The 57295-nt window shown below is 69.5% G+C and carries 51 protein-coding genes and 1 pseudogene (1 of these 52 cut by a window edge); 35 read left to right on the top strand and 17 right to left on the bottom strand.

Features of this window, described 5'->3' with window-relative positions:
- The 24 genes from rpoB to polA all read left to right on the top strand — a co-directional run.
- A protein-coding gene (gene rpoB, locus D7X30_RS39385; protein WP_120568128.1) for a DNA-directed RNA polymerase subunit beta crosses the window boundary here: on the top strand, nt 1-336 show its 3' portion. The gene continues 3891 nt to the left of window position 1, outside the view; only the last 336 of its 4227 coding nucleotides appear in the window; its start codon lies off the left edge, out of view; its stop codon occupies nt 334-336.
- A gap of 132 nt (nt 337-468) precedes the next feature.
- Nucleotides 469-4680: a DNA-directed RNA polymerase subunit beta' gene (rpoC, locus tag D7X30_RS39380; RefSeq protein WP_120568127.1), complete on the top strand. Its 4212-nt coding sequence runs from the start codon at nt 469-471 to the stop codon at nt 4678-4680.
- 178 nt (nt 4681-4858) lie between these two features.
- The gene (locus tag D7X30_RS39375) at nt 4859-5320 is read left to right on the top strand and encodes a hypothetical protein (protein WP_120568126.1); all 462 of its coding nucleotides are present in this window, start codon (nt 4859-4861) and stop codon (nt 5318-5320) included.
- A gap of 104 nt (nt 5321-5424) precedes the next feature.
- Nucleotides 5425-5775 (top strand): phasin family protein, encoded by a 351-nt coding sequence (locus D7X30_RS39370; protein WP_120568125.1) that lies wholly within the window; start codon nt 5425-5427, stop codon nt 5773-5775.
- Nucleotides 5772-6533: a lytic transglycosylase domain-containing protein gene (locus D7X30_RS39365; RefSeq protein ID WP_120568124.1), complete on the top strand. Its 762-nt coding sequence runs from the start codon at nt 5772-5774 to the stop codon at nt 6531-6533. Before D7X30_RS39370 ends, D7X30_RS39365 begins: the two co-directional genes overlap by 4 nt.
- Nucleotides 6534-6693: 160 nt before the next feature.
- Nucleotides 6694-7377, top strand: a complete 684-nt coding sequence (locus D7X30_RS39360) for a hypothetical protein (RefSeq protein ID WP_120568123.1) — start codon at nt 6694-6696, stop codon at nt 7375-7377.
- A gap of 23 nt (nt 7378-7400) precedes the next feature.
- Nucleotides 7401-7865, top strand: a complete 465-nt coding sequence (locus D7X30_RS39355; RefSeq protein WP_120549802.1) for a social motility and stimulation tgl protein — start codon at nt 7401-7403, stop codon at nt 7863-7865.
- A gap of 23 nt (nt 7866-7888) precedes the next feature.
- Entirely contained in the window at nt 7889-8647 is a 759-nt protein-coding gene (tgl, locus tag D7X30_RS39350; protein WP_120568122.1) for a social motility TPR repeat lipoprotein Tgl, read from the top strand.
- 21 nt (nt 8648-8668) lie between these two features.
- On the top strand, nt 8669-9055 hold the full coding sequence (locus D7X30_RS39345) for a RodZ family helix-turn-helix domain-containing protein (protein WP_120568121.1): 387 nt from the start codon (nt 8669-8671) through the stop codon (nt 9053-9055).
- Between the two features lie 9 nt (nt 9056-9064).
- A complete protein-coding gene (gene recO / locus D7X30_RS39340; protein WP_120568120.1) occupies nt 9065-9799 on the top strand; it encodes a DNA repair protein RecO in 735 nt (244 codons plus the stop codon).
- Between the two features lie 32 nt (nt 9800-9831).
- A complete protein-coding gene (locus D7X30_RS39335; RefSeq protein WP_120568119.1) occupies nt 9832-10845 on the top strand; it encodes a carbohydrate kinase in 1014 nt (337 codons plus the stop codon).
- A gap of 78 nt (nt 10846-10923) precedes the next feature.
- Complete coding sequence (locus tag D7X30_RS39330; RefSeq protein ID WP_120568118.1) at nt 10924-12213, top strand: DNA polymerase beta superfamily protein; 1290 nt, start codon at nt 10924-10926, stop codon at nt 12211-12213.
- Complete coding sequence (locus tag D7X30_RS39325) at nt 12210-12998, top strand: DNA polymerase beta superfamily protein (RefSeq protein ID WP_199724684.1); 789 nt, start codon at nt 12210-12212, stop codon at nt 12996-12998. The genes D7X30_RS39330 and D7X30_RS39325 overlap by 4 nt, the downstream gene beginning before the upstream one ends.
- A gap of 95 nt (nt 12999-13093) precedes the next feature.
- A complete protein-coding gene (locus D7X30_RS39320; protein WP_120568117.1) occupies nt 13094-15361 on the top strand; it encodes a serine/threonine-protein kinase in 2268 nt (755 codons plus the stop codon).
- Nucleotides 15362-15450: 89 nt separating this feature from the next.
- On the top strand, nt 15451-16443 hold the full coding sequence (gene glyQ / locus D7X30_RS39315; RefSeq protein WP_120568116.1) for a glycine--tRNA ligase subunit alpha: 993 nt from the start codon (nt 15451-15453) through the stop codon (nt 16441-16443).
- A complete protein-coding gene (gene glyS, locus D7X30_RS39310) occupies nt 16433-18541 on the top strand; it encodes a glycine--tRNA ligase subunit beta (RefSeq protein WP_120568115.1) in 2109 nt (702 codons plus the stop codon). Before glyQ ends, glyS begins: the two co-directional genes overlap by 11 nt.
- Nucleotides 18542-18707: 166 nt before the next feature.
- Nucleotides 18708-20237, top strand: a complete 1530-nt coding sequence (locus D7X30_RS39305; RefSeq protein WP_120568114.1) for a hypothetical protein — start codon at nt 18708-18710, stop codon at nt 20235-20237.
- 2 nt (nt 20238-20239) lie between these two features.
- Nucleotides 20240-22468: a hypothetical protein gene (locus D7X30_RS39300; RefSeq protein ID WP_147443425.1), complete on the top strand. Its 2229-nt coding sequence runs from the start codon at nt 20240-20242 to the stop codon at nt 22466-22468.
- Between the two features lie 63 nt (nt 22469-22531).
- The gene (locus D7X30_RS39295) at nt 22532-23392 is read left to right on the top strand and encodes an FHA domain-containing protein (RefSeq protein ID WP_120568112.1); all 861 of its coding nucleotides are present in this window, start codon (nt 22532-22534) and stop codon (nt 23390-23392) included.
- Nucleotides 23393-23504: 112 nt separating this feature from the next.
- Complete coding sequence (locus D7X30_RS39290) at nt 23505-24041, top strand: prepilin peptidase (protein WP_120568111.1); 537 nt, start codon at nt 23505-23507, stop codon at nt 24039-24041.
- Nucleotides 24042-24087: 46 nt separating this feature from the next.
- On the top strand, nt 24088-25536 hold the full coding sequence (locus tag D7X30_RS39285; RefSeq protein WP_120568110.1) for a type II and III secretion system protein family protein: 1449 nt from the start codon (nt 24088-24090) through the stop codon (nt 25534-25536).
- Between the two features lie 155 nt (nt 25537-25691).
- The gene (locus D7X30_RS39280; RefSeq protein WP_120568109.1) at nt 25692-27443 is read left to right on the top strand and encodes an ATPase, T2SS/T4P/T4SS family; all 1752 of its coding nucleotides are present in this window, start codon (nt 25692-25694) and stop codon (nt 27441-27443) included.
- A gap of 7 nt (nt 27444-27450) precedes the next feature.
- Nucleotides 27451-29658, top strand: coding sequence for an FHA domain-containing protein (locus D7X30_RS39275; protein ID WP_120568108.1), 2208 nt, complete (start codon nt 27451-27453; stop codon nt 29656-29658).
- A 59-nt stretch (nt 29659-29717) separates the two neighbouring features.
- On the top strand, nt 29718-32423 hold the full coding sequence (gene polA / locus D7X30_RS39270; RefSeq protein WP_120568107.1) for a DNA polymerase I: 2706 nt from the start codon (nt 29718-29720) through the stop codon (nt 32421-32423).
- Nucleotides 32424-32746: 323 nt separating this feature from the next.
- Here the strand turns inward: polA and D7X30_RS39265 are convergent, their stop codons facing one another.
- From D7X30_RS39265 to D7X30_RS39245, 5 genes are all read right to left on the bottom strand, one after another.
- Nucleotides 32747-33289, bottom strand: a complete 543-nt coding sequence (locus D7X30_RS39265) for a hypothetical protein (protein ID WP_171427738.1) — start codon at nt 33287-33289, stop codon at nt 32747-32749.
- Between the two features lie 182 nt (nt 33290-33471).
- Nucleotides 33472-34755, bottom strand: a complete 1284-nt coding sequence (locus D7X30_RS39260; protein WP_120568105.1) for a hypothetical protein — start codon at nt 34753-34755, stop codon at nt 33472-33474.
- An 8-nt stretch (nt 34756-34763) separates the two neighbouring features.
- Nucleotides 34764-35063, bottom strand: coding sequence for a DUF167 domain-containing protein (locus D7X30_RS39255; protein ID WP_120568104.1), 300 nt, complete (start codon nt 35061-35063; stop codon nt 34764-34766).
- A gap of 9 nt (nt 35064-35072) precedes the next feature.
- Entirely contained in the window at nt 35073-35600 is a 528-nt protein-coding gene (locus D7X30_RS39250) for a DivIVA domain-containing protein (protein WP_014397740.1), read from the bottom strand.
- A gap of 95 nt (nt 35601-35695) precedes the next feature.
- A complete protein-coding gene (locus D7X30_RS39245) occupies nt 35696-36265 on the bottom strand; it encodes a HEAT repeat domain-containing protein (protein WP_120568103.1) in 570 nt (189 codons plus the stop codon).
- Nucleotides 36266-36410: 145 nt separating this feature from the next.
- Between D7X30_RS39245 and D7X30_RS39240 the strand changes: the two genes are divergently transcribed.
- The gene (locus D7X30_RS39240; protein WP_120568102.1) at nt 36411-36926 is read left to right on the top strand and encodes a J domain-containing protein; all 516 of its coding nucleotides are present in this window, start codon (nt 36411-36413) and stop codon (nt 36924-36926) included.
- Here D7X30_RS39240 and D7X30_RS39235 read toward each other — a convergent pair.
- On the bottom strand, nt 36842-37852 hold the full coding sequence (locus tag D7X30_RS39235) for a stage II sporulation protein M (RefSeq protein WP_120568101.1): 1011 nt from the start codon (nt 37850-37852) through the stop codon (nt 36842-36844). The genes D7X30_RS39240 and D7X30_RS39235 overlap by 85 nt on opposite strands.
- A 1-nt stretch (nt 37853) precedes the next feature.
- Nucleotides 37854-38624, bottom strand: coding sequence for an RDD family protein (locus D7X30_RS39230; protein WP_199724683.1), 771 nt, complete (start codon nt 38622-38624; stop codon nt 37854-37856).
- Between the two features lie 485 nt (nt 38625-39109).
- Here D7X30_RS39230 and fruA point away from each other — a divergent pair, with 485 nt between their 5' ends.
- Nucleotides 39110-39796 (top strand): response regulator transcription factor FruA, encoded by a 687-nt coding sequence (gene fruA / locus D7X30_RS39225; protein WP_043321786.1) that lies wholly within the window; start codon nt 39110-39112, stop codon nt 39794-39796.
- Between the two features lie 61 nt (nt 39797-39857).
- Here the strand turns inward: fruA and D7X30_RS39220 are convergent, their stop codons facing one another.
- A complete protein-coding gene (locus D7X30_RS39220) occupies nt 39858-40085 on the bottom strand; it encodes an MbtH family protein (protein ID WP_014397734.1) in 228 nt (75 codons plus the stop codon).
- 188 nt (nt 40086-40273) lie between these two features.
- Here D7X30_RS39220 and D7X30_RS39215 point away from each other — a divergent pair, with 188 nt between their 5' ends.
- Entirely contained in the window at nt 40274-41281 is a 1008-nt protein-coding gene (locus D7X30_RS39215; protein ID WP_120568100.1) for a DUF4105 domain-containing protein, read from the top strand.
- On the opposite strand, the gene D7X30_RS39210 is transcribed toward D7X30_RS39215, so the two are convergent.
- On the bottom strand, nt 41282-42028 hold the full coding sequence (locus tag D7X30_RS39210; RefSeq protein ID WP_233592085.1) for a hypothetical protein: 747 nt from the start codon (nt 42026-42028) through the stop codon (nt 41282-41284).
- 58 nt (nt 42029-42086) lie between these two features.
- Here D7X30_RS39210 and D7X30_RS39205 point away from each other — a divergent pair, with 58 nt between their 5' ends.
- Nucleotides 42087-42719 carry a YdeI family protein gene (locus tag D7X30_RS39205; RefSeq protein ID WP_233592084.1) on the top strand — a complete coding sequence of 211 codons (633 nt, stop codon included), beginning with the start codon at nt 42087-42089 and terminating at the stop codon, nt 42717-42719.
- Between the two features lie 294 nt (nt 42720-43013).
- Here D7X30_RS39205 and D7X30_RS39200 read toward each other — a convergent pair whose 3' ends face one another.
- Nucleotides 43014-43907, bottom strand: a complete 894-nt coding sequence (locus D7X30_RS39200; RefSeq protein WP_120568137.1) for a cyclic nucleotide-binding domain-containing protein — start codon at nt 43905-43907, stop codon at nt 43014-43016.
- A 212-nt stretch (nt 43908-44119) separates the two neighbouring features.
- On the opposite strand from D7X30_RS39200, the gene D7X30_RS39195 reads away from it, so the two are divergent.
- Entirely contained in the window at nt 44120-45115 is a 996-nt protein-coding gene (locus tag D7X30_RS39195; protein ID WP_120568098.1) for a hypothetical protein, read from the top strand.
- A 13-nt stretch (nt 45116-45128) separates the two neighbouring features.
- On the opposite strand, the gene D7X30_RS39190 is transcribed toward D7X30_RS39195, so the two are convergent.
- The 6 genes from D7X30_RS39190 to dacB all read right to left on the bottom strand — a co-directional run bounded on the left by D7X30_RS39190 (nt 45129) and on the right by dacB (nt 53127).
- Nucleotides 45129-46304, bottom strand: a complete 1176-nt coding sequence (locus D7X30_RS39190) for a right-handed parallel beta-helix repeat-containing protein (protein WP_120568097.1) — start codon at nt 46302-46304, stop codon at nt 45129-45131.
- Nucleotides 46305-46450: 146 nt separating this feature from the next.
- Nucleotides 46451-47620, bottom strand: coding sequence for a right-handed parallel beta-helix repeat-containing protein (locus tag D7X30_RS39185; RefSeq protein ID WP_120568096.1), 1170 nt, complete (start codon nt 47618-47620; stop codon nt 46451-46453).
- 137 nt (nt 47621-47757) lie between these two features.
- Nucleotides 47758-48852, bottom strand: a complete 1095-nt coding sequence (locus D7X30_RS39180; RefSeq protein WP_199724682.1) for a D-TA family PLP-dependent enzyme — start codon at nt 48850-48852, stop codon at nt 47758-47760.
- 56 nt (nt 48853-48908) lie between these two features.
- Complete coding sequence (locus D7X30_RS39175; protein ID WP_120568095.1) at nt 48909-49331, bottom strand: hypothetical protein; 423 nt, start codon at nt 49329-49331, stop codon at nt 48909-48911.
- 90 nt (nt 49332-49421) lie between these two features.
- Nucleotides 49422-51602: a prolyl oligopeptidase family protein gene (locus D7X30_RS39170; RefSeq protein WP_120568094.1), complete on the bottom strand. Its 2181-nt coding sequence runs from the start codon at nt 51600-51602 to the stop codon at nt 49422-49424.
- Between the two features lie 37 nt (nt 51603-51639).
- A complete protein-coding gene (gene dacB, locus D7X30_RS39165) occupies nt 51640-53127 on the bottom strand; it encodes a D-alanyl-D-alanine carboxypeptidase/D-alanyl-D-alanine-endopeptidase (RefSeq protein WP_120568135.1) in 1488 nt (495 codons plus the stop codon).
- A gap of 190 nt (nt 53128-53317) precedes the next feature.
- Here dacB and rdgC point away from each other — a divergent pair, with 190 nt between their 5' ends.
- The 3 genes from rdgC (at nt 53318) to D7X30_RS43315 (ending at nt 54969) form a co-directional block, all read left to right on the top strand.
- Nucleotides 53318-53968, top strand: a complete 651-nt coding sequence (gene rdgC, locus D7X30_RS39160; protein ID WP_120568093.1) for a recombination-associated protein RdgC — start codon at nt 53318-53320, stop codon at nt 53966-53968.
- On the top strand, nt 53955-54644 hold the full coding sequence (locus tag D7X30_RS39155) for a hypothetical protein (RefSeq protein ID WP_120568092.1): 690 nt from the start codon (nt 53955-53957) through the stop codon (nt 54642-54644). Before rdgC ends, D7X30_RS39155 begins: the two co-directional genes overlap by 14 nt.
- Nucleotides 54645-54747: 103 nt before the next feature.
- Nucleotides 54748-54969: a hypothetical protein gene (locus tag D7X30_RS43315; RefSeq protein ID WP_233592083.1), complete on the top strand. Its 222-nt coding sequence runs from the start codon at nt 54748-54750 to the stop codon at nt 54967-54969.
- On the opposite strand, the pseudogene D7X30_RS42480 reads toward D7X30_RS43315, so the two are convergent.
- A pseudogene (locus D7X30_RS42480) lies at nt 54927-55121 on the bottom strand (integrase core domain-containing protein); the annotation flags it as partial. The gene D7X30_RS43315 and the pseudogene D7X30_RS42480 sit on opposite strands and share 43 nt — an antisense overlap.
- Before the next feature lie 39 nt (nt 55122-55160).
- On the opposite strand from D7X30_RS42480, the gene D7X30_RS39150 reads away from it, so the two are divergent.
- The 3 genes from D7X30_RS39150 to D7X30_RS39140 form a co-directional block, all read left to right on the top strand.
- Nucleotides 55161-55475 (top strand): hypothetical protein, encoded by a 315-nt coding sequence (locus tag D7X30_RS39150; protein WP_120568134.1) that lies wholly within the window; start codon nt 55161-55163, stop codon nt 55473-55475.
- A gap of 4 nt (nt 55476-55479) precedes the next feature.
- On the top strand, nt 55480-55845 hold the full coding sequence (gene tnpB, locus D7X30_RS39145; protein ID WP_158619465.1) for an IS66 family insertion sequence element accessory protein TnpB: 366 nt from the start codon (nt 55480-55482) through the stop codon (nt 55843-55845).
- A gap of 46 nt (nt 55846-55891) precedes the next feature.
- The coding region (locus D7X30_RS39140; protein WP_120568090.1) for an IS66 family transposase at nt 55892-57295 on the top strand (1404 nt) is incomplete at its 3' end.

Raw genomic sequence — 57295 nt, 5'->3', positions numbered from 1 at the left:
GGCGGCAAGGCCCAGTTCGGCGGTCAGCGTCTGGGCGAGATGGAAGTCTGGGCGATGGAGGCCTACGGCGCGGCGTACACGCTGCAGGAGTTCCTCACGGTCAAGTCGGACGACGTGGTGGGCCGCACGCGCATGTACGAGGCGATCGTCAAGGGCGACAACGTCCTGGAGTCCGGCCTGCCCGAGTCGTTCAACGTGCTCCTCAAGGAGCTCCAGTCGCTGGCCCTGGACGTGGAGCTGCTGGAGAGCGCGCCCCCGGAGCGGCAGCGCAGCTTCGGCGGTGACTTCCTGGGCGGCGGCGACGGCGAGGACCGGAAGTCCGGGACCGAGGCCTAGGCCTTTTCAAAGAAGCCGGCGCGCCCGCCTGACCGGCTGGCTGCTTCCTCCTGGAGGGAGCGGCTGGCCGGGCGCAGGGCGGGGGCCCGAAACGTTTGGCGCCTTGAGCGCTCATAAGTTTTCGGAGGCAACGTGAAGGACATTTTCAACTTCTTCGAGAAGCCGAAGGACCCGCTGTCGTTCAACGCCATCCGCATCGCGCTGGCGTCGCCCGACAAGATCCGTCAGTGGTCGCACGGCGAGGTGAAGAAGCCGGAGACGATCAACTACCGCACCTTCAAGCCGGAGCGGGACGGGCTGTTCTGCGCCCGCATCTTCGGGCCGGTGAAGGACTACGAGTGCAACTGCGGCAAGTACAAGCGCATGAAGCACCGTGGCGTCGTGTGCGAGAAGTGCGGCGTGGAGGTCATCCAGTCCAAGGTGCGCCGTGAGCGCCTGGGACACATCACGCTGGCCACGCCCGTGGCCCACATCTGGTTCCTCAAGTCGCTGCCCAGCCGCATCGGCAACCTGCTCGACATCACCCTCAAGGAGATGGAGAAGGTGCTGTACTGCGAGAGCTACATGGTCATCGACCCCAAGGCGACGCCGCTCCAGAGGGGCGAGCTGATCTCCGAGGAGAAGATGCACCGGCTCTTCCAGGAGCACGGTGAGGACTCGTTCAGCGCGGGCATGGGCGGCGAGGCCGTCCGCGAGATGCTCAAGTCCCTGGACGTGGAGAGGCTGTCCGAGGAACTGCGCAAGGACATGCGCGAGACCACCAGCGAGGCGAAGCGGAAGAAGTACGCCAAGCGCCTGAAGGTGGCGGAAGCGTTCCGCGTCTCCGGCAACAAGCCGGAGTGGATGATGCTGGACGTCATCCCGGTCATCCCGCCCGACCTGCGTCCGCTGGTGCCCCTGGACGGCGGCCGCTTCGCGACCTCCGACCTCAACGACCTGTACCGCCGCGTCATCAACCGGAACAACCGCCTCAAGCGGCTCCAGGAACTGAACGCGCCGGACATCATCATCCGCAACGAGAAGCGGATGCTCCAGGAGGCCGTGGACGCGCTGTTCGACAACGGCCGCCGCGGGAAGACCATCACCGGCCCGAACAAGCGGCCGCTGAAGTCGCTGTCCGACATGCTCAAGGGCAAGCAGGGCCGGTTCCGTCAGAACCTGCTCGGCAAGCGCGTGGACTACTCGGGCCGCTCCGTCATCGTCGTCGGTCCCGAGCTGCGCCTGCACCAGTGCGGCCTGCCGAAGATCATGGCGCTCGAGCTCTTCAAGCCGTTCATCTACAACAAGCTCGAAGAGAAGGGCTACGTCACCACCATCAAGTCGGCGAAGAAGATGGTGGAGAAGGAGCGTCCGGAGGTCTGGGACATCCTCGAGGACGTGATCCGCGAGCACCCGGTGCTCCTCAACCGCGCCCCCACGCTGCACCGCTTGGGCATGCAGGCCTTCGAGCCCGTCCTCATTGAGGGCAAGGCCATCCAGCTGCACCCGCTGGTGTGCGCCGCGTTCAACGCGGACTTCGACGGCGACCAGATGGCCGTGCACGTGCCGCTGTCCATCGAAGCGCAGATGGAAGCGCGCGTGCTGATGATGTCGACGAACAACATCCTCAGCCCCGCGAACGGCAAGCCCATCATCGTCCCGACGCAGGACATGGTGCTCGGCATCTACTACATGACGCGCGCCCGCGAGTTCGCCAACGGCGAAGGCCGCGTGTTCGCGTCGCCGGACGAGGTGCGCGCCGCGTACGACCACGGTGAGGTCCACCTGCAGGCCAAGGTGGTGTGCCGCATCGACGGCAAGCGCAAGGAGACCACGGTCGGCCGCGTGCTGCTGTGGGAAGTCGTTCCGCGCCGCGTGGGCTTCGACGCCATCAACAAGGTGCTCGACAAGAAGTCGCTCGGTAACCTCATCGACCTCTGCTACCGCCTCACGGGCGAGAAGGAGACGGTGCTGCTGGCGGACCGCGTCCGCAGCGCGGGCTACTTCCACGCGACCCGCGCCGGTATCTCCATCGCGCTCAAGGACATGATCATTCCTGCGAAGAAGCAGGAGTTCCTGGACTACGCGCGCAAGGAAGTGGCGGAGATCGAGAACCAGTACCTGGAAGGCCTCATCACCGACGGTGAGCGCTACAACAAGGTCATCGATATCTGGGCGGAGATCACCGAGAAGGTCGCCCAGGAGATGATGCAGCAGATCTCCCAGGACGAGGCCAGCGGGGACGTGGACGGCAAGCGCATCACGCGCAAGCAGCCGTCGTTCAACCCCATCTACATCATGGCCGACTCCGGTGCCCGCGGCAGCGCCCAGCAGATCCGCCAGCTGGCGGGTATGCGCGGCCTGATGGCGAAGCCCTCCGGTGAAATCATCGAGACGCCCATCACGGCCAACTTCCGTGAAGGCCTCTCCGTGCTCCAGTACTTCATCTCCACGCACGGCGCTCGTAAGGGCCTGGCGGACACGGCGCTCAAGACGGCCAACTCCGGTTACCTCACCCGCCGTCTCGTGGACGTGGCGCAGGACGCCATCATCAACGAGTACGACTGCGGCACCATGGACGGTCTGTTCATCGGCGCCCTGGTGGAAGGCGGCGAAATCATCGAGCCGCTGGGTGAGCGCATCCTGGGCCGCGTGGCCCTGGACGACATCCTCGACCCTGTGACGGGCGAGGTGCTGGTGCGCGCCAACGAGGAGATCGACGAGGAGCGCGTCCGCCGCATCGAGAACAGCGGTCTGGACAAGGTGAAGATCCGCTCGGTGCTCACCTGCCAGGCCAAGCGCGGCATCTGCGTGGAGTGCTACGGCCGTGACCTGGCGCGTGGCCGCAAGGTGTCCGTGGGCGAGGCCGTGGGCGTCATCGCGGCGCAGTCCATCGGTGAGCCGGGTACGCAGCTCACGATGCGCACCTTCCACATCGGTGGTGCGGCGACCCGTCGCGCGGAGCAGTCCAGCCTGGAGAACCGCTACGCGGGTTCCGTGAAGTTCGCGGGCCTGAACACGGTGCAGAAGGCGGACGGCACGCTGGTGGCCATGAACCGCAACGGCGAGATCGTCGTCGTCGACGAGTCGGGCCGCGAGCGCGAGCGCTACCAGATCATCTACGGCGCCCGCATCCTGGTGAAGGAAGGCCAGAAGCTGGAGCCGGGCGTGCTGGTGGCCGAGTGGGACCCGTTCGCCATCCCGCTGCTCACGGAAGTGGGCGGTGTCGTGCGCTACGAGGACATCATCGAAGGCGTGACGATGTCCGAGACGCTCGACGAGGTGACGGGCCTGTCGCGCAAGACGGTCATCGAGTCCAAGGACCCGGAGGCGCGTCCGCGCGTCACCATCCGCGACGCGGCCGGCAACGTGAAGGACCTGCCGTCCTCCAAGAACCAGGCGAGCTACTTCCTGCCCCAGGGCGCGATCATCACGGTCAACGACCAGGATGAGATCTCCGCGGGCGAGGTCATCGCCAAGGTGCCGCGCGAGACCACGAAGACCAAGGACATCACGGGCGGTCTGCCCCGCGTGGCCGAGCTCTTCGAGGCGCGCAAGCCCAAGGACGCGGCGGCGATCGCGGAGATCGACGGCGTGGTGTCCTTCGGCAAGGACACCAAGGGCAAGCGCAAGCTCATCATCACCCCCGAAGTGGGCGGCGAGCAGCGCGCGGACCTGGCCAAGGAGTACCTCATCTCCAAGGGCAAGAGCATCAACGTCCACTCCGGCGACCGCGTGAAGGCCGGCGAGGCGATGATGGACGGCGCGGCCAACCCGCACGACATCCTCAAGGTGCTGGGCGAGAAGGAACTCGCGCGCTACCTGGTGGACGAAGTGCAGGAGGTCTACCGACTGCAGGGCGTGAAGATCAACGACAAGCACATCGAGACGATCGTCCGGCAGATGCTGCGCCGGGTGCGCGTCACCGACGTGGGCGACACCAACTTCCTGGTCGACGAGCAGGTCGAGAAGTGGGTGTTCGAGGAGGAGAACGAGAAGGTCATGGCCGAAGGGAAGCGCCCGGCCGTGGGCGAGCCCCTGCTGCTCGGCATCACCAAGGCGTCGCTCTCCACCGAGTCGTTCATCTCCTCGGCGTCGTTCCAGGAGACCACGAAGGTGCTCACCGAGGCCGCCATCAACGGCAAGGTGGACTACCTGCGCGGCCTCAAGGAGAACGTCATCATGGGCCGGCTCATCCCCGCCGGCACGGGCCTGCCGAACTACAAGCACCTCGACATCGAGGTGGAGAGCCCCACGGACGAGGTCAACGAGATGGAGGCCGCCCTGGCCGCCACCCACGGCGACACCGGCCCGCTGGCTCCTCCTCCGTCGCGGCCGGACACCCGGTCCACCGACGTCGCCTAGTGCTTCCGTAAGAAGCGTCCCTGACGCTTCCTGAGTCAGCCGCCGTCCTGGTGTCATGCCGGGGCGGCGGCTTTCTCGTTTTGCACACTCCCGTTCCTGTTTGCTTGACAGTATGTCGCGGTGCGTTATTTTGACGCATCACGTTGTGAGACCCGGAACACCCGGGGGGGAGCGCGACATGGCGACGACGAGTGCGAAGGCTGACGAGAAGACGGGCGTGACGCAGAACGTGGAGGCCTTCCTGAAGGGGCGGTTCTCCGAGGCGCAGAAGCGGTTCCAGGGCCTGGAAGGGGAGGCGAACAAGGCCTTCCGTGCGCTGGAGACGCGGGGCCAGGTGGCGGCGAAGGAGGTCCAGCACCTGTGGACGAAGGTGCAGGCCGGTGAGCTGCGCGCCGACCCTCGCGTGCAGGAGTTGAGCAAGAAGGTGGACGCCGCGGGCGTGGAGCTGCGCAAGCGGTTGGATGGGCTCCAGACGAAGGTCGTGGAGGCGGTGGGAGTTGCCAGCCAGTCCCAGGTGGAGCAGATCACCCGGGAGCTGAACCGCCTTTCGAAGAAGCTGGATGTGCTCCTGAAGCCCACCCGTCGTGCCCACCGGTCGACCAAGAATTCGGGCGGCGCGGCGTCTTCTCCGCGGGCCTGAGCAGCGTTTTCATCACCCATGGGGTGTGCTTAGGTCGCAAACCCCTTTGAATGCCCAGGGTTCCTTCCACGGGAAGGGCCCGGGGTAACTCCCGGAGCGACTTCATGGACAACAACACCGAGGCCCCCCGAGAGAAGACCTCCGTGGCGGAGGCATTCGAGCGGATCTGGAGCCAGGCGCTCCTGGCGGTGAACACGGCGGAGGAGGAGGCTTCCCGCGCCGTGCAGCGCGTGGCGTCCGTCGCGGGCTGGAGCCAGGACGAGGTGAAGCGCCAGGCCCGTGAGTTCGCGGAGCGGCTGACGGGGCACCGCAAGGACCTGGAGCACAACGTGGAGGAGCGGGTCCGCACGGCCCTGACCCTCCTGAAGCTGCCTCGCCGCGAGGAGCTGCAGGCGTTTGGTGCCCGCCTGGAGCGTCTGAACGAACGCATCCAGGCCCTGGAGCACCGGAAGTGAGAGGACCCGCCGCCTCGGGCGGCAGGTCGTTGGGAACGCGGTTCTTCGCGGGGCTCCATGCCCTGAGCAGCGGGTGCTCCCGGCTCCCGCTGCTCGCGGGTGTGGCGCTCGTGGTGTCCGCGCGGGTGGTGCCCCTCCTGGAGGAGTCCGCCCCCCAGTCCGTGGTCCCCGAGATGGTGGCGCAGGAGGCCGTCTCCGAGGAGGCGGCCCTCATCGACGCCGTGCTGGCCAAGCGCGCCCCGGACCTGGGGCTCACGCTGCGCCGGCGGCTGGGGCAGGCCATCGACGAGGAGTCGCGCCGCACGGGGTATGACCCGCTGCTGGTGCTGGCCCTCATCGACGTGGAGTCCGACTTCGAGGAGGAGTCCGTCTCCGAGAAGGGCGCCCGGGGCCTGATGCAGATCAAGCCCAGCACGCTGCACTTCCTGGCGGAGAAGGAAGGCCTGAGGCTGTCGCGTGAGGAGGTGGTGGCGGATCCCGCCGTCTGCGTGCGCCTGGGCATCCGCTACCTGCGAAACCTGCAGGGCCGCTTCGGCGGAGACCTGGACCTGGCGCTGATGGCCTACAACGCCGGCCCCACGCGCATCCGGGACGCCATGAAGGCCGGGGAGCTGGAGAAGTTCCGGCGCTACCCCCGGGCCGTGCGGCGCGACTTCCGCCGCTTCCGCGAGGGCCATGGCCTGGGCGGGGACTGGGCGCTCGCGCAGCGCGAGCCGCCGCCACCGGCGCCTGACGAGACGCCGACCGCGGCGCCCTGACGGCCTTCGCGGCCGGACTGGAAGACGGGCCCCCGGGTGAATGTTCGGGGCGGCGGAGCGCTCCAAGGAGGGCCGTCCCCGCCTTGTCCCGCTCCCCCGGGTGCGCTAAGTCGTTCGCAAGCTCCCGGGACTGTTGAGGATTCCCAGGAGGAATGCCCCCATGCCCCGTCCATCCGCTCGCATTGCCATCACCGTCGCGGCCTCGCTCGTCCCCATGCTGGCCCTGGCCGGCTCGGTCTTCCTGAACGGCGTGAAGATCGACGGGGTGACGAACACGCGCTTCGAGAAGGCCACCGTCCGCATCGACGCGGAAGGGAACGTCCACATCGACGCGCCGGGGTACGCCGCCCGCGTGACGAACGTGACGCCCACGCCCGCGACGCCTTCCTCCGCCACGCCTCCGGCCGCCGCCCCGGTGGACGCGGGGGTCGTCGCGCAGGCTCCCGCGCCGGCCGCTCCCGCCGCTTCCCCGGCCGTGCCGGGGCGCATCTCCCAGCGCTACTGGCTGGTGACGGAGCAGACGACGCCGGGCATGACGGACTTCGACATCGACGTGTACGTGAACTCGCGCTGGCTGCGCCGTTTGCGCAACAACGAGGACCAGGTGGTGGTGGACATCACCAGCCAGTTGCGTCCCGGCGCGAACGCGGTGACGCTGATTGCCCGCAAGCAGAGCACGGGCAGCCGCCGCAGCACGTCGCCCGGGAACGTCTTCAAGGTGATCATCGGCGAGGGGAACGAGGGCGGCGGCAACGTGATGATTGACACGCCCCTCATCCGCTTCCAGAAGACGGCTGCGGACGTGCAGGACGCGACCGAGGAGTTCACGCTCACCACCCGTTAGGGTGCGCGGGAAGGGAGACGACGGTGTTCACCATCGACGAGCGCTACCGGGGCCTCCCCGCCAACCGCGACCAGGTGCTCGCGCTGCACCTGTCCCTCAACACGCCGCACGTGGCCATTCCCGGCAAGCAGGCCGGGCCCGCGCAGGCCTTCGTGGTGGGGCTGCGCGGCGGGCAGGGCGCGGGCGTCTTCGTGTACCTGTACCTCGTGGAGGCGGGGGACTGCGCGGTGTACGTTTCCGGCCGGCGCATCCAGTCCGCGGATGAGCTGCGCGAGGACGAGGACGACGCGCTCGCGTTCGTGGAGTCGCTGGGCTTCATGATGGACAACGCGAACTGGCGCGCCGCGGCCCCCGCGCAGCAGGACGAGTGGCTGAAGACGCTGCCCGTGTTCTTCCGGGAGCCCACGCTCGTGCCCGCCGTGAAGGCCCGCGCCGAAGAGAAGCGCAACGTCGCCACCACCCTGGGCCGCTTCCTGGCCGCGTTCTGACCCTCCACCCTGGATTGGCACCCATGTCCCGCATCACTTCCTCCTGCTTCCTCGCGTTCGCGCTCGCGTCGGCGGGCTGTGCGCACGTCCCCACGGAGAAGGAGCGCCAGAGCTCGGAGATCCACTACGACCTGGGCATCCAGGCGCAGCAGCACGGCCACGTGCAGGACGCGCTCCAGGAGTACCAGAAGGCGCTGGAGCAGAACCCGGGCAACCCGGAGGCCCACAACGCGGTGGGCGTGCTGCTGCACCTGTCCTTCCGGCGGCTCGACGAGGCGTCGTCCCACTACGAGAAGGCGCTGACGCTGCGGCCGTCCTTCTCCGATGCGCGCACGAACCTGGGCAACCTGCGCCTGGATCAGGGCCGCTACGACGACGCCATCAAGCTGTACGAAGAGTCGCTCAACGACATGCAGTACCGCCACGGCTACTCCGCGCAGGGGAACCTGGGCTGGGCGCTCTACAAGAAGGGCGACACGGCGAACGCGCTGCAGAACATCAAGTCCGCCGTCACCACCAACCCGGACTTCTGCCTGGGCTACAAGAACCTGGGCATCATCTACGACGAGACGGGCAAGACGGAGGAGGCGTGCCGGCAGTTCGGGAACTACCGTGAGAAGTGCCCGGACGTGGCGGAGGCCTACCAGCGCGAAGGCGTGTGCCAGGCGAAGCTCGGGCGGGTGGACGAGGCGAAGAAGGCGCTTGCGCTCTGTGAGTCCAAGGCTCAGCCGAACGAATCGGTGCTCAAGGACCACTGCCGCTCACTGCTGGACCACCTCTAGCCGCGGGGGCCCCGAAAGACCGTGGACCACGTCGACTTCGGCAAATACCTCAGCCAGCAGCGCGAGCTTCGCGGCCTGTCGCGCGAGGACGTCTCCCGGGAGACGAAGATTCCCCCCAGCCTCGTCGCGGCGCTGGAGGCGGGGCAGGTGGAGCGGCTGCCCGAGCGCGTGTTCGTGCTGAACTACATCCGCGCGTACGCGCAGGTCATCGGCCTGTCGCCGGAGGAAGCGGCGCTGCGCTACGAGGAGGTGGACCGGGCGGTGCCCGCGCCTTCGCCAGCGCAGCTTGAGAAGGCGCGGCGCAAGCGGGCGTACGTCATCCTGGCCGTGCTGCTGGCGGTCCTGCTCCTGGGCGCGGGGCTGTTCCTGGTGCTGTCCGGGAAGCTTCCGCCCCCCGCGGCGCGTTGACGAGGGATCATGGAGCGGTACGCCGACGACGCGTTCGTGCTGTCCACGGTCGACTATGGCGAGTCCGACCGGCTGGTGACGCTGCTCACGCGTGAGCACGGCAAGCTGACCGCGTTCGCGGCGGGCGCTCGCAAGAGCAAGCGCCGGTTCGCGGGGGCGCTGGAGCCGTTCATGCGGTTGCGCGTGCAGCTCGTGGAGACGCGCGGCAGCACGGTGCGGATCGACTCGGCGGACATCGTCGCGGGCTTCTACGCCGCGCGCGAGGACCTGTCGCTCATCGCCCGGGCGCTGTACGCGGTGGAGCTGTGCCGCGAGCTCACGCGCGAACATGAACCGCACCCGGAGCTGTTCGAGCTGGTGGAGGGCTACCTGCAGCGGCTGGACGCGAAGGAGGCCGGGCCCACGTCGTTGCTCGCGTTCGAGCTGGCGGCGCTGGCGCAGGCGGGGTTGATGCCGCGCTTCGACTCCTGCTCGCTGTGTGGCGGTCTGCCCGGCGAGCGGCCCCGGTTCGACCAGGGCCACGGTGGCGCGGTGTGCGAGCCGTGTGGCGGACGCGCGCGTGACTCGGTGCCGGTGCCGGTGGCGCTGCTGGCCGGTCTGCGCTCGCTCCAGGAGGGGCAACGCACGCCGCTGCCCGCGGACCTCCGCGCGCGGGCTCGGGGCCTGCTCAACGTCTTCATCGCGCACCACGTGGGCCGCAAGCTCAAGAGCGTGGACTTCATGGCGCAGGTGGGCCTGGACTGACGGGCAGCACGCGGTCCCCAGGGGGAGCTGTCATGCACGAAGCCGGGCCGCTGGACGTGGTGTGTGTCGGCGAAACGCTGGTGGACTTCCTTCCCGTGGCCGGTGGCGCCACGCGCGTGCGGGACGTGGAGGCCTGGAAGCCATCGCCGGGAGGCTCACCGGCCAACGTCTCCGTGGGGCTCGCGCGGTTGGGCCTGCGCTCGGCGATGGTGGGCGTGGTGGGCTCCGATGAGTTCGGCCACTTCCTGCGCGACCGGCTGGCGGCGGACGGCGTGGACGTGAGCCGCCTGCGCCAGGTGGACCACGCGCGCACGGGCTTGTTGTTCGTCTCGCTGGACGCGCATGGCGAGCGCAGCTTCACGTACTTCCGGACGCGGTCCGCGGAGTTCCTGCTGGACGACTCCGACGTGGACGGTGGCTTCGTGCGGCGCGCGAAGGCGCTGCACTGCGGCTCCAACTCCCTGCTCCTGCCGGAGGCGCGCGAGGCCATGGTGCGCATGCTCACCCTGGCACGTGAGGCCGGGATGCTGGTGAGCTGTGATCCGAACCTGCGGCTGCACATGTGGACGCAGCCCGAGGAGTTGAAGGCGCTCCTGGGGCGCATGCTCCCGCTGTGCACGGTGGTGAAGCTGTCCGAGGAGGAGATCCACTTCGCGACCGGCGAGCACTCGCCCGAGGCGGCCCTGCACGTCCTGTCCGCGAAGGGCGTGCGGCTGCCCGTGGTGACGCTGGGCCCTCGCGGCGCGGTGTTCCTCTGGCGGGGGGAGGTCCTCTCCGTTCCCGCGCCCCAGGTGACGGTGGTGGACACGACAGGCGCCGGTGATGGCTTCGTGTCCGCCATGTTGAGCGGCCTGGTGCGCTGGTACTGCGACGCGCGCTCGCTGGAGGATGCGACACGCGAGGAACTGGTCGCGCTGATGACCTTCGCGGCGGGCGTGGGGGCTCGGGTGGTGACGAAGCTGGGCGCGGTGGCGGCGCTCCCCGTGGCATCCGAAGTGGAGGGGCTGCTGCCCGCTCGGCCCGCCGTGCGACGCATCGCGCGCTGACGGGAAGCGCCGGGCCGGGTCAGGCTCGTGTGCTTCGCTGCGTCCTGCGTGGCCCACCATCCCATCCAGGAGGGACCGATGAGTGACACCCGTGAGACTTCTTCCTCCGCTCCGGCTCGCGTCCGGGGGCTGGAGCAGATCGACCGGCTATCGGTGCCCCTGCCGCATGGCACCGAGGTCACGACCCGCGTGGAGCGTGTGGCGTCCGGGGGACGCCGCATCCCCCAGGGCGTAGTGGGCCGCGTGGTGCGCGCGCATGACGGCGGCTTCGACGTGCAGATCGTCGGCGTGGGCGAGGTGTGGTTCGCGCGCGATGAGCTGGTGCCCCGGCGCGCGGGACAGGTGCAGTTCGCTCAGCGGCGCGAGGCGGCCTGGGGCGCGCTGCGGCCGTGCGTGGTGCTGGAGACGCGCGTGGGCAGTCATGCGTGGGGGCTCGCGGATGAGCGCTCCGACGTGGACGTGCGCGGTGTGTTCGCGCTGCCGCTTCCGTGGACGCTCGGCCTGGGGCAGCCGCCGCAGGACCTGGTGAGCGCGGATGGCAGCACCACGTACTGGGAGGTCCGTAAGACGGTGGAGCAGGCGCTGCGCGCGGATCCGAACACACTGGAGACCCTCTTCGTCCCCGGTGCGACGGCGGTGGACGAACTGGGCACGTGGGTGCTGGAGGCGCGCGAGGCGTTCGTCTCCAAGGCCATCTTCGGCAGCTTCGGGCGCTACGCCATGAGCCAGCTCGACAAGCTCACCCGCAGCCAGCGGCTGGCCGAGCACCGCGACCTGCTGCTCGCGTGGTTGTGCGAGGAGCCCACGCCGGACCTGGACGAGGTCGCTCGTCGCCTGTCCGCCGTGTCGCCTCGTGCCGCGCCCACGCCCGAGGATGCGGTGCTCGCGGCGAAGACGTACGTCAAGCAGCTCTACCGCTCGCTCTGGGACCAGGGGCTGCTCGCGTCGAACGACTTCGCGGCGCTCACGGCGTACGCGCGCGGCGGCGGCCAGCGTCCTCCGTCCGCGCGGGAGCTGCGGCCGAAGAACGCGTACAACCTGCTGCGGCTGGTGGCGCTGGCGACGGGTTGGCTGCGCGACGGTGTGCCTGGCTTCGAGGCGACGGGGGCGTTGAAGGCGCGGCTGCTCGACATCAAGGGCGGACAGGTGCCACTGGAGGACGTGCTGCGCGACGCCGAGTCGATGGCTCCGGCGTTGGAGGCCGCGCACCGAGAGAGCCGGCTGCCGGAGCATCCGGACTACGCCCGCGCGGACCGGTTGCTGCGTCGCGTGGGCGACGAGGTGGCGCGGCGCTGGGTCTTGAAGACGCCCGGCCCGTTGGGCCGTGACGCGCCGGAGGCTCCGGCGCTGGAAGGAGGGACGGAATGAAGGGCAGGGTGACGGAGCATCAGGAGCGCATGGCGGACCGCGTGCTGGACGCGGAGTCCCTCCAGCGCGAGCACCTGGTCATTTCGCTGTCCGGCGCGCATGCGTACGGTTTCCCGTCGCATGACAGCGACCTGGACCTCAAGGCCATCCACATCGCGCCCACCACCGCGCTCCTCGGCCTCCAGCCCCGGCACGTGCCGGCGGAGCGGCTGGAGGTGCTGGAGGGCGTGGAGGTGGACTACTCGTCCAACGAGCTGCAGCCCGTGCTGCTGGGCATCCTCCAGGGCAACGGCAACTACATCGAGCGGGTGCTGGGCGCCATCACCGTGCGGGCCCTGCCGGAGCTGGAGTCGCTGCGGCCGCTGGTACGGGCCGCGCTGTCGCGGCGCATCCACCGGCATTACCGCGGCTTCGGACAGGGGCAGTTCCGCGAGTGGGAGAAGAGCGGATTCCGCTCCGTGAAGAAGTTGCTGTACGTGCTGCGCACGACGCTCACCGGGACGCATGCGCTGCGCACGGGCGAAGTGGAGACGGACGTCACCGTCCTGCTGGAACCGTATGGCTTTGGCGAAGCCCGTACGCTGGTGGAGCGCAAGCGGAGCGGTGAGCGCATCGAGCTGACCGACGCCCTCAGCGAAGAGTGGCAGCGGGAGGTGACACGCGCCTTCGCGGTGCTCGACGCGGCGGACGCGGCCTCCGTGTTGCCTCTGGAGCCACAACCGCCGGCCGTGGCCGCGCTCGAAGGCTGGATGCTCGACGTGCGGCGACGGCGGTTCGGCGCCTAATCCGCTTTCACCGGACTCCGGAGGCCGGGGTGGGGGCCGTCTGGAAAGACGGTCATCGACCTGGGAGGGTTCGGCGGGTAACATCCGCGCCCGCCATGAGCACGCAGGGAGTCGCCGGAGACGATCCCGACCGGGGGCGGCGCATCGGAAAGTACGAGATCCTCACCCGCCTCTCGATGGGCGGGATGGCGGAGCTGTTCCTCGCGTACACCTCCGGCCCCGGTGGCTTCCGCAAGTTCGTGGCGGTGAAGCAGATCCTCCCCGACATCAAGAAGGACGACCAGTTCGTCAAGATGTTCCTCGACGAGGCGCGCATCACCGCGGCCTTCTCGCACGCGAACATCGGACAGGTGTTCGACCTGGGGGAGGAGGACGGCGAGCTGTACCTCGCCATGGAGTTCCTGCCCGGCCAGAACCTGGAGCAGGTGGTGAAGATGGCGGAGCGGCGCAAGTACGCGCTGCCGCTGGGCTTCAGCGCGCGCGTGATTCGCGACACGTGCCTGGGCCTGCACTACGCCCACCACTTCATGGATCCGTCGGGCCGCCCCGTGGCGGTGGTGCACCGCGACGTGTCCCCGAAGAACGTGATGCTCACCTACGACGGCGTCGTGAAGGTGATCGACTTCGGCATCGCCAAGGCGCGCGGCAAGCTGGGCCGCACGCAGGTGGGCACCGTGAAGGGGACCAGCGGCTACATGTCCCCGGAGCAGGTCCGCAACAAGGACCTGGATGGCCGCAGCGACCAGTTCTCCACGGGCGTGATGCTCCACGAGCTGCTGGCCGGACAGCGCCTGTTCAACGCCCCCGGCGAAGCCGCCGTGATGATGCAGATCGTGGACGGGGACATCCCCGCGCCGCGCTCGCTCAACGCGGCCGTGCCGGAGGCGCTGGAAGCCGTGGTGCTCAAGGCGCTGTCGCGCGATGCCGCCCAGCGCTTCGGCACCTGCCGGGAGATGGCGCGCGCCATCGAGGCCACGCTGGGCTCCGAGCTGTTCGACGAAGACCAGATGACCGCCGTCATGGGCGAGCTCTTCGAGGAGAAGCGCCAGAAGACGCGCACGCTCCTGGAGCTGGCCAGCCGCGCCGAGGACGCCCGCGTCAGCGAGGCCGCCGGCGCGCTCCAGGTGGAGGAGGGCAGTGAGCAGGCCGCCTCCGCCGCCACCGCGCAGGTGAAGTCGCCGCACGCGGAGGCCCCGTCCGCGGACGTCGCCGCGTCCTTCAAGCCCACGCCCGTCCGCCGCACCGCGGCCGAGTCCTCGACGCCCGCGCCCCGCGCGACCCCGCGTCCCGCCAATGAAGCCGTGGAGGCCCGCGCTTCCCGCCTCAACACGCCCGCCGTGACGCCGCGAGCGCAGCGGCCCTCGGGGGCGGACGGGACGCCCGTTCCCCGGGTCATCCGTCCTCCCGCTGACGCCGTGCGGCCCTCGAGGGCCCGTCCCAGCGCGCGGCCCGAGCCCGCCGAGGCCCGCGACGAGGCCCAGTCCGACGGGCTGATGGATCCGCCCAGCGAGCTCCAGACCCAGCGCTTCAAGGCCCGTCCGGTGCGCGGCACCACGCGGCCCTCGCGGCAGGTGGAGGAAGAGGAGTCCGTTGAAGCGCCCCCCGTGGCCCCGCCCGCTCGCGAGGGCTCCGGCTGGGGCATGCGGTTGTTCCTGCTCCTCATCCTGGGCGGCGTGGCCTGGCTGGCGACGCTCGAGCCCGTGCGCCGCGTGTTCATGCCGGCGTTCGACTCCGCGAAGCAGTGGGTGAAGGCGGAGCTGGATCCGGCGCCGCCCGTGGACCCCGCCGCGAACGGACAGTGGCCGCCGAAGCCCTCCGGTCCTCCGCCGGGCTTCGTCCAGAAGACCACCCCCGAGCCCGCGCAGGCGCCGGTGGAGGAGCCGCCCACGCCCGAACCGGTGGTGGACGCGACGCCCGCCGACGCGAAGAAGCCCCCCGCCGGCAAGGGCGGACGCAAGACGAAGCCGGCCGCCACGACGGACGCGCCCGCGGTGGCGAAGGCGGAAACGCGCCCCTCGAAGCCCGAGCCCTCCGAGCGGCCGCCGGAGCCCGTCACCACTGTCACGCAGGTGGAGAACCCGGAGGTGCTCGACACGACCACCTCGAAGGGCGCGGCGAAGGCGGGCCTGGGGTGGCTGACGCTCTACACGGTGCCGAAGAACGCGGCCGTGTTCGACGGCGCCACGCAGCTGGGCACGTCCCCGCTGATCAAGTTCCCCCTGCCCATCGGGACGTACCGTTTGCGCGTGGTGGACCCTCAGGACCCCGGCGGTACGAGCAAGCTGTTGTCCGCTCCCATCCGTCCCGGCGAGGTGACGAAGCTGCAGATTCGACTGGCCGACCTCCCGGCCTACTCGAACTGACCGCCGTCCTTGACGCTCCTGGACCCCCTCACTAGGGTCCGCCGCGTTCCGCCTCTGCCTTCGACGCACTGCGAGAAGGACTCGCCAACATGTATTTCCAGGACCTCATCCTCACGCTCCAGAAGCACTGGGCCGACCAGGGATGCATCGTCACCCAGTCGTACGACACGGAAGTCGGCGCGGGCACGATGGCCCCGTACACGTTCCTGCGCGCGCTCGGTCCCGAGCCCTGGAACATCGCGTACGTGCAGCCCTCGCGGCGTCCCGCCGACGGCCGCTTCGGTGAGAACCCGAACCGCCTGTTCCAGCACCACCAGTTCCAGGTCATCCTCAAGCCCGCGCCCAAGAACGTCCAGGAGCTGTACCTGGAGTCGCTGCGGAAGGTGGGAATGGATCCGCTGGAGCACGACATCCGCTTCGTCGAGGACGACTGGGAATCCCCCACGCTGGGCGCCTGGGGCCTGGGCTGGGAGGTGTGGTGCGACGGGATGGAGGTGACGCAGTTCACCTACTTCCAGCAGTGCGGCGGCTTCGACTGCCGCCCCGTGTCCGCGGAGCTGACGTATGGGCTCGAGCGCCTGATGATGAACCTGCAGAGCGTGGAGAACGTCTACGACATCGAGTGGGTCAAGGGCGTGAAGTACCGCGAGATCTTCCACGCGAACGAAGTGGAGATGAGCAAGTACGCCCTCCACGAGTCCGACCCGCAGATGCTCTTCTCGATGTTCGACGCGTACGAGAAGGAGTGCAAGCGGCTCATCGAGCGCCACCTGCCGATGCCCGCGTACGACTACGCGCTGAAGTGCTCGCACACGTTCAACCTGCTGGACGCGCGCGGCGCCATCTCCGTCACCGAGCGCGCCAACTTCATCAAGCGCGTGCGTGACAACGCGCGCCTGTGCGCGGAAGGGTATCTCCAGATGCGCGAGCGGCTGGGCTACCCGCTGACGAAGACGCCGTGGACCGTGGGGGAGCAGCCACCGGTGCTGGAGGGCAAGCCCGCCAGCGACTACTGGAAGACGGTGCAGCTCAACAAGCCGGTGGAGAAGAAGGAGAAGACGGAGGTGGCCCGTGGCGCGTGATCTTCTGCTGGAGGTCGGTGCCGAGGAGATCCCGGCGTCGTTCATCGTCCCCGCGCTGGAGGACCTGAAGCGCGTGCTCACCGAGCGCATGGCCGACGCCCGCCTGAAGCACGGCGAGGTGCGCACGTTCGGCACGCCGCGCCGGCTGGCCGTCCTGGTCCGCGACGTGGCGGACGCGGGCGAGGACATCACGAAGGAGGTGCTGGGCCCCAGCGCCAAGGCCGCCTTCGACGCGCAGGGCAAGCCCACCAAGGCGGCGGAGAAGTTCGCCGAAAGCCTCAAGCTGTCCGTGGACGCGCTCGGGCGCACCACCACGGCCAAGGGCGAGTACCTCTCCGCGCGCGTGGAGGAGAAGGGCCGTCCCGCGGAGGCCATCCTCCAAGACGCGGTGCACGCGGCCGTGCACGGCATCAACTTCAAGAAGTCCATGCGCTGGGGTGACGTGGACACGGCCTTCGCGCGTCCGGTGCAGTGGCTGGTGGCGCTCCTGGGCGACACGGAGCTGCCGGTGGTGCTGGGCGACGTGAAGGCGGGCCGCACGACCTACGGCCACCGCTTCCTCGCGCCGGGCGCCATCACGCTGAAGGCGCCCGCGGACTACGAGGCCGCGCTGGAGAAGGCGCACGTGGTGGCGGACATCGCGAAGCGCCGCGCGGAGCTGCTGCGCAAGGTGAACGCCGCGGCGAAGGCGGCGGGCGCGCAGCTGCTGGAGGACGAAGGCCTGGTGGACCAGGTGACGAACCTGGTGGAGCTGCCGAGCCCCGTGGTGGGCAGCTTCGAGGAGCGCCACCTGGACCTGCCGCCGGAGGTGCTGGTGCAGGAGATGAAGAGCCACCAGCGCTACTTCTCGCTGACGGACGCGAAGGGGAAGCTGCTGCCGCGCTTCATCGCCGTGTCCAACACGCCGGTGCGCGACGAGCAGCTGTCCCTGCGCGGCTACCAGCGCGTGCTGGCGGCGCGGCTCGCGGACGGGCGCTTCTTCTTCGACGAGGACCGCCGCACGCCGCTGGCCGACCGCGTGGAGAAGCTGGGCCGCGTGGTGTGGCAGGGGCAGCTGGGCACGTACCTGGAGAAGGTGGAGCGCTTCCGCGCACTGGCGGGCTGGCTGGCCCAGGCCACGGACAGGGCTGGGGAGGCGGCCACGGTGGAGCGCGCCGCCACGCTGTCCAAGGCGGACCTCGTCACCGGCATGGTGGGCGAGTTCCCGGAGCTCCAGGGCGTGATGGGCCGCGAGTACGCGCGCGCGGGCGGCGAGCCCGACGCGGTGGCGCTGGCCATCTTCGAGCACTACCTGCCCCGCGGCGCCGAGGACGCGCTGCCGTCCCAGGACGCGGGCGCGCTCATCGGCCTGGCGGACCGGCTGGACTCGCTGTGCGGCATCTTCGCCATCGGCAAGGCGCCGTCCGGCGCGGCGGATCCGTTCGCGCTGCGCCGCGCGTGCCTGTCCATCATCCGCATCGTGCTGGGGCGCGGCTACCGCTTCAGCCTGTCCGCCGCGGTGGACGAGGCGCTGCGCCTGCTGGCCCCCAAGCTGGCCAACGTGAAGCGCAAGCCGGGTGAAGCGGCCCCTCGCGAGCAGGTGCTGGAGTTCTTCCGCGGCCGCCTCAAGGCGCTGTGGGGCGAGCAGCACCGCACCGACGTCGTGGAGGCGGTGCTGGCCGTGGGCTTCGACGACCTCGTCGCGGCGAAGAAGCGCCTGGAGGCCCTGAGCGTGCTCGTGGGCCACTCGGACTTCCAGCCGCTGGCGGCGGCGTTCAAGCGCGTGGTCAACATCGTGGAGAAGCAGGGCAAGGACGTGGCCGGCGGGCAGACCAACCCGCAGCGCTTCACCGACGAGCCAGAGAAGAACCTCCACACCGCCTTCACCCAGGCGCGCGCCAAGGTGGGCGAGCATGTGCGCGTGGACGACTTCGCCGGCGCGCTCAAGGAGATCACCGGCCTGAAGCCCGCCGTGGACACCTTCTTCGACAAGGTGATGGTGATGGCCGAGGACAAGGACCTGCGGGAGAACCGCATCCGGTTCCTCACGGAGATTGGCGCCCTGTTCAACCAGGTAGCGGACTTTTCCAAGATCCAGGCCGAAACCGCCGCGGCCTGAGGCCTGGTCGCCAGCTCACCGCCGGAGTGCGCCCGTTCCCCCACCAGGGGAGCGGCGCACGCCCTCCGGATGGGGGCGGATGTCGGCGAGAGGGCGGCCGGGAATAGCAGTAGCCCTATTCAGTTGCCCGGGGCAGGGCCGCGTTCCTACACTCCGCCCCCCTCTGATGCGCCTCTACTTCCTGACTCCCGCGCTGCTGCTCCTCGGGGCGTGTTCGATTGAATCCGAACCGAACCCGCCTCCGTCCACCCGTTTCGTGTACCCCAGCGGGGTGGCGTTCTGGCGCCCTCCGGCGGCTGGCGGCCCTTCGGCGAGCAACGGCTATCTCTTCGTCGCGAACGCCAACTTCGACAACTGCTACGACTCCGGTTCGGTGATGGCGCTGAACCTGGACACGCTGAGCACGCAGGTGGACGGGCAGGCCGTCACGGTGCCCTACCTGGGCGGCGTGCTCCCGGACTCCGCGCTCGCCTTCGAGGACCTGTCCTCCGGGGACGAATCGCTCGTGCAGATCCGCAGCTTCGCGGGCGAACTGGGCATGTGGGTGGACCCGGCTACGGGGCTGCCGCGCCTGTTCGTGCCCTCGCGCGCGGAGGGCAACAACCTGCACGCGGTGGACGTGCGCGTGGAGGCCAACGGCGCTCCGGTGCTCACCTGCGTGCAGGGCGGCGTGGACTGCCGCAACGGCGCGCTGTCGCTCACCGACGACATCCCGTCGTCCCTCAGCGACGAGGGCCGCCCGGGCCTGCCTCGCGCTCCGTCGCCCATCGGCGTGACGGTGGATGAGGCGAGCGGCAACCTGTACGTGACGCACTCGGAGGCGGCGGACTCACCCGCCGACTCCAGCCGCGACTTCGAGAGCTACCTGGCCACGCTGAAGCTGGACAACCCCACGCGCGACACGCTGGGCTTCATCCCGCTGTCTCCCGAGGGCTACCTCTACGGCGGCTCGGATTCGGTGACGGTGGGCGCGGGCTACCTCTACGTGACGGGCCGCAACTTCGTGGCAGGCATCAGCGGCACGGTGCCCGGCAACTTCGTGCTGCGGCTGGTGAACAAGAACGATCCCGGTACCATCCTGGAGCCCTCGCTGCAGGCGGTGTACCGCATCCGCGAGGCGCGCGCGGTGCGCGTGGTGTCCCGTCCGGTGACGGCGGAGGAGCTGGCGGTGCGTCCGAACCTCGTGCGCGAGCGGCTGTACATGCTGGCGCGCGGCCCGGACACGCTGCTCACCCTCGACTTCGAGTACGAGGCGGTGCCGGGCACCGCCGCCACCCAGCCCTTCTTCCGAGTGGTCTCCGCGGTGCCCATGCCCGACGGCGTGAGCGACATGCAGATCATCTCCCGGGCGCCGGGCACATCCAACGCGGACACCCACATCGTCGCGGTGACGAGCACCGGCGACAGCGCGTTGTCCCTCTACGACGAGGCGCTCGGGCAGGTCGTGGCGCAGGTGCCGCTCGTCAACAACCTCAACCAGACCAGCAACCCGTCGCAGGCCTTCGGGCTGACGGTGGACAACCCCGCCGGGTCGAACGCGGCGCGGCTGTTCGTGACCAACTTCGGTGACAGCCAGGTGGCCATCGTGGACATCCCCGACCTGGAGCGTCCCCAGGACGCACGGGTGGTGGCGAAGCTGGGCATCCAGCAGCAGCGCGATCCGAACCAGGGCACCAGCGTGTGCCAGGAGAACTGACCTTGAAGCGCGGCTTTCTTGCTGCCCTGTTGCTGAGCGGCGCGAGCCTCGCGCTCGCCTGCTCCGACACCACCTCCACCGCGGGCGCCGCCGGTCTGTCCGGCACGTACGACGTGGTGCTCTCCAACCAGCTCGTCTTCGTCACGTCGCAGGACCGGGATGAGCTGCGCGTGCTGGACCTGACGCGCACGCCGCGTGAGTTCATCCCCGCGCCGAACCCGCTGGAGCCGCTGGCCATCCCCGTCATCGCGCGGCCGGATTCGCTCACCCGCGACGTGGGCTACGACGGCGACGGCAACGACGTGTCCGGCCCGTACATCTACGCGCGCAGCTCCGGCGGCCGCGGTATCTCCGTGGTGGCCGCGGACCGCGCGCGCCTCAACGAGGTGACGCGGCTGGCGACAGGCCAGCTCATCACCGCCTTCGCCGCGCATGCCCCGGTGGCGGAGGGCGCGCCGAGCGTCCTGTACTACGCGCTCCAGACGCGCCCGGAGGCCGCCGAGCAGCTTTGCGGTCCCTTCGGCGGCGGGGTGGTGATGCGCCAGGAACTGCCCGGCCCGGAGGGCTTCGACGCGGCCGCGCTGCCTCCCGCGCTGCCTGTCTTCTGCCTCAAGCCGGCGGACACGGTGATGTCCATGCTCACGCTGCCCGCGCGGGCCGACTTCGCGGACTCGCTGGTGGTCGCCATCCGCAACGTGTCCGGCACCAGCCGGCTCGTGCGCGTCGTCGCGGACGGGGCCTCCGTGGAGATCCCCTACAAGCGGCCGCGGCCGGCGCCCTACACGGTGCCCGACTACACGGACCTGGTGGACATCCCGGCGCGGCTCGTGGCCACGCACCCCAGCTACAGCGTGCAGAAAGCCAGGCTCGATGATGGGACGTGCCCGGTGGGCAGTGCTGAGAAGACCCAGGATGACGGGACGACGGTATGCCTCGAAACCTGGCCCGCGGGCCGCTTCGTGTTCGCGGTGCTGGATGAGCTGACGTGCAACTCGTCTGACTGCGAGGGCGTCATCGCGCTCGACAATGGGCCGGAGCCGGTGGTGGCGCCGTCCGCGGCGCCGGTGCTCGCCCGCGACATCACCGGCGCGCCCATGCTGACCCTGCGGCCGTCCGCGGGTCTGCCCACGGGCCTCACGCTGCGCACGGGCCTGGAGGTCCGCGAGCTCCTGGCGGACGGCGTGGCCTACCTCTCCGCCATTCCGCTCCTGGGCATCATGCCGTCGTCCGACGGGAGGATCACCCTGTTCCGAGCGGACGAGCGGCGCGCGTTCAACCTGGACCGCGACTCCGCGAACAAGCCGCTGAACTCGTCGGTGGTCGCGGAGCTGCGTGACAGCAGCGAGCTGGCGCGCGCGGATCAGTTCCCGGGCATCACCGTGACACAGCCCGGTTGCCCCCAGGCGACGGATGTGACCAACGCCACGGCGTTCCTCTGCAGCGGCACGGTGCCCAACGGGACGTACCGCTTCGTCTTCCAGGGCGTGCTGCCCGGACTGGTCGGCCTCTCACGCGACCTGACCCAGGAGGATCCTCCGCTCCTCATCGAGACGACCCAGGTGACGGCCCGCGGGGTGATTCCCGGCGACTCCATCATCCTGGCGAACAACGCGGGCGCCTGCGCGGCGGTCATCCCCATCCTGCGCCTGGAGGACCAGGGCAATGGCCTCACGCGGCTCTACCCGAACCTGTCCGACCCGGCGGTCGCCGCCGCGGCGGAGCCCTGCGCGTCGTTCCCGTTGTTCTCCGTGCGCGCGGGCCCGAACGTGAAGCCCTTCGTGCTCTATTCGGGCGCGGAGACCCGCGACACGTACCTGCAGCGGCTGAACGTCGACGAGGCGTACACCGTCTCCAGCTTCCTGGACTACTACTACCACCCGGACGGCTTCGACCTGGGCCTGGAGCCGCCCAAGTCGCCCACCACCTACGCGCCCGCGCCGTTGACGCTCACGCTGACGCCGACCATCGGCGTGGGGAGCCGGCTGGTGGCGGGTGACCGCTACGTGGTGACGCTGCTGCCGCGCTTCCGCCGCTACGTCTTCGGCGTGGACACCGGCCCGTCGAGCAGCCTGGCGCTCTACACCCTGCCTGCTTCCGTGGTGGCCACGGACGTGGCCGGCGCCAGCCTCGCCTACGTCGCCTATCCCTCGGCGGACGGCGTGCTCCAGGTGGCCCTGGAGTCGATCAGCGACAACCTGGACAACCTTACGTATCTCCGGGCGTTCCAGTAACTGGGCGCGCCCGAGCGGCTCTGCTATCGTCCCTTACGTCCAGCATTTCCCGAGCCAAGACCGATGATCGATCAGAACTCCCGTCCCGCACGCAAGGTCGGCATCGCCGAGCACCTGTGGGAGACGTACGAAGAGATGGCCCAGCAGATGGGCTCGGATCGCGACGCGCTCATCAACCAGGCGTTGTTCATGTTCGCGCGTCTCAACGGCTTCATCGACGTGAGGACGAAGGGCGAGCCCGCCGTGGCGGCGGTGCCGTCACCCGCGCCCGCCCCGGCCGCGCGTCCGGCCGCCGCGCCACCCCCGGCCGCCGCGGCCAAGGGTGGTCCGCCGGTCCTTGCCCCCGCGCCGGCCGCGCGTCCCGCCGCGCGCAACGCGGAAGAACGCCCGTCCTCCAATGGGCTGGACAATGATCCGGTGCGCCGCGAGGTCGCCGAGCGTGTCCTGGAGACGGCCGCCGAGCTGGAGCGGCTCATCAAGGGCAAGAACGAGCCGCCCCCGCCGTCCGCGGACGACATGATCGAGGACGAGGAGGATCCCCTGCCGGAGCAGGAGGAGCCGCCGCTCGACGACATGCAGGACGAGCCTCCCGAGGAGGCCGAAGAAGAAGAAGAGCCCATGGAGGAGCCGGACGAGGAGGAGGGCGCCTCGCTCTACCTCGTCCTGGAGTCCGGCGAGCAGGAGAAGATCGTCAAGGACCGCTACGTCATCGGCCGCGGCAAGCACTGCGACTTCGTCATCAACTCCGGCAAGGTGTCGCGCGAGCACGCCGTCATCGCCCGCGACGGCGGCGACTTCTACATCGAGGACCTCGGCTCTTCGAACGGGACCTGGTTCAACAAGCAGCGCATCAAGCGCCGCAAGGTCGAGGACGGGGACGAGTACTTCATCTGCAGCGAGAAGATCCGCCTCGTCATCCACTGACGCCGGCATGACGCGGGGCCCCACGGTGCGATGGCCTTGTTCAGGAATTGACGGGCTCAGGGCCTCCATTGTTTGATGGGGGTCGCCTGCTCCCCATGGGAGCAGGTGCCGAATGACACCTGCTCAGCTCGCACTGTGGACGATTCTGGGAGTGGCCCTGGTGATTGCGGTGGTGACCGACGTGCTGCGCCGGCTCATCCCGAACGCCGTGACCTATCCGCTCATCGTGTTGGGGCTCGGGGTGCGCGGTGTGTCCGAAGGGGTGGGCGGGCTGGAGTCGGGGTGGGTGAGCGGGCTTCTGGCGGGCGCGGGACTCGCGCTGCTGCTGGTGCCGGGTGCGCTGCGCGGGCGCATGGGGTGGGGTGACGTCAAGCTGATGGCGGGCGTGGGCTGCGTGCTGGGCTTTCCCACGGTGCTCGCCGCGGCGGCCTTCATCTCGCTTACGGGCGCGCTGCAGGCCATCGTCACGCTGCTGTGGCAGGGGGCCGTCTGGGACACGCTGGCGGCGGTGGCCCGTCGCTGGGCGGTGCGGATGAAATGGATGCGCGAGGAAACCTCGCCCGCTCCCGCGCGACACATCCCCTACGGCGTCTCCATCGCGCTCGGGACTTTCTGGGCCATGTGGTGGCAGCAACAACATCTGGGATAGCGCGCCGTCAGGCCGGGCGCGCGCACGCAAGAAGGGGATTCACACGATGTCCACTCGCTTCACGCAAGCCCTGGCGCTCGGCGCCCTCGTCACCCTGGTGGCCAGTGCCCCCGCCCTGGCCCAGGAGGGCAGCTCCGTCAGCCTGGGTGTGGGTACCCAGAAGGTGCTCACCATTCCCGGCCTCAGCCGCGTCGCGCTGGGTGATCCGTCCATCGCCGAGGTGAAGACGCTCGGCACCGGCCAGCTGCTCGTCACCGGTAACGCCGAAGGCAAGACGACGCTGCTCGTCTGGAAGTCCTCCGGTCAGCGCATCAGCTACCTGGTGACGGTCCGCAAGCAGGACCCCAACGAGGTCATCTCCGAAATCAAGCGCCTCCTGGGTGAGATTGAAGGCGTGTCCGTGCGCATGGTGGGTGACCGCATCTACCTGGACGGTCAGGCCTACACCACGCAGGACGCGGACCGCATCGAGCAGGTGGTGAGCCTGTACCCGAACGTGAAGTCGTTCGTGAAGATCGCCCCCAACGCCAAGAAGCTCGTCGCCCAGAACCTGAACGCGGCCTTCCAGAAGGCGGGCCTGAAGAACGTGCAGGCCAACGTCGTGGGCGCGACCATCTTCCTGGAGGGCTCCGTGGAGAGCCAGCAGGACCTCCAGAAGGCGGAGCTGATCACCAAGGCCATCGGTGAGAAGGTGGAGAACCTGCTCGTCGTCGGCATCAAGCGGATGATCCTCTCCGAGGTCCAGTTCGTCGAAATCCGCCGCAACAGCCGCGACCGCTACGGCATCAAGTACCCCACGGACATCACCGGTACGCTGACCGCCACCGCGACGCTGAACAAGGCGCTCATCCCCTCCGGCGACGCCATCTCCAACCTCGTGATGGGCGCGACGGGCGGCTCCGACCTGAGCATCGGCTTCCAGGCCAACGACGGTTACGGCCGCCTGCTGGCGCAGCCCAAGCTGGTGTGCGCCAGCGGTGAGAAGGCGGAGTTCCTCGCCGGCGGCGAGGTGCCCATCCCCCTCATCACCAACACGCAGTTCACGGTGGAGTACAAGCAGTACGGCGTCATCCTGAACATCCGCCCCACCGCGGACCGCAACGGCAACATCCAGACGGAAGTGGAGGCGGAGGCCTCTGAAATCGACACCTCCGTGTCCGTGTCCTTCGGCGGTTCGTCCGCCATCCCGGGCTTCCGCACCCGCAAGGTCAAGACGAACGTCACCGTGCGCCACGGTGAGACCATCGTGCTGTCCGGCGTGTTCAGCCACGACGAGCAGAAGGCCGTCGCGAAGCTGCCGGGCTTTGGTCACATCCCCATCGTGGGCGAGCTGTTCAAGAACCGCGCGTTCGACACCACCAAGCGCGAACTGGTGATCTTCGTCACCCCGCGCATCGTGAACCCGGACTCGGACAAGGTCCGCAGCATCATCGAGGACGTGAAGACCCGCTACAAGCAGGCCCGCTCCGAGGTGAACTTCAACATCTTCGACTGACGGCCTTTCGGCGCCTTCACGTCGGATCCGGTCCGGGCCGGCCCCGTCCCTGCTTCAGAGGGGGAGGGTGCCGGCCCGTCCGTTTCCGGGCAGCAGGCGGGCGAGCGTCGCAGGAGTCTTTGAGGTCGTTGGAGGGCTTGGTAGCATCCCGGCCCATGTTTCTCATCACGCTGACGGAGAAGGGCGGCGGTTCGGAGCAGCGGGAGTACCCCAAGAACGAGATCACGATCGGCCGGATTGCTGGCAACGACATCGTGCTCGCCAAGGGGAACGTCTCCAAGACCCACTCCCGCATCGTCGAAAAGGACGGCCGCTTCATCATCGTGGACATGAAGTCCACGAACGGCACCTTCGTGAACGGCAAGAAGATCGCCGGTCCCATGGTGCTGAAGCCGACCGACCAGGTCTCCATCGGCGACTACATCCTCAACGTCGAGGCGCTGGCCGACGAGCCCGCTGACGAGGGCTACGACGAGGAGCAGGGCGACGAGGCCTACGAGGAGGAAGAGGCCTACGAGGAGGAGGAGCCCTACGAGGAGGAGGAGGCGCCCGCCCCCGCGCCTCCCAGCCGCATGCCCGCGTCCATGGCCGCGGCCATGGCGAAGAACAAGCGCAAGGTGGACCCCCGGTTGGAGCGCTACTCGCGGCTCCAGAAGGAGATCCACGACCGGCTCATCGAGTACCTGGACCTGCGCCGCATGGACATGGACCGGCTCGGGGACGAGGAGCTCTGGCGCCGCACCGAGAAGGCCATCCGGGACATCATCGACCAGATGGAGGCGGACCAGGAGCTTCCCGGGGACGTGGACCGGGAGGAGCTGCTCACCGACGTCATCAACGAGGCGCTGGGCCTGGGGCCCCTGGAGGCGTTCCTCGCGTCGGAAGAGATCAGCGAGATCATGGTGAACCACGCCAACCAGATCTACATCGAGCGCAAGGGCAAGCTGACCCTGTCGGAGAAGACGTTCTCCTCCAACCAGGCGGTGCTCGGTGTCATCGAGCGCATCGTGGCGCCCATTGGCCGCCGCATCGACGAATCCAGCCCGCTGGTGGACGCGCGCCTCAAGGACGGCAGCCGCGTGAACGCCATCATCCCGCCGCTGGCGCTCAAGGGCCCCTGCATCACCATCCGCAAGTTCAAGAAGGACGCGCTGAAGATCCAGGACCTCATCAAGTACAAGACCGTCACCGCGCAGATGGCCGAGTTCCTGGAGATGTGCGTGACGGCCCGGCGCAACATCGTCATCTCCGGCGGCACGGGCTCCGGGAAGACGACGACGCTGAACATCATCAGCTCGTTCATCCCGGAGGGTGAGCGCATCATCACGGTGGAGGACGCGGCGGAGCTTCAGCTGCCGCAGGACCACTGGGTGCAGCTGGAGAGCCGCCCGCCCAACCTGGAAGGCAAGGGCGCCATCACCATCCGCGAGCTGGTGAAGAACTGCCTGCGCATGCGGCCGGACCGCATCGTGGTGGGCGAGTGCCGCTCCGGTGAGACGCTGGACATGCTCCAGGCCATGAACACCGGCCACGACGGTTCGCTCACCACGCTGCACGCGAACACGCCGCGTGACGCGATTGCCCGGCTGGAGACGATGGTGCTCATGTCCGGCATGGAGCTGCCGGTGAAGGCCATCCGCGAGCAGATCGCCAGCGCCGTGCACCTCATCGTGCAGCAGACGCGCTTCTCCGACGGCTCCCGCAAGATCTGCTTCATCACCGAGGTGTCCGGCATGGAGGTCGACATCGTGACCCTGCAGGACATCTTCTATTACAAGCAGGACGGCTTCACGGAAGACCACAAGGTGCGCGGACGCTACGTGGCGTCAGGCTTCGTCCCGAAGTTCTACGACGAACTCCAGCGCAAGGGCATCCCCGTGAACATGAGCATCTTCCGCGAGGACTGACGCGCCCATGCCTACCCTGGTCGTCCGTCACCCTGACGGCACTGAGCACGAGCACGAGATCGCGGGCGAGCTGAAGATCGGCCGCCAGCAGGGCAATGACCTGGTCCTCACGGAAGGCGGCGTGTCGCGGCAGCACGCGCGCGTCTACGTGGAGGGCGGCACCGTCTACGTCGAGGACGGAGGCAGCCAGAACGGCACCTTCGTGGACGGCGAGCGCATCGAGGGGCCCACGGCGCTGACGCCGGCCTCGCAGGTGCTGCTGGGCGACTACGAGATGAAGCTCAAGGGCAATGCCCGGAGCACCAGCGGCCGCCGCGCGGCGACGCCTCCGCCCGGTGATCCCGCGACGCTCGCGGACGCGCCCGTGAAGGGCACGCGCGCCATGCCCAGCATCCGCGCCAAGGCCACGCAGAACGGGGCCGCGAAGCCCGAAGGCGCGCTGGCGAGGCGGCCCGCGCGCTCCACGGGCGCGGGGGCCGCGGCGGCGGGCGCGAGCTCGGGTCCGATGCTCAAGGGCATGACGGGGCCGTGGGCGGGCAAGTCCTATCCCATCAACGGCACGGTGCTGGTGGGCCGGGCGCCTCCGGCGGCGGTCATCCTGGATGACGACTCCGTGAGCCGGAAGCACGCGGAGGTGAAGCGCGAGGGTTCCGGCGTGCTCGCGCGCGACCTGGGCAGCGCCAACGGCACCCTGCTCAACGGCGAATTGCTGGGCGAGGAGTTCGTCGACCTTCAGCCCGGGGACGTCCTCCAGTTCGGCGTGGTGGAGATGACCTACGAGGCCTCCGACACGCCCGCGCGCCGTCCGGGCACGGGCGCGGCGCCGGCCCGTCGTGGGGGCAGGGCGGCACCCGAGGCGGACAAGAAGCGCAAGCTGCTGGTGGTCGCGGGCGGCGTGGTGGCGCTGCTGGCGGTGGCGGCGGTGGTGAAGACCTCCATTGGTGGGCCGCCGAAGACGCAGAAGACGGGGCCCGCCGCGCCGCTGGATCCCGCGCAGCAGGTGCAGGAGTTCCTCAGCGAGTGCCGCTCCTACTCCTCCAATGAGACGGGGGCTCCCGACTGGGGCCGCGCCGAAAAGGCGTGCGAGCAGGCGCTGGACATGGACCCCATCAACGCCGAGGCGAACACCCTCGTGCGGCGCATCAAGCTGGAGAAGGAGGCCTTCGACAACTTCGAGGCCGCGAAGAAGTCCATCGAGCTCAACCGCGAGAAGGACGCCCTGGAGTACCTGCGCAAGATTCCGAAGGAGAGCGAGTACTTCCGCCGCGCCCGCTCCAAGGCCAAGGAGACGGCGGAGCAGTTCGTGGAGCGCGCGAAGTTCGACTGCAATCGCTACCTGAACAACTCGCAGTGGGGCCCCGCGGTGCAGCGCTGCCAGCAGTACATGGAAGTGTGGTGCCAGAAGCAGAGCAAGGAGGACCTGGAGCCGCCCATCGGTCAGACGCTCCGCCTGGAGGGTGGCCTGCGCAAGAACGACTGGCGCCCCAAGGACGCCATGTTCGTGAAGTTCCTGGTGGCCCGCTTGCGGGTGGACCGCAGCGCCCAGCCGTGGTCGTGCCCGGTGTCCGACATCCTCCAGGAGGACGGGCTGGGCGTGGATCAGGCCAGCGAGGTGCGCGCGATGTTCGCCAAGCGCTACGCCCCGAAGCTCGTCCAGGCGGCGATGATGGACTACTGGACCGGCCGCGGCAGCGAGGCGATGGCGACGCTGCAGAAGCTGCGCGCGAAGGAGGACCAGGCGCAGTTCCACCAGCTGGCGGACGACCTCATCCGCGACGTGTCCAACGTGGATCAGCTCTTCAAGACGGGCGAGAGCGCGATCACCAACGAGGACCCCGAGCGCGCGGTGGCGCCGTTCAAGGACGCGCTGGCGACGGACAAGCGCATCATGGCGGAGCTGGCCGAGTCGCACCTGTCCTTCTACCGGAAGAACATGTTCCAGGACCTGGCGGCCGCCGCCTACCTGCGCGGCAAGCACTTCGCCGACCGCGAGGATCGCCGCCGCGGCTGCCGCGTCTGGAAGATGGGCTTCGACTTCTACAAGGGCAACACGAACCTGAACCGCGTGGTGGCCTTCTGCTCCACGCAGGCGCAGAACGCGTTGAACAGCGCGGGCAGCTGCTCGGACTTCCAGGCGGTGGAGGACTACGCCGTGCCGGGTGACGGCATCGCCGAACAGATGGCCACGAAGAAGGCCGAGCTGAAGTGCCGCTGAGCGGCGCTCCGGTGCGGGGCTTCATGGACAGACAGCGATAGGCGCGCTAGGGACGGGGGATGGCCGACACCAGCCCCCCGCGCTCCGAGCGCCGTCTGGCGCTCTTTGACGCCTCTGGCTTCATCTTCCGCGCCTACCACGCCATCCCCCCGCTCACGACGAGCAAGGGGGTGCCGACCAACGCGGTGCTGGGCTTCACCCGCATGGTGCTCAAGGCCCTGCAGGAGCTGAAGCCCACGCACGTGGCGCTCGCGTTCGACAAGTCCGGCCGCGTGGAGCGTCAGAAGATCGACCCCACGTACAAGGCGAACCGCAAGGCGCCGCCGGAGGACCTGACGCCCCAGTTCCCGCTCATCCGCAAGGTGGGGGACGTGCTGAACCTGCCTTCGCTGGACGCGGAGGGCTGGGAGGCGGACGACGTCATCGGCACGCTGGCGCTGCAGGCGAAGGCGGAGGGCTTCCAGGTCCTGGTCGTCACCAGCGACAAGGACTTCATGCAGATCGTCGACGAGGACATCACCCTCTTCGACCCCGCGAAGAACAAGCGCATCGGCATCGCGGACGTGCAGGAGAAGATGGGCATCCTGCCCAAGCAGGTGCGCGACTTCCTGGCCCTGGTGGGCGACGCGGTGGACAACGTCGCGAAGGTGCCCGGCGTGGGCGACAAGACGGCGGTGGAGCTGCTCCACCAGTTCGGCGACGTGGAGACGCTGCTCGCGCGCGTGGAGGAGGTGAAGAAGCCGAAGATCCGCGCGGCGCTGGAGTCCCACCGCGAGAGCCTGGCGCGCGCCAAGCAGCTCGTCACCTTCAACACCGGGCTGCCCCTGGGCGTGAAGCTGGACGAGCTGATCCGCCGCGCTCCGGACGCCACGCGCGCGCGGGATTTGTTCACGGAGCTGGAGTTCTTCGCGCTCCTGCGCGACCTGCCCGCGGAGGAGGCCCCGGCCCGGCCGGACGTGGCGCCGCTCGCCACCACCACCACGCTCGTCACCACCGAGGCGGAGCTGAAGGCGCTGGCGGACGCGGCGAAGGCCGCCGGGGCCCTCACCCTGGTGCCCGCCTTCGAGGGCATGCCCTTCGCGGCGCCGCTGGTGGGCCTGGGCGTGGCGCTGCCGGACGGCTCCACGCGCTATGTACCGCTCAGGCACCAGCAGCTGGGCGCCACGCAGGTGCCGGTGGCGGCCTTCACGGCGGCGATGAAGGACGTGATCGCGGACGCGGCGGTGAAGAAGGGCGGCCACGACCTCAAGGCGCTCACGCTGGTGCTGGCCAATGAAGGGCTGCCGCTGGAGGGCGCCCACGACGACGTGGAGCTGCTCAGCTACCTGCTCAACCCGTCGCGCAGGGAGCACGCGTTGGCGGACCTGGCGCGTGAACGGCTGCGCTCGGAGCTGCCCGCGCTGCCCGCGTCGGTGGAGGGCAAGAAGGGGCGGCCGCTGGCGGACCACGGGCCGGAGGAGGTGGCCGCGGCGTACGCGGTGCGCGCGGACGCGGCGCGCAGGATGGTGCCGGAGCTGTGGAAGGAGCTGGAGCTGGGCGGGCTCTCGGAGCTGGCGCGCACGCTGGAGCTGCCGCTCCTGCCCGTGCTCGCGCGCATGGAGCGCGAGGGCGTGAAGCTGGACGTGGCGGAGCTGGGCCGCACCTCTGAACGCGTGGACGTGGAGGTGAAGACGAAGGAGGCCGAGTGCCACCAGGCCGCGGGCCACGTCTTCAACCTGGGCTCCAACCCGCAGCTGGCGCAGGTGCTCTACGAGGAGCAGAAGCTGCCCATCCTCAAGCGCGGCAAGACGGGCCCGTCCACGGACCAGGAGGTGCTGGAGAAGCTGGCGGAGGAGCACAACAGCGTGCTCGCGCGCGCGCTCATCGAGTACCGGAGCCTGTCCAAGCTCAAGAGCACCTACCTGGACACGCTGCCCACGCTGGTGGCGAAGGACGGGCGCATCCACACCACGTACCACCAGGCGGCCACCGCCACCGGCCGGTTGTCCTCGTCCGACCCGAACCTGCAGAACATCCCCGTGCGCACGGAGCTGGGGCGTGAAATCCGCCGCGCCTTCGTGGCGGACGCGGGGCACCAGCTGGTGAGCGCGGACTACTCGCAGATTGAGTTGCGGCTGCTGGCGCACATCGCGGAGGACCCGGTCCTCATCGATGCCTTCCGCAACGACGAGGACATCCACAGCCGCACGGCGGCGGAGGTCTTTGGCGTGGACCCCAAGGACGTGGACCGCGAGCAGCGCCGCGTGGCGAAGATGGTGAACTTCGGCATCGCGTACGGCCTGTCCGCGCACGGCCTGTCCACTCGCCTGGGCATCTCCCAGGAGAACGCGCGCGACGTCATCGAGCGGTACTTCATCCGGTACGCCGGCATCCGCCAGTACCTGGAGGACACCGTGGAGAAGGCGCGCAAGGTGGGCTACGTGGAGACGCTCTACGGCCGCCGCCGCCTGATGGGGGACCTGCTCTCCAAGAACCGGGCGGTGGCCCAGGCCGCCGAGCGCGCCGCCATCAACATGCCCATCCAGGGCACCGCCGCGGACCTGATGAAGAAGGCCATGCTGGCCGTGGACGTCGCGCTCCGGGAGCAGAAGCTGAAGACGCGCGTGCTCCTCCAGGTGCACGACGAACTGCTCTTCGAGGCGCCGGACGCGGAGGTGGAGGCCGTGAAGGCCCTGGCCGTGAAGAGCATGGCCTCCGTCGCCGAGCTGAAGGTGCCGCTCAAGGTGGACGTGGGCGAGGGGAAGAGCTGGGCGGACGCGCACTGAGCACAAAAAATGCGGGAGAGCGCCCACCCCCGTAGGCGCCCTCCCGCAGCCCATCCCCATTCCCCCCGACAAAACATGCCGATCCGTCCGACCGGCGGAGCGCGCGGACCCCCATCCACGCGTTCCGGCGTTCGACTGTGTGCGGCTCACCGCTCCCCCGAGCAGGAACACGCACCCTCAAGGCGCGTCACGGACCCCCATCCGCGACAGCGCTCCCTCCCGCCAGCCCCCGGACCCTTCCTCAGTGAGGAGTGTCAAGCCGGACGGATCGGCAAACCGTTACGACAAAACCCTGGCGCCTCCCGCGCGCCGTTGAATCCCTCTCAATGCATGGCGGACCGCTCGTCGCGGCGGCCCATGGGGGCCCGGCGCGCGTGGGACGGCCGCTCGAAGTACTCCACCACCAGACCGCCGAACGGCACCCGGGGCCCATCCGCCTTCGGGTCCGCCATCCGCTGGAGCAGCGCCACCGCGCTGTCCACGGCCTCGTCAATCGCGCGGTTGATGCGCTGGCGCTCCGTGTCTCCACCGCCCAGCACCTCCAGGGCGTCCACCAGGCACCGCCGCAGCAGTGCGAACTCGTCGTGCAGGGCCCGCGCGCCACGCTCCGGCGCCAGGCGCAGCACCGCGCGGGTGCGGCTCCAGGGGCTGGACTCCACGCCCTCCAGCGTCAGCCCCAGCTCGCGGACGAAGGGCTCCACCAGTCCGTCCAGCAGGCTGGCGCCGGGAACGCCCTGGCCCTCATGCGCCGCCAGCCGCATCCGCCGCCACAGGGCCGCGATGCGCTCCGGCTGCTTGCTGAAGACCCGGGCCGCCCCGGCCTTCTTCCGTCCCCGCTCCGCCGCCATGTCCGTTGTCGTCCGCATCGCGAACAAAGACATAGCAAGGGCTTTGCCAACGCCAGACGGTTGCTGGTTCCCAGTGAATCCGCCCACTTGGGCAATGGGGCTGCCCTGAAGGGTGGCCGGAGGACGTAAATCCTACGGGGCGGATGTTGAAAGGCGGGGGGCAGGGGAAGAACCTTCCCTGCCTGGGCACGCCGCGCCTCTCAGTGGAGCGTCGGCTTGGGCGGGCGGCCCGACGGGGCCTCGCCGTCCAGCTCGTACTCGCCGCTGGAGGACTCCGGCTCCTCGTCATCCACGTCCGAACCGTCCGGGCCTTCCGGATGGCCCGCGCCCGACTCCAGGGCCTCCGGCGCGCCCTCCAGGGCCTCAGGCTGGCTGGGAGCGGACGGATTGGGCGGAGCCGCGGGCGTGGTGGCGCCGGGCCATTCCGGCCAGGGCAGGGCGGGGGACAGCGGCTCGGAGCCGTCCACGGGGATGGGCCCCGCGGCGCGGGCGGCGGCGAGCAGGCGCAGCGCGGCGTCCTCGGCGGCGTCCTCCGCGGCCAGCTCCGTCATCCGCGCGGCCTTCTGGCGCATGCGGCGCACGAAGGCGGCCACGCACAGCACGGAGGCGGTGAGCCATAGGAGCGCGGAGCTGGTGGTGAGCGGCAGCCAGCCGTAGCGGGCCGCGAGCCCCTCGCGCCAGTCCTGCTCCTCCAGCAGCAGCGACGTGCGGAAGGCCTTGCCGAAGGCCTGCTCGAAGGGCTCACCCGCGCGCACGCCGTCCACCAGCAGGCCCATGGCGTGCGAGCCGTGCTTGCCGGTGAGGAAGGCCACGAAGGCGGCGCTCTGCGCGTAGGCGATTTCGACGTCCGCGGGCACGTCCGGCCAGTCGTCGGACAGGTCCTCGAAGTGGAAGACGCGCTCCTGCGTCACCGCGCGGAAGAGGGCGCCGTAGTGGGCGACGGAGTAGCGCTCGTCGGTGAGGTTCTGCGCCACGCCTTCCTGGAACCAGCGCGGCCAGTCCTTCGCCAGCTGGCCCAGCGCCACGTGCGCCAGCTCGTGCCGCAGCGTGGTGGGCCCCTCCGCGTCGCTCAGGCTGAGCGCGTCCAGCAGGATGATCTGATGCCCGGGGTAGGCGAGCGCCACGGCCCAGCCCGGAGGCTTGCCCCCGGGGAGCGCCAGCGCCTCGAACTCCTGGCGGCCCACACCCAGGCGGATTTCCGTGGTGCCCGGCCAGTCGCGCCCGAGCATCGCGCCGAAGGCGTCCCGCACGCCCTCAATCTGCCCGGCCAGGGCCTTGGCCGCGCCCGCCGCCTTCGCGGTGTGCAGGATGACGAAGCGCTGCGTCTTCAGCTCCCCCGCGACGATGGCCGGGCGGGCGTGGGGCACGAGCGCGGTGTCCGTGACGACGGCCTCCGTGGCGTGGATGCCCCGCGGACCTGCCTCCTGCGCGAACACGCCCGGCGAGGCCAGCAGCATCATCAGGAAGGCGAACAGGCGGAGCATGCGTGGCCTCACGGTCCACCAGAGATAACAGCCTCGGCCGCCGCCGCATCAACCCCTTCCACCCTCAATCGCTTACGGCGCGACGTGTCACCCGCCACGAGTGTCACCTGGCGACGCGGCACGCCCAGCGTTTTGGCGATGAATTCCACCAGGGCCGCATTCGCTTCGCCATCCACGGGCGGCGCGGCGAGTTGGATCTTCAGCTGGCCGTCATGCTCGCCCACCACCCGGGTGCGGGACGCGCGCGGCTGGACGAGCACCGTCAGCTCCACCCCGGTCTGCACGGCTTTGAGCCAGGGGGCGGTCATGCGCGGGCGCTAGTCGTTGGAGGTGGCCTTCTTCTGCGACAGGAACGCGACGTTGTCCTCCACGCGCGCGTAGTCGCGGTCCGCGAAGGTGGGCGCGGCGAATGTCTCCAGCAGCTTGCGGTGGGCCTCCACGACGGAGCGCACCTGCGATTCGAACTGGGTGCGCTGGCGCTTGAGCTCGTTGATGTCCTCCACCACCTGCACCAGCCGCTGGTGCGCGCCGTGGACGATCTTCTCCGCCTGGTGCTCCGCGTCCGCGATGATGATCTCCGCTTCCTTCTTCGCGGCGTCCTTCAGGTCCTCGCTGATGCGCTGGGCGGTGACCATCGTCTCCTGGAGGGTGCGCTCGCGCTCCTGATGCTGCTCGAGCCGCGCCTGCGTGCGCTTCAGCTCCTCCTTGAGCGCGATGTTCTCCTTCACCACCTCCTCGAACTCGCCGGCGATCAGCTCCAGGTACGCGCCGACTTCGGGACGCGCGAAGCCGCGCATCACCGTCTCGAAGCGCTTCTGCCGGATGTCGAGGGGGGTGATCTTCATGCGCCCCAGTCTAACCCATACACGCGCGCACTCCAGGAATCGGCCCGGCGGGCTGGCGCGGCGTCAGGCCTGGAGGGCAGACAAGCAGGCGTGTTTCAGGGCGCGGCGGCCGGGGCGGCTTCCCACTGTGACGCCACCGAGCGCGCGGCGTTCTGCACCGCGTAGCCCACGCGGCTGTCCGCGGCCACGTCCTGCACCACCCGGCGGGCGGTGGGGGTGCGCTGATACAGAAGACCTCCCAGCGCTTGAATCTTCAGCGCGTCCGGCAGGCGCGGGTGGCGCACGACGTTGCCCAGGATCTCCTCCGCGCGGCGGTGCTGGAAGAGGGCCACCGCGCGCAACGCGGCCTGCTGGATGCGCGGGTTCGGGTCCCAGATGAACGCGGCCAGCGGGTCCAGGGCGCGCGCGTCACCCAGCAGCGCCAGGTCTTCGATGGCGAGCGTGCGGATCTCCTCCGGCGCGGGCTCCGCGGCCCACAGCAGGCCCCTCAGGAGGGAGACGTCGGAGGCTCCGGTTTCCACCGGGGGCCGGGCGGGGGCGGCCCGCTCCGCGGGGGCCTTCTCTGGCTTCGGGGCGGCCTTGGGCGCGGCGGCCGGAGGGGCCGATGGGGCCTGGGCGTGCGCGGCGGCGGTCAGGAGCAGGGCGGCGGCGAGGAGCGGTCGCATGTGCCCGTTCTACCCGAATCCCGGGAAGCCCGGCAGCGCGCCGGGGTCACCCCCCGGGTCGTTCGCGACATTTTCTTGACGGGATCGCCGGCTGTGGGAGTTTGCCCCTGCTACAGGCGTGTTGCGAACGGAGGTCGAAGTCACCATGGTTGCGGCGGTCGCGAGCTGGCAGACACTGGAGAACGTCACGGTGGAGTGCACCCACTGCGGCGTGATGATGACACTCCAGCCCGGAACCCGGGTGAAGTACTACCGGTGCGGTTCGTGCCACCGCTGGGTGTCCAGCACCTACAGCGAGGTCTTCCGCGCGGACGCGAAGATGCGCACGCACCCGGTGAAGGACACCGCGGACGCGGACGCGCGCTTCGTGGAGGTGAAGGACCGGCTGGACAAGTGGCTCTCCGCCGTCCAGGAGCAGTGCCCGTACCAGACGCTGGGCGTGTCGCCGTTGGATACGCCGGACGTGATTCGCGCGCGCTTCCACGCGCTGGCCCTGGAGCGGCACCCGGACCGGGGCGGCTCCGCGGAGCAGATGCGCGAGGTCAACGACGCCTACGAGCGCATCCTCAAGCACCGTCAGCGCAAGCGGCTGGAGGCCATGGCGTCCGGCACGTCCACGCGCGCCACGCCCGCGTCCGTCCTGCCCGCGCGCAGCAGGTAGAACCAGAAGAGGACTCCCAGCGACAGGCCCAGCCCCACCTTGGCCCAGGTGGGGAACAGGTGGCCCGGGGAGATGAAGCCCTCCACGAAGCCGATGCCGGCGAGGAAGGGCGCGCAGCCCACCACCAGCTTCACGGCTTCACGCCCGCGCGCCTGGAGCGCCTGCGCGCGAGGCAGCTCGCCGGGGTCGATGAGCGCCTGGCCCACCATCAGCCCCGCGCCGCCCGCGATGACGATGATGGACAGCTCCACCGGCCCGTGCGCGGCGATGAAGTCCAGGAAGCCCGCCGTCATGCCCTCGCGGAAGCACAGCGCCCCCACTGCCCCGATGAGCACGCCGTTGTTCACGAGCGTGAAGATGGGCCCGATGCCCAAGAGGATGCCGGACGCGAACGCGAACAGCGTGACGGTGAGGTTGTTGGTCGCGATGCCGGAGGCCACGGCGTTGGGCGGCGCCACGGACAACAAATCATCCGTCCACATGCGCCCCTGCGCCACGTAGCGCCGCACACCCTCCGGCACCAGCAGCTCCGCGCCACGCGGCTCCAGCGTCACCACCAGCGCGCCCAACAGCAGCCCCAGCACCAGCAGGCCCGCGCTCACACCCACGAAGCGCGCCTCGCGGCGCAGGGTGGCGGGGAAGTCCCGCCGGAAGAAGTCGCGCGTGGAGGCCCAGCGCTCGCGCGGCGGCTGGTAGATGGCGCCATACGCCTGCGCGCACAGCTGGTTGAGGAAGCGGTGCGCGTCCGTGCCCGGATAGAACGTCTGCGCCTGCGCCAGGTCCGCGGCAGCGCGGCGGTACAGCGTGTCCAGCGTGCGCAGCTCCGCCAGATTCAAGCGGCCCGCGCGCTGGCGCGTCAGCAGGGCCTGGAGCGCGTCCCAGTCCGGCCGGCGCCGCGTGACGAAGCCAGTCAGGGGCGCGGCCATGTCAGTGGACCGCCTTCGCGCGCGTGCGCAGGAAGGCCTCCGTGGCCTCCGGCGACTGGAGCACCCGCGTGCGCTCTTCGTCCGTCAGGGAGGCGCCCACGCGGTCCACCAGCCTCATGCCCAGCCGCCGCCGCACCTCCGGCTCCAGGCCGGGCGCGCGCGCGAGGAACGCCAGCACCAGCTCCACGTCCTCCGCGTCCAGGGGGCGCTGCACGCCCGCGTCCGTGGCCGGCGCGTCCACCGGGGGCGCCTGCGTGTACTTGTCCAGGTCGATGGCCTCCTCACGCACCAGCACGGTGCCGGCGAGCATGTCTCCCAACCGGCGGTGGCGTGAGTCCAGCAGCATGGTGATGCAACCGGTGGCGTAGAGCACCGGCAGGAAGTCCACCGCGCGACACAGGTTCCTCACCGCGCTCTCGAAGAAGCCCACCGGTGAGCCATCCTCGCGCACCACCCGGATGCGCAGCGCGCGCTTGCCGGGTGTCTGTCCATGGAAGAAGACCTCCGCCAGCGTCCAGTACAGCCATTGCGTGGCGAAGAGGCCCACCGCGAGCAGTGTCTGCGTGAGCCCCGACAGCGCCTGGAACGCCCCCAGCACGTCGGACACCAGCAGGGTGACGACGAAGTAGAGCGCCACCCAGAAGAAGAACAGCAGGCTCGCGTCCACCAGCCACGCAAGACAGCGGTAGCCGATGCCGGCCACGGGCAGGGACAGGGCCACCCGCTCGGGCGTGGCGACGTCGACATGGGGTGCGGGGGCGGAGGGAGTCATGCGCGCGGGACGCACAGCATACGCCCTTGCCATCCAGGACGCGCCATCTCCGTGCATGCGGGTGCCCGCCCTCGGGCATGGGACGAAACACCGAGTAAAACATCCGAATGTGGACGCGGAACGTATGTCCCTGGGCCGACAGCGATCACGACCTGACGGACGAGGCCCTGGATTTCCATGCGTTCCGTGCGCAATTGACAGTCCTGCGCGGGGCCGTTCGCAAGAGGCCTTGGATGATGTTAGGGTCTCGGTTGGCTGGATTTGCTTGAAACGAAAAAGGAGGTTCGGCCCGGACGGGCCAGTTCGGCAGTCGCAGGTGCAGTCCGCAGGGCAGCAGTGACAGGACCCCCGGATGGAGTTGAAGCGCGGTTCTCGCACGCTCAGCACAGGCGGAAGTTCCGCCGCGGTTCCACCGACTCCGGGGCAGGTTGAAGTCGACAGGTAGCATTGAAAGCAATTCGCCACGACGGCTGGGGGGCCATCGCATGGCAGCGAATCAATCGGCAGTTCGTATTTCGATTCTCGAAGGACCGTGGGCGGCCTGGCAGGGCCTGTCCGACGGGCTTCGGGGTGAGGGTCATTCCACTTCGGTGACGCGCGACGTGCGCGGCTTCCTGGACGGGCTCGGCACGGATCCACCTCAGGTGGCCATCCTCGACGTGGAGAGCGACGGCGAAGCCGCCATCGGATGCTCCGTGACGGAGGGGCTCAACCTCCTGCGCGAGGCCCGCAAGCGCCGGCTGGAAGTGCGCATGCTGCTCTTGTCCGCGGTGAGCACGCCGGAGGTCATCTCCCAATGCTTCGACGAAGGGGCCTCTGGGTACCTCTTCCGCGCGGGGCTGGGCGTGAACGCGGTGTCCTCCGCGGTGCAGTCACTGGTGCGGGGCGAGCGCCTCTTCCCGGTGCAACTGCTGCGCAACGACTTCGAGCATCCGCCGGTGACGTCACCCACGGCGAGCGTCCTCTTGCTGCTCACGCAGCGCGAGCGCGAGGTGCTGCAGTACGTGGCGGGCGGGGCGGACAACCTGAAGATCGCCGCGCACCTTCAAATCGCCGAGCGCACGGTGAAGTCACACGTCACGCAGCTCTACCGCAAGCTGGGCGCGGAGAACCGTACCCAGCTCGCCCTGCGCGCCTGCCACCTGGGCGTCAGGCCTCCGCCGGACCTCTAGCGGGGCCGGCCCACCCTCCCCGTTGAAGCGGGGAGGGCGCGGTGGGAAGCGCACGCGGTCTTCAGTTCTTGTTGCGGGCCGCGTCCTCTTCCATCTTCTTGCGGAGGCTCAGGGGACGCATGTCCGTCCAGACCTCCTTGATGTACTCCAGGCACTCGGCCTTCAGGCCCTGCTTGCCGGCGTCCTTCCAGCCCAGCGCGTTCTCACGGTCCGCGGGCCAGATGGAGTACTGCTCTTCGTGGTTGACGACGACCTTGTAAACGGTCGTGTCTTCGCGCTCGTCGCTCATGGGGGGTGACTCCTGGAAGCTGGGGACCCCCTTTCGTCGCACACCCGGGGAAAAGCGGTCAAGGTAGGCGGTTGCGACGAATCCCGGTCCTTCCTGGGAGGGCGGATCCGCGCCCGGCCGCCCGCCGGGGCTGCACCCGCGATGCGCGTCCGTGACACGAGCGGCGTGGGGCGCGGATACTCGGCCGCATGCGCATCTGGAAGAACGCCGTGTCGGGGCTCGTGCTCCTCGTGGGGAGCGTCTGGGCCTCGCTGGCCCTGGCCCTGACGGGCACGGGGACGGAGGGGCCGCACGTGGCCCGGAGCCTCGTGGCGGTGGCCCTGGTGGCCCTGGCGGTGGCGGCCTGGCGGTGGCGTTCGCGGCGCTGGGGCGTGGCGGTGATGCTGTTGGGCTGCCTGTCCGTGTACGGCTGGGTGCGGACGTTCCAGCCCTCCAACACGCGGGACTGGGCGCCGGATCTGGTGCGGGCGCCGTGGGCGGAGGTGGCCGGGACGCAGGTGACGCTGCATGACGTGCGCGACTTCCGCTACCGCAGCACCACGGATTGGGACCCCGCCTGGTACACGGCCACCTACGACACGGACGCGCTCACGGGCGCGTCGTTCATCGTGGAGCCCTTCTCCGGCTTCTATGGCGCCGCGCACACGATGGTGAGCTTCGGCTTCCAGGACGGCCGCCACGTGGTGTTCTCCGTGGAGGTGCGGCGCGAGCAGGGCGAGACGTTCTCCGCGCTGGGGGGGCTGTTCCGCCGTTTTGAAATCACCTACGTCGTGGGCGACGAGCGGGACCTGGTGCAGCTGCGCTCCAACTTCCGCCATGACGACGTGTATGTGTATCCGGTGAACGCTTCGAAGGAGCGCATCACCGCGTTCTTCATGGACATGGTGCAGCGGATGAACGGGCTGCACACGCAGCCGGAGTTCTACGACACGCTCAGCAGCAACTGCACCACCAACCTGGTGCACCACTTCGAGAAGGTGGCCACGAAGAACGTGCCGTATGACCACCGCACGCTGATGCCGGCGTTCTCGGATGCGCTCGCGTACGAGCTGGGCATCATCGACACGGACGCGCCGCTGGAGCAGGTCCGCCAGCGCTACCACATCAACGCGCGAGCGCTGGCCGCGCAGGGGCGGGACGACTTCTCCGCCCGCATCCGCGCGCCGCTGGAGACCGCCGCCGCGCCCGTGCCGTGATCAAGTACCTGTCGCGGCCAGGGGCTCCTCGGGCGTGAGGCCGCTCTTCAGGTGCTTGTCGTAGTGGGCCTCCAGCGCGGTGAAGTAGCCGCGCTCCTCCCACATCTCCTGGAGGAGCCGGTCGGTGAGCGACTTCACCTCCGCGTTCTCGGTCGCCGGGTCGGGCACGCGGGGGCCGCGCTTGGGGTCCAGGAAGACGCGCGTGGCCTCGGCCATCAGCAACCGGCTGCTCCGGAAGAGGCGGCGCAGGGCCTGGTTGAGGGGCCGGGCGTCCATCTCCGAGCAGGCGGCGACGATGGCGGCCTGCACCTTGCCGGGCGCGTCCCCCTGGAGCGAGGCCGCGTCCAGGTCGCCGCGCTCCAGCGCATGGTGCAGCAGGTAGCCATGGTGCAGGCACACGCTCGTCTGGTCCACGCAGTCCTTCACCCAGAGGACGAAGAAGACCTTGCGGAACACCTTGCGCACGGGGAAGAGCGCCACGGCCTTGAGATAGGACACCAGCCGTCCGCCCGGGCCGCGCGCTTCGTATGAGCCGGCGAGCACCGCCACGGCCTTGTCCGGCGCCTTCAGGCCCTTCTCCTTGAACTGGTCGCGCACGGACTGCTCGCGCACCTGGCGCAGGGCGTAGTCGTCCAGGAAGGGCACGGGGATGAGCGGGGTGAGCCCGGCCGCCACGGCATGGAAGGCCACGCGGGCGAGCGAGGGCGGCACGGCGTTCGGCGGACGGGCGTTGGTGGTTTCAGCCATGGCGTGATTCATAACCGCTTCCGCCCCGGCTGCCTTCCGCCGGTAGAGTGGGAGTGTCATGAACCCGGCGCGAGGCGCGGGGCAGGGAAAGGCGTTGCACCGCATGAAGGCGAAGGCGAAGCAGGAACTCCCCGTCGTGCCCTTCGCGTCGGAGAAGGCGTGGGAGAAGTGGCTGGAGAAGAACCACGTCGACTCGCCGGGTGTCTGGGTGAAGCTCGCCAAGTTCGAGTCCGGCATCCCGTCCGTGACGTATGCGCAGGCGCTGGAGGTGGCGCTCTGCTACGGCTGGATCGACGGGCAGAAGGGCGCGTTCGACTCGGAGTACTGGCTCCAGCGCTTCACGCCGCGCAAGGCGCGCAGCAAGTGGTCGAAGATCAACTGCGGCAAGGTGGAGGCCCTGGTCGCCTCCGGACGCATGAAGCCCGCGGGCCTGCGTGAGGCGGAGGCCGCGCGCGCGGATGGCCGCTGGGAGGCGGCGTACGCGGGGCAGAGGACCATGGAGGTGCCGGAGGACCTGAAGCTCGCGCTGGAGAAGAACCCGAAGGCGAAGGCGGCCTTCGCCGCGCTCAAGGGCGCCAACCGCTACGCCATCCTCTTCCGGCTCCACGACGCGAAGAAGCCGGAGACGCGCTCGCGGCGGTTGGAGAAGTTCGTCGCGATGCTGGAGGCCGGGGAGCTGATCCACGGCTGAGCAGGTCGCGACGGCCTGCTACGGCAGGAGCGCGCTGCCCGTGATGAGGAGCGCGCTGCCCGTGATGAGGAGCGCGCGGACCTGGAGGGCGCCGCGCGGCGGTCTTCCCCGGCAACCTGCATCAGTACGACAAGCGCCTCTCCGCGTTCGGCTTGGATACGGACCGGAAGCGCCTGGGCCGGCTGTTCTTCCAGCCCGTGCTGATGGCCTGGGCCCTGTGGTCCACCGGTGCCTGGAAGGCGTTGCGGTAGAGCCCAGGGCTTCAGGATGTCTGGGATTGCGCGGGGCGGCGGACTACTTCGTTTCGCCCATGACTTCGATCGTGTGCTTGAGCCGCTCCAGACCCAGGCGCACCAGGGCGCCGCGCAGGTCGGGCTGGCCCAGGAAGGCCTTCTTGAACACGTCGCGCTCCAGCTTGAGCAGCGTGCAGGGCGTCACGGTGCGCACGGTGGCGGTGGCCAGCCGGCTGCGCAGCAGGGAGATCTCCCCGAACAGGGCGCCTTCCTCCAGCTTGGGATAGGCGGAGTGGCGGCCGTCGCTGTGCGTATGGAAGACCTCGCACTGGCCCCGGATGAGGACGTAGAGCGCGTCACCCGGCTGGCCGCGGGTGAGCAGCGTCTCTCCGGCGGGGACGGTGCAGGGGACGAAGGCATCTCCCAGCTCATGCTGCACTTCCGGGGGCAGGGCGGCGATGAGCGGGTTGCTGCGCAGCGCGTCCGCGAGCAGGCGCTCCCGGGCGGTGACCTGCATCTGTTCCCCCTTCACGCCGTAGTCCTTGCCCAGCTCCCGGACGCCGGCCTGGGTGAGCTCCAGCAACACGGCGTCCTCCACCGTCACGATGGTGGCGGTGCGCTGCGTGCCGGTGAGCAGCGCCAGCTCTCCGAAGAACTCGCCAGCCCCCAGGCGGCCCACCTCCGTGTTGCCGCCGTGGTCGCCGCCGCGAAGCACCGCGACGCGGCCCTCCAGCACCACGAACATGGAGTGACCCGGGTCGCCCTCGCGCACCACCACCTGGCCCGCGGGCAGGTAGCGTGTGCAGACCGGCTGCTGCTCGGAGGCACCTTCCGCCTCCGCCGGGGCGCCGGTCGCCGCCGAGGGCGCGGCGGGAGTCGCGGGCGTCTGTCCGGCGGTGGCCGGGGCGGACGGGTGGGCGGACAGCAGGGCCTGCAGGCGCGCGAACAGGGACATGGTGCGCAAATGCTACCGACCCGCTCGGGCGGAAACTGTGAAGCGCTTCACAGGCGGCGTGGAGGAAGCCTGAAAGACAGCCAGGCGGGCGGGGGCGTCATTGAGCAGGGATTGACGGGCGTTCGCCACGTCTGTGTTTCTCCCACCTGACGCGGCGGGACGGTCGCCGGGGATGGCGTGGGCGGACCGGGACACCCTACAGTCCCGGGCCCATGGGAGACACGCTGGACGTCGTGGTGGACCTGGGGGATGTGGGAGAGACGGTCGCGGACGCCGTACTGCTGAAGTACGCGCAGGGCTTCCACGGGGCGGACGGCGCGGTGGCGCGCCGGCTGGAGGGGGCGGGTGTGGGCATGGACGCCTTCGACCTGCTCCCCGGGGACCACCGCTTCATCGAGTCGCGCCGGAGCCTGGGCGCCCCGTGGGTGCTCTTCCTGGGCACGGTGCGGTTGCGGCAGTTCGGCTACCACGAGATCCGCCAGTTCTCCGTGCGCGCGCTCCAACTGCTGGAGCCCCGGCACGAGGTGCGTCACCTCGCGTGCACGGTGCACGGCCCCAACTACGGTCTGGACGAGGATGAGGCCGTGCTGGCCCTGGTGGGCGGCTTCGTGGACGCGTTCCAGCGGGGCAGTGGCCCCCGCGACCTGGAGCGCATCACGGTGGTGGAGCTGAACCCCAAGCGGGTGGAGCGGCTGCGCAAGGCGTTGGCGCTGGGGCTGGGGCTCACGCCGGGCGTGGAGCCGCTGATGGGGGCCACGGGGTTTCGCGTGCGGCGGACGTCGCGCTTCGTCCAGGCGCCGCCCATGGCCTCCGCGGGCGCGAACTCCCACGAGAAGCCCCACGCCTTCGTGGCGATGCCCTTCGCGCAGGAGCTGGAGGACACCTACCACTACGGCATCCTGAACCCCGTGAAGGCGGCGGGGCTCTTGTGCGAGCGGGTGGACCAGGCCGTCTTCGACGGTCCCATCATCCAGCGCATCCGGGACCGCATCGACACCGCGAAGGTCGTCATCGCGGACCTGTCATTGGCGAATCCCAATGTCTATCTGGAGGTGGGCTATGCCTGGGGACGAGGCAAGCCCACCCTGCTGCTGGTGCGCGACGTGAAGGAATTGCGCTTCGACGTGTCCAGCTACCGGTGTCTCGTGTACCGGAACATCCGGCACCTGGAGGAGCTGCTCACGCAGGAGTTGAAGCGCATCGGCTGAGATGGGCGAGGGGTCAGTAGGGGGCGCAGAGGATGCCCTCGCAGTTACCGGCGCCGTTGTTCCGCGCGACGTTGCCGCCGCCGTCAAAGGCGGTGGGCGCGTGGATGCCCCAGCCCGTGTTGCCCAGGGCTACATTGCCAATCACCGTAGGCGTGCTGGGTGGCAGGACGCGGAGGCCGTCACCGTCGTTTCGTAGGAACCGGTTGGCACGGACGATGCCGGTCTGTGGGCTGCCGAAGATGGTATAGTCTCCCAGCGTCAGTCCGCCCGCATTGTCCCAGAAGGTGTTGCCCTGGACGTAGACCTGCGATGAGGCGGCTGTAAGCCCATTGTCATTGCCCACGATCCAGTTGTTGATCATATCGAGCTGGATCACATTCCAGACGGGCGTCGCCGTGGGGGCGAACGACGCGTTGTCCGCGATGAGCGTGTCCTCGAAACGGAGCCTTTCGCAGGTATCGCGGCCCCCCATGAACGCAGTCGAGGTGGCCACTGCCTCGTTCCGCGCGAAGGTGCTCGACCGGACGCGGACACTGGCTGCGAAGCAGTAGATGCCGATCTCGTTCCCCGTGAAGGTCGAATCGAGGACGTCGGCATTATGGGTATCCAGGTAGATGCCGAGGCGGTTGTTCTCGAAGTGGCTCGACCTCACGTCGAACGTACCTTCAGCCGCGTCGATCTCGCTTGCGAACCCGGCGCCATTGCCGATGAAGCGCGAATTCGTAACGAGGAAGTAGGTGTTATCGGACCTGTTGTTGATGGCGGCGCCGTTGTCGGCGAACATGAGCTCGTGCAGCCGCAGGGAGTTGACTCCGTCGGCCTGAACGCCACTTGCGAATCCGCGAATCGTGCCGTTGCGCACCATCACCATGCTGTTGCCGGTGACCACGATGCCCAGGGTGTCTTGCTGGACCGGACTCGATCGGCGCACGGTATGTCCGCCCAGGTCGAGGACGATGCCCGCGCCTTCGATGTGGAGCGCGGGCTCGTCCGTGCCTGGGCAGGAGAGGTCGTGCGTGAGCCGGGTGCTCTGGGTGATGACGTCGCCACAGTGGACCTCGCATCCGACAGGCGTTGCCTGCTGGAACCGGGCGTCGAGCGACTCCCTGTCCGCCGCTAATGCCGCAGGTGCTCCCAGGACAAGTGCAGCGATGGCCGCCGCGACGGAAAAGCCCTTTGCCTGATGCATGCCGCCTCCCAGCCGGAAGTCCTTCCGGCGACCGGCGAAATACTAGACACGACACCGTCAGCGGCATCCCCACAGTCAGGGGCAGCCGAGCAGCTAGAAGCTGACGGCCTGGATGCACAATGGGGCGGGACAAGCAGGCGCTAGGGTCAGTAGGGGGCGCAGGTGACGCCCTCGCAATTACCCGCGCCGTTGTCCCGCGCGACGTTGCCGCCGCCGTCATGGGCGGTGGGCGCGTGGATGCCCCAGCCCGTGTTGCCCAGGGCCACGTTGCCAATCACCGTAGGCGTGCTGGCCGGGAGGACGCGGAGGCCGTCACCGCCGTTCCGTAGGAACCGGTTGGCACGGACGATGCCGGTCTGTGGGAGGCTGACAATGGGAGTGTCTTCCAAAGCAAATCCGCCCGCATTGTCCCAGAAGGTGTTGCCCTGGATGTAGACCCGAGATGAGCCGGCTGTAAGCCCATTGTCATTGCCTACGAGCCAGTTGTTGATCATGTCGAGTTGGATCACATTCCAGATGGGTATCTCCGTGGGGGCGAACGACGCGTTGTCCGCGATGAGCGTGTCCTCGACACGGAACACATTGCAGATGTCGCGGCCCCCGATGGGCACGGTCGTGGTGGCGACGGCCTCGTTCCGCGCGAAGGTGCTTGACCGGACACGGACATTGCCGGCGAAGCAGTAGATGCCGATCTCGTTCCCCATGAAGGTCGAATCGAGGACGTCGGCATCATGGGTATCCAGGAAGATACCGAGGCGGTTGTTCTCGAAGTGGCTCGACCTCACGTCGAACGTACCGATGGACGCGTCGATCTCGCTTCCGAGCCCGACGTCATTGCCGATGAAACGCGAATTCGTAACGAGGAAGTAGGTGGTGGAGAAGTAGTTGTAGATGGCAATGCGGTTGTCGGCGAACGTGAGCTCGTGCAGCCGCAGGTAGTCGACTCCTTCGGTCTGGACGCCTCTTGCGAATCCGCGAATCGTGCCATTGCGCACCATGCTGGTGCCGGTGACCACGATGCCCAGGGTGTCTTGCTGGTCCGGACTCGAGCGGCGCACGGTGTGGCCACCCAGATCGAGGACGACGCCGTCACCTTCGATGCGGAGCGCGGGCTCGTCCGTGCCCGGGCAGGAGAGGTCATGCGTGAGCTTCGTGTGCTGGGTGATGACGTCGCCACAGTGGACGTCGCATCCGACAGGCTTCGCTTGCTGGAACCGGGCGTCGAGCGCCTCCCTGTCCGCGGCGAGCACCGGGAGCGTTCCCAGGGACAGTCCCGCGATGGCCATTGTGACGACGAAGCCCTCTGCCTTGTGCATTCCGCCTCCCGGCCGGAAGTCCTTCCGGCGACCGGCGAAATGCTAGACACTGCACCGTCAACGGCATCCCGACTGCTAGTGGCAGCGCGCAGACCAGTGGATGACATCCAGGCGGCACGCTGGGGCGGTACGGACTGTCACCAGCCGCGCGCCGCGACCTCCCACGTGCCCACGTGCGTGTCACCCCGCACGACGTGCAGCCGCGGATGCTGCGGGACGGAAACACAGACATGGTTGGGCACCACGCGCACCCGCTCGCCGATGCGCGGTCGCCACGTCGTGCCGGACACGTCCAGCAGGCCATGCTCCTCTGACAGGTTCTTCACCACGACCTCCGGCCGCTCCAGCAGGACGCCGTAGCCCGGCGCCAGCCCTTCCTCCTTCACCAGCGCCTTGGCTCCCGCGTCGATGACCACCTGGCCCGGCACGGCCGTGCTCACCACCGTGGCCAGAACCGAATAGGCACACTCCGTCCAATCGCAGGCGCCAATGACGGCGGCGTTGCGGTCGTTGAGCACGTTGAGGCCGGGACGGATCTCCGTGAGGCCCTTCACGGTATGGGATTGCCAGAGCGTCGGCGTGGATCCTCCGCTGACCACCTCCGGCGGCAGCCCCGCGCCCTTCAGTGCGTCCACGAACGTCGCGACCGCATCGGACTGTGCCTGCATCACGGCGTGCAGCTCCGCCTGGGGGACGCGGATGTGACCGGCGTAGAAGGTCAGCCCGCGAAACACCACGCCGGACGTGGACGCCGCCGCGCGCGCCAGGGGCACGGCCTCATCCGGCGAGCGCAACCCCACGCGGCGCATGCCCAGGTCCACCTCCACGAGCACGCCCACGGTGCGTCCCGCGTCCCGCGCCGCGCGCGCCAGCCCCTCCAGCACCTCATGGGAGTCGAGCGCCACGGTGAGCCGCACGCGCGAGGGCAGGGCCATCAGCCGCGCCAGCTTGCGCGCACCCACCGGCGGATACGCGAGCAGCACGTCGTCGGACACGGACGCCATGACCTCGGCTTCCAGGACGGTGGCCACCGTGACGCCAGAGGCGCCCGCCGCCACCTGCATCGCGCCCAGCTCCGCCGTCTTGTGTGTCTTCGTATGGGGGCGCCAGCGCAGGCCGTGCTCGCGGGCATAGGTCGCGACGCGCTGGAGGTTCCGCTCCACGCGGTCCAGGTCCACGAGCGGAGCGGGCGTGTCGAGGGAGTCGAGGAAGGTCGAGGACATGCGGCGCATGCTGGCACCGCGCTCCTCGACCCGTCACCCGAATCCCCGGCCTTGCGTTCGCGGGACTACGCCGCCGGCTCGAAGCTCACCGTGGGCCGCTGCCAGCTCCAGCCGCCGCCCTTCAACGCCTCCGTCGCCTGCGCATCCAGCACGCGCAGCGCCGCGAGCACGTCCGCGGGCGGGCGGGGGGCTCCGGCAGCGCTCTCCACCTCGAAGCGCGGGGGAATGGCCGCGGCATCCTGACCGCCCATCACCACGCGGATGCGGCAGTTCTGCGGCGACAGCTCCGTCTCCCCGGACCAGGACACGTCCTGGACGATGAGGTCCACCGCGCCCAGCACCTTCTGCCCACGCAGCTTCTCCACCACCGCGTCCAGCGAACCCTTCGCGCGAGCGTTCCGCTTCTTTCCAAGACGGGTGAGCGTCCACCAGGCCAGGCCACCCGCGACGATGGGCGAAAGGATGAAGTAGGGGATGAGCGGGCTCATGGGGCGGCAGGCTGCCACGAAATCCAGAAGAAGAAACGCCCGTCTTCCGAGCCGCAAGGACTCGGAGGACGGGCGCAGGGATGAGCCCGGCTACTGCGGCGCGGGCGCGGCGACCTTCTTCGTCGCGTTGGGCTTGTACGTCATGCCCAGCTCGTTGAAGACGAAGGAGTAGACGTCCACCTCCTCCTCGATGCGCGCGGACAGCGGCGTGCCCATGCCGTGGCCCGTCTCCGCGTTGGCGCGCAGCAGGATGGGCTTGGGGGACGCCGTGGCCGCCTGCATCCGGGCCACCATCTTGCGCGAGTGGAACGGATCCACGCGCGGGTCATTGGCCCCGGAAGTGAAGAGCACCGACGGGTACTTCGTCCCGTCCTTCACGCGGTGCACCGGCGAATAGCCATACAGCGCCTTGAACTGCTCCGGGTCCTTCACCGAGCCGTACTCGGTCACGTTGAACTGGCCGTTGGGCGTCAGCTCCGTGCGCAGCATGTCGTAGATGCCCACGCGCGCCACCACCGCGCCGTACTGCTCCGGGTGCTGCGTCAGCGCCGCGCCCATCAGCAGGCCGCCGTTGCTGCCGCCCTGGATGGCCAGCTTCTTGGGCTGCGTGTACTTCTGGTCCACCAGCAGCTTCGCGCACGCGTAGAAGTCGTCGAACACGTTCTGCTTGTTCGTCAGCGAGCCGGCCTTGTGCCACTCCTCGCCGAACTCCGAGCCGCCGCGCAGGTTCGCCACCGCGAACACGCCGCCCTGCTCCAGCCACATGCCCGTCAGCGGGCTGTAGCCCGGGTTGATGGACACGTTGAAGCCGCCGTAGCCGGTGAGCCACGTGGGGTTGTTCCCGTTCAGCTTCGTGCCCTTCTTCTTCAGGATGGAGAGCGGCACCTTCGTGCCGTCCTTGGACGTGGCCTCCGTGCGCACCACCTCCACGTCGCTCATGTCGATGGGCGCCGTGCGCGCCAGCGCCGTCTTCGTCACCTTGCCGTCCGCCGCCGTGAAGCGGAACCACGCGGCCGGCTGGGTGAAGCTGCCGTTGACGAAGAGCACGTCATCCGCGCCCTGGCGCACCAGGCCGCCCACGAACGACACCGGCAGCGTGGGCACCAGCCCCAGCGCCTTGCCCGTCAGGTCCACCATGCGCAGCTGCGAGGGGCCCCCCAGCTGCTCCAGCAGGTACAGGCGTCCCTTCGTGGGCACCACGGCCTGCACCGTCGCCTCGCCCTCGGGGACGATGACGGTCGCCTTGTCCAGCGTGGGCGTGGCCAGCGGCAGGCGCAGCACCTTGCCCTTCGACGCGTCCTTGCGGCTGAGCAGGTACGCCGCGCCGTCGCTGCCGAAGCGCGCCGACACCACCTTGTCCGCGTACTTCGCCACCTGCGTCCACGTGCCCTTGGGGCCGTGCAGGTACAGGTCGAACTCGCCGCCGTCGCCGTTGGCCACGCGCGCGAAGGTGTACTGGCCGTCGTCGCTGGACTCCAGGTCCGTCATCGCGATGCGCGGGAAGTCCTTGCCCAGCGCGTACGTGTCCTTCTCCGTGGGCGTGCCCAGCGTGTGGAAGTACACCTGCTGGTACACCTCGCGGTCCACGGGCGGGCGCTCCTCGCCGCGCGGGTAGCGCGTGTAGAAGAAGCCCGTGCCCTTCGCGTTCCACGCGAGGCTGCCGCCCGCCGTGCCGCCGTTGACGCGCGGAACCAGCTCGTTGGCCATCGCCTTCGCCGTGGTCACGTCCCACACGGACACGTCACCGCTCTCCGTGCCGCCCTTGGACATGGAGACGGCGACCTTCTTGCCGTCGTGCGACAGCTGGAACCAGTCGATGGTCGTCTTGCCGGACGTGTCCACCTGCGTGGGGTCCACCAGCACGCGCTCCTTCGACGTGTCGTCCAGCGAGCCCACCACGATGAGCGTGGGCTGCTGCTTGGGCGGCTGGAACTTCAGCCCCAGCAGCGTGCCGCCCTGTTCGTCCAGGGCGCCGTAGGAGGGCGACTTCCAGGACAGGAGCTCCGTGATGCGCTGGCGCAGGGGCTCGCGGCCCGGCAGCTTGTCCAGGTACGTGCGCGTGTACGCGTTCTGCGAGTCGGTCCACTGCTGCACCTTCGGATCCGTCGCGGACTCCATCCACTGGTACGGGTCCGCCACGGCGGTGCCGTGGTAGGTGGTCTCCACGGGCTGCTTCTCCGCGGCGGCGGGCTTCGCGGGCGCCTTCCCCGCGGCTGTGGACACGAGCGGCAACAGCAGCGCGGCGGTCGTCACTGCGATTCTGGACTTCATGGTGCACCTCGCATGCGGGTGTTTCCCTGCGGGACGCTCATCGCAGGGGCAGCTCCACCAGGGCGGTGGAGAAGGTGTCGAAGGTCTCGTTGGCGTTGGGCTTCGTGCCCTCATCCATGTTGCCGAGCATCAGCGCGAAGACGACGCGCGGGTGCTCCGTGTCGTTCGGCCGCTCCGCCACGCCCACGAAGCACTTCTGGCCCGTGAGCGTGCCCGTCTTCGCGCGGATGCGGCCGGAGGTGGACGGCTTCGTCTTGCGGCCCGCCAGCGTCCCGTCCACGCCCAGCACCGGCAGGCTGTCCACCAGCGCGGCGCCATACGGCTCCTGGAGGCTGGTGAGCAGCACCCGCGCCATGCCGCGGGGCGACGCCAGGTTGTAGCGGGACAGGCCGCTGCCATCCACGGGACGCAGGTCCTTGGTGGGCACGCCCCGGCGCGCCAGCTCCGCCACCAGGGCCGTGCGCAGCGCGGTGTAGCCCTCCTGCCCGGTGCGCTCGCGAGCGAAGCGCATGCCCAGCCGCTCCGCGTACAGGTTGAGGCTCTCCTTGTTCGTCACGCGTACCAGCTCCGACAGGGGCGGGCTGGCCAGCTCCACCAGCGGTGACGGCATGGGGGGCAGGGGCGGGGTGGGGGCCTCCAGCGAGAGCGGCAGCCGCGTGATGCCGTGCCGTGCCAGCGCGTCGTCCACGCACGCGGCGAAGAGGGCTTCCGGCGCGTCCACGGACAGCTTCACCGCGGCGGCCTGGGGGCACGGCCCGCCCGTGGGCGAGCGCCACGTGCAGCGCACTCCGGCGCCTCCGCGCACGCAGGCCAGGTTCGCGCGCTCCGCGTTGACGTCCACGTTCACCACCGCGGACAGCGTGGCGAAGGTGGGGGTCCACTGGACGGAGGGCGCGTCCGCGCAGGTGGCGCCGGGGGCGCGCGCCAGCGCCAGGTCCACCACGTTCTCGCGGAAGACGAAGGGTGTGGGCGCCGCGCTGTAGGCATAGGCCGCGTCATCCCAGGCCCAGCCCGGGCCCATGCCGCCGTCCATGCCGTCCGTGCCGGAGATGCGCACGTTGCCGCGCCACTGGTGGATGCCGCGCGTCTGGAAGGCCTCCGCGATGCGGTCGCACGCGAGCGCCGTCTCCGGGAAGCGCCACGAGCCCAGCGACGGGTCCCCGGACGCCTGCGCCACCACGTCGCCCAGGAACAGGCCTCCCGCCTGCGAGCCCTCCAGGAACACCGGGGTGGTGAAGCGGAAGTCCGCTCCCAGCGCGGACAGCGCGGCGGACGTGGACACCACCTTCATGGTGGACGCGGGCAACAGCCGCACGTTCTCGCGGTGGGTGAAGAGGGGCTCGCCGGTGCGCGCGTCCACCACGTACGCGCCCGCGAGCGCGCCGTCCGCCTCCAGGGTCTCCAGCAGGGCCTTCGTCACCCCGGGCAGGGTGTTGCGCGGGGCTCCGTCCGGCGTGGCGGCCGTGTGGGTGCAGGCGGACAGGAAGAGGGCAACGACGCTGGCGGGGAGGAGGGCGCGGCGCATGGCGGCGGCCACCGTATGTCGCGTGCCTGGGAGTGTCATGGATTCCCGCCAGCGGGGTGGGGCGGAGACGTGCACGGTTGGACGGAGCCCGGGCAAACGATCTTCGGCGGGGGCTATTCCCGGCCCTTCGCGTCCAGCCACACCGAGTGCCTTGACGCGACGCCACGGGACCCCCATCCTGCCGCGCCCCATGCCTGTCCTACGTGGTGCCGTGACCTTTTCGCGCTTCCGGACCGAGCCGGCCAAGGATGCGCCGTCCGACGTCAAGCGCTGGATGACCAAGGGACTCAAGTCCCATGCGTTCGAGCCCATCGACCGCCGCTCCGAGGAGGAGCGCGCCGCGGGCTTTGTCGAGTTGGAGAACCCGGAGTCCTCCGAGTTCGCCACCGGCAACCTCTACTATGGCGAGTACGCCCTCTTCTCCTTCCGCATCGACACGCTGAAGGTGCCCGCGTCGATGATGAAGTCGGAGCTGGACAAGTGGGCCGCCGCCTTCGGCAAGGAGAACGGCCGGCCGCCCGCGCGCGCGGAGAAGAACAAGCAGCGCGCGGAGCTCAAGCAGCTCTTGCGTCAGCGCGCGGTGCCGCGCACCAGCACGCTGGACGTGACGTGGAACCTGAAGACGCACACGGTGCAGGTCTGGGCCGCGTCGCGCAAGACGGTGGATGAGATCTGCGTGGCGCTGGAAGGCGCCCTGGCGGTGAAGGTGATTGGCATCACGCCCGCGTCCATGGCGCAGCGCGCGGGCATCGACGAGAAGGCCCTGGGCCCCACGGCGGAGCTCATTGGCATGGACCTGCCGGCGGCGGCTTCGGTGGAGGACTCCCATGGCGAAGCGTGAGCAGGCGAGGGAAGAGGCGGCGTTCGCCCGGGGCGATGTCGGCGTGGATGGTGCCGCCACCGAGGAGGAGAAGGACGAAGCCGAAGTCGAAAAGGGCAAGGCGCGCGAACAGCTGCTGCGCGGCCGGGCCTACCTGGGCCGCGAGTTCATGACGTGGCTCCTGTGGCGCTCGGAGTCGGGCGACCCGCTGATCGAGTACGACGGCGCGGGCGTCGTGGTGCTCTACCTGGGCAAGGTGGTGCTGCGCGGCGTGGCCGGCGACGTCACGGAGATGAGCGCCAAGGGCACGCTGGCGCCGTATTCGGAGAACGTGCGCCACTCGCTGGACCGGGGCCTGCTGGTGTCCCAGGCGCGGCTGCGCGTGTCGCACGGCGAGCGTGAATACGAAGTCACCCTGGATTCCGAGTTCCTGGACATCCGCGCCGCCAAGCTGCCCGCGCTCATGACGGAGGAAGAGGATGATCAGCTCTCCGAACGTCTGGAGTTGACCGAGCAGCTCTCCGCCATCGTGGACGCACTGGTGCAGGACTTCCTGGCCGTGCGCGCCGGACGCGCCTGGAGCAAGCAGGTGGTGCCCGCGTTGAAGGCGTGGATGAAGGGCGAGGAGAAGGGGAGCGACCTGCTCTCCAAGGCCGCCCGCGCCAAGGGCCGAGACGCCCGCGCCGCCCGGGGCTGAAATATCTGGATTAAAACATGGAAGAGCTGAAGTCCGAGTGAAACCTCCGAGGGTGGCGACACACTGTGTAGCGTCGTGTGTCTCTCCCCTCGGAGTTTCCACCATGAAGCCAGACTCCCTGTTGATCGCGGCGGTCGTGGCCGTGCTTCTCCCGCTGCACTCGGGTGCGCAGAGCAGCGTCATCGCCTTTGGCGACAGCCTGAGTGACAACGGCACGTACAGCACCGCCACCAGCGGTCCGGTGTACCGCACCGAATTGTTGAGACACCAGGTTGGTCGTAATCAGGCCGCTTGCCTCGACAGCATCAGCTCTCGCCGGGCCTGACTCGGCGAGAGGAAGTCGTGGCGCTCCAGCAGCCAGTGCTCGTTGTAGCGGTGGGCCCAGTCCAGCAGGGCCCGCCGCAGTTCCTCCACGGTGGAGAAGGTGCGCACCCAGAGCAGTTGCTCCTTGAGGGTGCGAATGAAGCGCTCGGCACAGGGACGAGCGCTGAGCAGCCCGGCCGGCCGCTTCCGGGCATGGCGAAGCAGGTGGAGAAGCCGGAGTGGGCGCGCGTCGCGAAAGCCTTCGAGGCGAGCGGACAGACGCAGCGGGAGTTCGCGTTGGCGCGGGGCATGAGGCTGAGCACGTTGCAGTCGTGGGTGTACCGGGCGCGACGGAGCGCGCCGTCGCGAGTCGAGCCGGTGAGACTCTTGCCGGTGCAGGTGGCGACGTCCCCCGATGCGACGGAGTCCCTGCTGGAGGTGGTGGCCGCGGGCGGAGCGCGGGTGCGATTCGCCGTCGGTACCGACGTGGCGTACGTGGCCCGGCTCGTCGCCGCGTTGGGGCGGTGAGAGGGTGTTCGCCCTACCTGCCTCGGTGCGCGTGGTGCTGGCGGTGGAGCCGGTGGACATGCGCAAGTCGATTGATGGCCTCATGACGCTGGTGCGCACGGCGTGGGGTGAGGACGTCTACTCGGGGCACCTCTTCGCCTTCGTCTCCAGGCGGGGCGACCGCATCAAGGTGCTGACGTGGAGCCGGGGTGGCTTCGTGCTCCTCTACAAGCGATTGGAGGCCGGGCGATTCCGGCTGCCACCGGTGGACGCGGGCGCGCAGGCGGTGACGCTGGACGCCACCCAGTTGGCCATGCTGCTGGACGGCATCGACGTGGCCCAGGTGAGGCGCCAGCCCGCCTGGACGCCTCCCGGGCGCACGGGCACCTGACGCGCCCGGCCCGGGACGCGGCGTGGCGCAGGCGTGTTGAGGCGAAGTGCCGCGCGAACTTCCGCAAGACCACTTCTGCCCCTGGCGCGAGGAGGCCGAGGAGCTCAAGGCCGAGGTGAGCCGCATCGGCGGGGAGGTGGACGCACTCAAGGGGCAGCTTGCGGCCCTGCAGCGCCACGTCTTCGGCAAGAGGGCGGAGAAGTTGCCGGCGGTGGCGACGGAGCTGCGAGGGGACGCGGACTCGACGGCGGCTCGGGCCGAGGCCGCGAAGAAGAAGCGGCAAGACAGAGCCGCCCGCAAGGCCGAGGAGGCCCTGGCGCGGGAGATTCGCCACGCGGTGCCCGCCGAGGAGCGCCACTGCCCGGCGTGCGGCAGCGAGGACTTGAAGCCCCTGGGCCCCGGCCGCACCTCGGTGGTGTACGAGTACGTGCCGGCCCACTTCGAGAAGCAGGTGCACGTGCAGGAAGTCCTCGCGTGCGCGTGCGGCCGGGGCGTCGTCACCGCCCCACCTCCAGCCCGGGTGGTAGACCGGGGCGAGTACGGCCCCGGCTTCCTCTCCCACGTGGTGGTTTCCAAGTGCGCGGACGCCATGCCTCTGCACCGGCTGGCCCAGCGCGTGGAGCGAAGCGGCGTGCCCATGAGTCGCAGCACCCTGACGGACCTCTTCCACCAGGCCGCCTCGGTGCTGCTGCCTCTCTCTCAGCACCTCTTGCAATGCATTGCGTCCGCGGACGTGGTGTGGGCTGACGAGACGCCGTTGCGCGTGCTGGACGTGAAGAAGACGCGGCTGGGCTACCTCTGGACTTTCCTCACCCAGAATGAGGCGGGGCAGTGGCTCCTCGGCTACCGCTTCAGCCTCGGCCGGGCCAGCAAGACGCCGAAGGAAGTCCTGGGCGGCACCTCGGGCGCCCTCGTGGTGGACGCGTACACCGGCTACAACGCGGTGACGCTGCCCCAGGGCCGGGTGCGCGTCGGGTGCTGGGCCCATTGCAGGCGCCGCTTCTTCGACGCGCTTCCCTCCGCCCCCGAAGCACGTGAGGCGCTGGATTTCATCCTCGCCCTCTACCGCGTGGAAGCCCTGGCCCGCGACGCGGGCGTCGTGCGCACGGACGCGCACCGCGAGCTGCGTCAGCAGCAGAGTCTCCCCGTCCTCACGGCGCTACGCGCGTGGATGGAATCCCAGGCCCCGCGCCACCTGCCCAAGGGCCCCATGGGCCAGGCCATTTCCTACGCGCTGAAGCAGTGGGACGCCCTGACGCGATTCGTCTCCGACGCGCGCCTGCCCCTCGACAACAACCGCTCGGAATCGGCGCTGCGCAAGGCGGCAATGGGGGTTTCATTGTGCGTCACCTCTTCGGGGTGTTGTCGACCGCATAGGCTTGCGCGCGCCTCGCGGGCTCGTACGACGCTTCTGGGCTGCCTCGAGCACGTGCGCGGCTCGCAGGTCCTC

This window comes from Corallococcus sp. AB011P, from assembly GCF_003611605.1.
In the GTDB taxonomy this organism is placed as follows: Bacteria; Myxococcota; Myxococcia; order Myxococcales; family Myxococcaceae; genus Corallococcus; species Corallococcus coralloides.
Note: the sequence above shows the minus strand (reverse complement) of the source record. Positions and strands in the feature narration are given on the sequence as shown.

Excerpts from the sequence above, each read along its gene's own strand:
- D7X30_RS39375 (WP_120568126.1), top strand. The coding sequence starts at position 4,859 with ATGGCGACGACGAGTGCGAAGGCTGACGAGAAGACGGGCGTGACGCAG.
- D7X30_RS39370 (WP_120568125.1), top strand. The coding sequence starts at position 5,425 with ATGGACAACAACACCGAGGCCCCCCGAGAGAAGACCTCCGTGGCGGAG.
- D7X30_RS39360 (WP_120568123.1), top strand. The coding sequence starts at position 6,694 with ATGCCCCGTCCATCCGCTCGCATTGCCATCACCGTCGCGGCCTCGCTC.
- tgl (WP_120568122.1), top strand. The coding sequence starts at position 7,889 with ATGTCCCGCATCACTTCCTCCTGCTTCCTCGCGTTCGCGCTCGCGTCG.
- recO (WP_120568120.1), top strand. The coding sequence starts at position 9,065 with ATGGAGCGGTACGCCGACGACGCGTTCGTGCTGTCCACGGTCGACTAT.
- D7X30_RS39335 (WP_120568119.1), top strand. The coding sequence starts at position 9,832 with ATGCACGAAGCCGGGCCGCTGGACGTGGTGTGTGTCGGCGAAACGCTG.
- D7X30_RS39330 (WP_120568118.1), top strand. The coding sequence starts at position 10,924 with ATGAGTGACACCCGTGAGACTTCTTCCTCCGCTCCGGCTCGCGTCCGG.
- D7X30_RS39325 (WP_199724684.1), top strand. The coding sequence starts at position 12,210 with ATGAAGGGCAGGGTGACGGAGCATCAGGAGCGCATGGCGGACCGCGTG.
- D7X30_RS39320 (WP_120568117.1), top strand. The coding sequence starts at position 13,094 with ATGAGCACGCAGGGAGTCGCCGGAGACGATCCCGACCGGGGGCGGCGC.
- glyQ (WP_120568116.1), top strand. The coding sequence starts at position 15,451 with ATGTATTTCCAGGACCTCATCCTCACGCTCCAGAAGCACTGGGCCGAC.
- D7X30_RS39305 (WP_120568114.1), top strand. The coding sequence starts at position 18,708 with ATGCGCCTCTACTTCCTGACTCCCGCGCTGCTGCTCCTCGGGGCGTGT.
- D7X30_RS39295 (WP_120568112.1), top strand. The coding sequence starts at position 22,532 with ATGATCGATCAGAACTCCCGTCCCGCACGCAAGGTCGGCATCGCCGAG.
- D7X30_RS39290 (WP_120568111.1), top strand. The coding sequence starts at position 23,505 with ATGACACCTGCTCAGCTCGCACTGTGGACGATTCTGGGAGTGGCCCTG.
- D7X30_RS39285 (WP_120568110.1), top strand. The coding sequence starts at position 24,088 with ATGTCCACTCGCTTCACGCAAGCCCTGGCGCTCGGCGCCCTCGTCACC.
- D7X30_RS39280 (WP_120568109.1), top strand. The coding sequence starts at position 25,692 with ATGTTTCTCATCACGCTGACGGAGAAGGGCGGCGGTTCGGAGCAGCGG.
- D7X30_RS39275 (WP_120568108.1), top strand. The coding sequence starts at position 27,451 with ATGCCTACCCTGGTCGTCCGTCACCCTGACGGCACTGAGCACGAGCAC.
- polA (WP_120568107.1), top strand. The coding sequence starts at position 29,718 with ATGGCCGACACCAGCCCCCCGCGCTCCGAGCGCCGTCTGGCGCTCTTT.
- D7X30_RS39265 (WP_171427738.1), bottom strand. The coding sequence starts at position 33,289 with ATGCGGACGACAACGGACATGGCGGCGGAGCGGGGACGGAAGAAGGCC.
- D7X30_RS39260 (WP_120568105.1), bottom strand. The coding sequence starts at position 34,755 with ATGCTCCGCCTGTTCGCCTTCCTGATGATGCTGCTGGCCTCGCCGGGC.
- D7X30_RS39255 (WP_120568104.1), bottom strand. The coding sequence starts at position 35,063 with ATGACCGCCCCCTGGCTCAAAGCCGTGCAGACCGGGGTGGAGCTGACG.
- D7X30_RS39250 (WP_014397740.1), bottom strand. The coding sequence starts at position 35,600 with ATGAAGATCACCCCCCTCGACATCCGGCAGAAGCGCTTCGAGACGGTG.
- D7X30_RS39245 (WP_120568103.1), bottom strand. The coding sequence starts at position 36,265 with ATGCGACCGCTCCTCGCCGCCGCCCTGCTCCTGACCGCCGCCGCGCAC.
- D7X30_RS39240 (WP_120568102.1), top strand. The coding sequence starts at position 36,411 with ATGGTTGCGGCGGTCGCGAGCTGGCAGACACTGGAGAACGTCACGGTG.
- D7X30_RS39235 (WP_120568101.1), bottom strand. The coding sequence starts at position 37,852 with ATGGCCGCGCCCCTGACTGGCTTCGTCACGCGGCGCCGGCCGGACTGG.
- D7X30_RS39230 (WP_199724683.1), bottom strand. The coding sequence starts at position 38,624 with ATGACTCCCTCCGCCCCCGCACCCCATGTCGACGTCGCCACGCCCGAG.
- fruA (WP_043321786.1), top strand. The coding sequence starts at position 39,110 with ATGGCAGCGAATCAATCGGCAGTTCGTATTTCGATTCTCGAAGGACCG.
- D7X30_RS39220 (WP_014397734.1), bottom strand. The coding sequence starts at position 40,085 with ATGAGCGACGAGCGCGAAGACACGACCGTTTACAAGGTCGTCGTCAAC.
- D7X30_RS39215 (WP_120568100.1), top strand. The coding sequence starts at position 40,274 with ATGCGCATCTGGAAGAACGCCGTGTCGGGGCTCGTGCTCCTCGTGGGG.
- D7X30_RS39210 (WP_233592085.1), bottom strand. The coding sequence starts at position 42,028 with ATGGCTGAAACCACCAACGCCCGTCCGCCGAACGCCGTGCCGCCCTCG.
- D7X30_RS39205 (WP_233592084.1), top strand. The coding sequence starts at position 42,087 with ATGAACCCGGCGCGAGGCGCGGGGCAGGGAAAGGCGTTGCACCGCATG.
- D7X30_RS39200 (WP_120568137.1), bottom strand. The coding sequence starts at position 43,907 with ATGTCCCTGTTCGCGCGCCTGCAGGCCCTGCTGTCCGCCCACCCGTCC.
- D7X30_RS39195 (WP_120568098.1), top strand. The coding sequence starts at position 44,120 with ATGGGAGACACGCTGGACGTCGTGGTGGACCTGGGGGATGTGGGAGAG.
- D7X30_RS39190 (WP_120568097.1), bottom strand. The coding sequence starts at position 46,304 with ATGCATCAGGCAAAGGGCTTTTCCGTCGCGGCGGCCATCGCTGCACTT.
- D7X30_RS39185 (WP_120568096.1), bottom strand. The coding sequence starts at position 47,620 with ATGCACAAGGCAGAGGGCTTCGTCGTCACAATGGCCATCGCGGGACTG.
- D7X30_RS39180 (WP_199724682.1), bottom strand. The coding sequence starts at position 48,852 with ATGCGCCGCATGTCCTCGACCTTCCTCGACTCCCTCGACACGCCCGCT.
- D7X30_RS39175 (WP_120568095.1), bottom strand. The coding sequence starts at position 49,331 with ATGAGCCCGCTCATCCCCTACTTCATCCTTTCGCCCATCGTCGCGGGT.
- D7X30_RS39170 (WP_120568094.1), bottom strand. The coding sequence starts at position 51,602 with ATGAAGTCCAGAATCGCAGTGACGACCGCCGCGCTGCTGTTGCCGCTC.
- dacB (WP_120568135.1), bottom strand. The coding sequence starts at position 53,127 with ATGCGCCGCGCCCTCCTCCCCGCCAGCGTCGTTGCCCTCTTCCTGTCC.
- rdgC (WP_120568093.1), top strand. The coding sequence starts at position 53,318 with ATGCCTGTCCTACGTGGTGCCGTGACCTTTTCGCGCTTCCGGACCGAG.
- D7X30_RS39155 (WP_120568092.1), top strand. The coding sequence starts at position 53,955 with ATGGCGAAGCGTGAGCAGGCGAGGGAAGAGGCGGCGTTCGCCCGGGGC.
- D7X30_RS43315 (WP_233592083.1), top strand. The coding sequence starts at position 54,748 with ATGAAGCCAGACTCCCTGTTGATCGCGGCGGTCGTGGCCGTGCTTCTC.
- D7X30_RS39150 (WP_120568134.1), top strand. The coding sequence starts at position 55,161 with ATGGCGAAGCAGGTGGAGAAGCCGGAGTGGGCGCGCGTCGCGAAAGCC.